At 66.3% G+C, this 42,809-nt stretch carries 55 protein-coding genes, 1 pseudogene and 1 riboswitch (1 of these 57 only partly in view); of the genes and pseudogenes, 46 read left to right on the forward strand and 10 right to left on the reverse strand.

The annotated features are described in order from the left end of the window. A riboswitch (cobalamin riboswitch) is annotated at positions 1–90 on the reverse strand (it extends 197 nt beyond the left edge of the window). Positions 91–202: 112 nt separating this feature from the next. Continuing rightward, entirely contained in the window at positions 203–1,156 is a 954-nt protein-coding gene (locus tag AVAK2825_RS19565; RefSeq protein ID WP_284401994.1) for an AEC family transporter, read from the forward strand. A gap of 51 nt (positions 1,157–1,207) precedes the next feature. Here the strand turns inward: AVAK2825_RS19565 and pdxH are convergent, their stop codons facing one another. Both pdxH and AVAK2825_RS19575 read right to left on the reverse strand, forming a co-directional pair. After that, on the reverse strand, positions 1,208–1,861 hold the full coding sequence (gene pdxH / locus AVAK2825_RS19570) for a pyridoxamine 5'-phosphate oxidase (protein ID WP_284401996.1): 654 nt from the start codon (positions 1,859–1,861) through the stop codon (positions 1,208–1,210). Between the two features lie 31 nt (positions 1,862–1,892). Beyond that, positions 1,893–2,489 carry a gamma-glutamylcyclotransferase gene (locus AVAK2825_RS19575; protein ID WP_284401998.1) on the reverse strand — a complete coding sequence of 199 codons (597 nt, stop codon included), beginning with the start codon at positions 2,487–2,489 and terminating at the stop codon, positions 1,893–1,895. 58 nt (positions 2,490–2,547) lie between these two features. Between AVAK2825_RS19575 and AVAK2825_RS19580 the strand changes: the two genes are divergently transcribed. After that, entirely contained in the window at positions 2,548–3,078 is a 531-nt protein-coding gene (locus AVAK2825_RS19580; RefSeq protein ID WP_284401999.1) for an OmpA family protein, read from the forward strand. A gap of 101 nt (positions 3,079–3,179) precedes the next feature. On the opposite strand, the gene AVAK2825_RS19585 is transcribed toward AVAK2825_RS19580, so the two are convergent. Further along, complete coding sequence (locus tag AVAK2825_RS19585; protein ID WP_284402000.1) at positions 3,180–4,148, reverse strand: threonine ammonia-lyase; 969 nt, start codon at positions 4,146–4,148, stop codon at positions 3,180–3,182. A 114-nt stretch (positions 4,149–4,262) separates the two neighbouring features. Between AVAK2825_RS19585 and AVAK2825_RS19590 the strand changes: the two genes are divergently transcribed. Beyond that, positions 4,263–4,736, forward strand: coding sequence for an Lrp/AsnC family transcriptional regulator (locus AVAK2825_RS19590; protein WP_284402002.1), 474 nt, complete (start codon positions 4,263–4,265; stop codon positions 4,734–4,736). Here AVAK2825_RS19590 and gntR read toward each other — a convergent pair whose 3' ends face one another. Continuing rightward, entirely contained in the window at positions 4,737–5,765 is a 1,029-nt protein-coding gene (gene gntR / locus AVAK2825_RS19595) for an HTH-type transcriptional regulator GntR (protein ID WP_284402004.1), read from the reverse strand. It abuts the gene before it with no gap. 161 nt (positions 5,766–5,926) lie between these two features. On the opposite strand from gntR, the pseudogene AVAK2825_RS19600 reads away from it, so the two are divergent. From AVAK2825_RS19600 to AVAK2825_RS19640, 9 genes and pseudogenes are all read left to right on the forward strand, one after another. Further along, positions 5,927–6,448: pseudogene (locus AVAK2825_RS19600) on the forward strand (gluconokinase); the annotation flags it as partial. A 54-nt stretch (positions 6,449–6,502) separates the two neighbouring features. Continuing rightward, positions 6,503–7,054 carry a TRAP transporter small permease gene (locus tag AVAK2825_RS19605; RefSeq protein ID WP_502870569.1) on the forward strand — a complete coding sequence of 184 codons (552 nt, stop codon included), beginning with the start codon at positions 6,503–6,505 and terminating at the stop codon, positions 7,052–7,054. A 10-nt stretch (positions 7,055–7,064) separates the two neighbouring features. Then, on the forward strand, positions 7,065–8,345 hold the full coding sequence (locus AVAK2825_RS19610; protein ID WP_284402006.1) for a TRAP transporter large permease: 1,281 nt from the start codon (positions 7,065–7,067) through the stop codon (positions 8,343–8,345). A gap of 74 nt (positions 8,346–8,419) precedes the next feature. Further along, positions 8,420–9,430: a TRAP transporter substrate-binding protein gene (locus AVAK2825_RS19615; RefSeq protein ID WP_284402011.1), complete on the forward strand. Its 1,011-nt coding sequence runs from the start codon at positions 8,420–8,422 to the stop codon at positions 9,428–9,430. Between the two features lie 129 nt (positions 9,431–9,559). Continuing rightward, complete coding sequence (gene edd, locus AVAK2825_RS19620) at positions 9,560–11,368, forward strand: phosphogluconate dehydratase (RefSeq protein WP_284402013.1); 1,809 nt, start codon at positions 9,560–9,562, stop codon at positions 11,366–11,368. Beyond that, entirely contained in the window at positions 11,365–12,036 is a 672-nt protein-coding gene (gene eda, locus AVAK2825_RS19625) for a bifunctional 4-hydroxy-2-oxoglutarate aldolase/2-dehydro-3-deoxy-phosphogluconate aldolase (RefSeq protein ID WP_284402123.1), read from the forward strand. The genes edd and eda overlap by 4 nt, the downstream gene beginning before the upstream one ends. A 485-nt stretch (positions 12,037–12,521) precedes the next feature. Beyond that, on the forward strand, positions 12,522–14,609 hold the full coding sequence (locus AVAK2825_RS19630) for a GNAT family N-acetyltransferase (protein ID WP_284402016.1): 2,088 nt from the start codon (positions 12,522–12,524) through the stop codon (positions 14,607–14,609). Further along, the gene (locus AVAK2825_RS19635) at positions 14,609–15,046 is read left to right on the forward strand and encodes an ASCH domain-containing protein (protein ID WP_284402019.1); all 438 of its coding nucleotides are present in this window, start codon (positions 14,609–14,611) and stop codon (positions 15,044–15,046) included. The genes AVAK2825_RS19630 and AVAK2825_RS19635 overlap by 1 nt, the downstream gene beginning before the upstream one ends. A gap of 99 nt (positions 15,047–15,145) precedes the next feature. After that, on the forward strand, positions 15,146–15,973 hold the full coding sequence (locus AVAK2825_RS19640) for an HNH endonuclease (protein ID WP_284402021.1): 828 nt from the start codon (positions 15,146–15,148) through the stop codon (positions 15,971–15,973). A 236-nt stretch (positions 15,974–16,209) separates the two neighbouring features. Here AVAK2825_RS19640 and AVAK2825_RS19645 read toward each other — a convergent pair whose 3' ends face one another. Both AVAK2825_RS19645 and AVAK2825_RS19650 read right to left on the reverse strand, forming a co-directional pair. Next, positions 16,210–16,974: a hypothetical protein gene (locus AVAK2825_RS19645; RefSeq protein ID WP_284402024.1), complete on the reverse strand. Its 765-nt coding sequence runs from the start codon at positions 16,972–16,974 to the stop codon at positions 16,210–16,212. A gap of 296 nt (positions 16,975–17,270) precedes the next feature. Continuing rightward, positions 17,271–18,182, reverse strand: coding sequence for a LysR substrate-binding domain-containing protein (locus AVAK2825_RS19650; protein ID WP_284402026.1), 912 nt, complete (start codon positions 18,180–18,182; stop codon positions 17,271–17,273). Between the two features lie 154 nt (positions 18,183–18,336). On the opposite strand from AVAK2825_RS19650, the gene AVAK2825_RS19655 reads away from it, so the two are divergent. Then, positions 18,337–19,539 (forward strand): MFS transporter, encoded by a 1,203-nt coding sequence (locus tag AVAK2825_RS19655; RefSeq protein ID WP_284402028.1) that lies wholly within the window; start codon positions 18,337–18,339, stop codon positions 19,537–19,539. A 176-nt stretch (positions 19,540–19,715) separates the two neighbouring features. Here the strand turns inward: AVAK2825_RS19655 and gloA are convergent, their stop codons facing one another. Beyond that, on the reverse strand, positions 19,716–20,132 hold the full coding sequence (gene gloA, locus AVAK2825_RS19660; protein WP_284402030.1) for a lactoylglutathione lyase: 417 nt from the start codon (positions 20,130–20,132) through the stop codon (positions 19,716–19,718). Beyond that, the gene (locus AVAK2825_RS19665; RefSeq protein ID WP_284402033.1) at positions 20,129–20,680 is read right to left on the reverse strand and encodes a PaaI family thioesterase; all 552 of its coding nucleotides are present in this window, start codon (positions 20,678–20,680) and stop codon (positions 20,129–20,131) included. Before AVAK2825_RS19665 ends, gloA begins: the two co-directional genes overlap by 4 nt. Before the next feature lie 51 nt (positions 20,681–20,731). Between AVAK2825_RS19665 and AVAK2825_RS19670 the strand changes: the two genes are divergently transcribed. The 3 genes from AVAK2825_RS19670 to AVAK2825_RS19680 all read left to right on the forward strand — a co-directional run bounded on the left by AVAK2825_RS19670 (position 20,732) and on the right by AVAK2825_RS19680 (position 24,018). Further along, a complete protein-coding gene (locus AVAK2825_RS19670; RefSeq protein WP_284402035.1) occupies positions 20,732–21,187 on the forward strand; it encodes a MarR family winged helix-turn-helix transcriptional regulator in 456 nt (151 codons plus the stop codon). Positions 21,188–21,250: 63 nt separating this feature from the next. Continuing rightward, entirely contained in the window at positions 21,251–22,549 is a 1,299-nt protein-coding gene (locus AVAK2825_RS19675) for an MFS transporter (protein ID WP_284402037.1), read from the forward strand. A 98-nt stretch (positions 22,550–22,647) separates the two neighbouring features. Next, a complete protein-coding gene (locus AVAK2825_RS19680; RefSeq protein ID WP_284402125.1) occupies positions 22,648–24,018 on the forward strand; it encodes an MATE family efflux transporter in 1,371 nt (456 codons plus the stop codon). Between the two features lie 30 nt (positions 24,019–24,048). On the opposite strand, the gene AVAK2825_RS19685 is transcribed toward AVAK2825_RS19680, so the two are convergent. Further along, positions 24,049–24,480: a hypothetical protein gene (locus AVAK2825_RS19685; protein ID WP_284402039.1), complete on the reverse strand. Its 432-nt coding sequence runs from the start codon at positions 24,478–24,480 to the stop codon at positions 24,049–24,051. 261 nt (positions 24,481–24,741) lie between these two features. Between AVAK2825_RS19685 and AVAK2825_RS19690 the strand changes: the two genes are divergently transcribed. The 30 genes from AVAK2825_RS19690 (at position 24,742) to AVAK2825_RS19835 (ending at position 42,532) form a co-directional block, all read left to right on the forward strand. After that, on the forward strand, positions 24,742–24,933 hold the full coding sequence (locus AVAK2825_RS19690; protein WP_284402041.1) for a hypothetical protein: 192 nt from the start codon (positions 24,742–24,744) through the stop codon (positions 24,931–24,933). Further along, positions 24,930–25,172, forward strand: coding sequence for a hypothetical protein (locus AVAK2825_RS19695; protein ID WP_284402043.1), 243 nt, complete (start codon positions 24,930–24,932; stop codon positions 25,170–25,172). The genes AVAK2825_RS19690 and AVAK2825_RS19695 overlap by 4 nt, the downstream gene beginning before the upstream one ends. After that, complete coding sequence (locus AVAK2825_RS19700; protein ID WP_284402045.1) at positions 25,169–25,900, forward strand: adenine nucleotide alpha hydrolase family protein; 732 nt, start codon at positions 25,169–25,171, stop codon at positions 25,898–25,900. The genes AVAK2825_RS19695 and AVAK2825_RS19700 overlap by 4 nt, the downstream gene beginning before the upstream one ends. Next, on the forward strand, positions 25,897–27,795 hold the full coding sequence (locus AVAK2825_RS19705) for a replication endonuclease (RefSeq protein ID WP_284402047.1): 1,899 nt from the start codon (positions 25,897–25,899) through the stop codon (positions 27,793–27,795). The genes AVAK2825_RS19700 and AVAK2825_RS19705 overlap by 4 nt, the downstream gene beginning before the upstream one ends. Before the next feature lie 3 nt (positions 27,796–27,798). Beyond that, entirely contained in the window at positions 27,799–27,969 is a 171-nt protein-coding gene (locus AVAK2825_RS19710) for a hypothetical protein (protein ID WP_284402049.1), read from the forward strand. 3 nt (positions 27,970–27,972) lie between these two features. Beyond that, on the forward strand, positions 27,973–28,266 hold the full coding sequence (locus tag AVAK2825_RS19715) for a hypothetical protein (protein WP_284402051.1): 294 nt from the start codon (positions 27,973–27,975) through the stop codon (positions 28,264–28,266). Beyond that, positions 28,266–28,691, forward strand: coding sequence for a hypothetical protein (locus tag AVAK2825_RS19720; protein WP_284402052.1), 426 nt, complete (start codon positions 28,266–28,268; stop codon positions 28,689–28,691). Before AVAK2825_RS19715 ends, AVAK2825_RS19720 begins: the two co-directional genes overlap by 1 nt. A 10-nt stretch (positions 28,692–28,701) precedes the next feature. Then, a complete protein-coding gene (locus tag AVAK2825_RS19725; RefSeq protein ID WP_284402054.1) occupies positions 28,702–29,340 on the forward strand; it encodes an ATP-binding protein in 639 nt (212 codons plus the stop codon). A gap of 108 nt (positions 29,341–29,448) precedes the next feature. Beyond that, positions 29,449–29,604, forward strand: coding sequence for a hypothetical protein (locus tag AVAK2825_RS19730; protein ID WP_272563895.1), 156 nt, complete (start codon positions 29,449–29,451; stop codon positions 29,602–29,604). Positions 29,605–29,637: 33 nt separating this feature from the next. Next, positions 29,638–30,459, forward strand: coding sequence for a major capsid protein P2 (locus AVAK2825_RS19735; RefSeq protein ID WP_284402063.1), 822 nt, complete (start codon positions 29,638–29,640; stop codon positions 30,457–30,459). A 2-nt stretch (positions 30,460–30,461) separates the two neighbouring features. Further along, the gene (locus AVAK2825_RS19740) at positions 30,462–30,746 is read left to right on the forward strand and encodes a hypothetical protein (protein WP_284402066.1); all 285 of its coding nucleotides are present in this window, start codon (positions 30,462–30,464) and stop codon (positions 30,744–30,746) included. 32 nt (positions 30,747–30,778) lie between these two features. Next, on the forward strand, positions 30,779–30,961 hold the full coding sequence (locus AVAK2825_RS19745; protein ID WP_284402069.1) for a hypothetical protein: 183 nt from the start codon (positions 30,779–30,781) through the stop codon (positions 30,959–30,961). Further along, the gene (locus tag AVAK2825_RS19750; protein ID WP_284402072.1) at positions 30,940–31,344 is read left to right on the forward strand and encodes a hypothetical protein; all 405 of its coding nucleotides are present in this window, start codon (positions 30,940–30,942) and stop codon (positions 31,342–31,344) included. The genes AVAK2825_RS19745 and AVAK2825_RS19750 overlap by 22 nt, the downstream gene beginning before the upstream one ends. Continuing rightward, positions 31,334–31,969, forward strand: a complete 636-nt coding sequence (locus tag AVAK2825_RS19755; RefSeq protein WP_284402078.1) for a hypothetical protein — start codon at positions 31,334–31,336, stop codon at positions 31,967–31,969. The genes AVAK2825_RS19750 and AVAK2825_RS19755 overlap by 11 nt, the downstream gene beginning before the upstream one ends. Then, on the forward strand, positions 31,966–32,577 hold the full coding sequence (locus tag AVAK2825_RS19760; RefSeq protein ID WP_284402081.1) for a hypothetical protein: 612 nt from the start codon (positions 31,966–31,968) through the stop codon (positions 32,575–32,577). Before AVAK2825_RS19755 ends, AVAK2825_RS19760 begins: the two co-directional genes overlap by 4 nt. A gap of 3 nt (positions 32,578–32,580) precedes the next feature. Further along, entirely contained in the window at positions 32,581–32,907 is a 327-nt protein-coding gene (locus AVAK2825_RS19765) for a hypothetical protein (RefSeq protein ID WP_284402083.1), read from the forward strand. Beyond that, positions 32,904–33,587, forward strand: a complete 684-nt coding sequence (locus AVAK2825_RS24825; RefSeq protein ID WP_349817184.1) for a glycoside hydrolase family 24 protein — start codon at positions 32,904–32,906, stop codon at positions 33,585–33,587. The genes AVAK2825_RS19765 and AVAK2825_RS24825 overlap by 4 nt, the downstream gene beginning before the upstream one ends. Next, complete coding sequence (locus AVAK2825_RS19775; protein WP_284402085.1) at positions 33,584–33,985, forward strand: hypothetical protein; 402 nt, start codon at positions 33,584–33,586, stop codon at positions 33,983–33,985. The genes AVAK2825_RS24825 and AVAK2825_RS19775 overlap by 4 nt, the downstream gene beginning before the upstream one ends. Positions 33,986–33,990: 5 nt before the next feature. After that, positions 33,991–34,428: a hypothetical protein gene (locus tag AVAK2825_RS19780; protein WP_284402087.1), complete on the forward strand. Its 438-nt coding sequence runs from the start codon at positions 33,991–33,993 to the stop codon at positions 34,426–34,428. Beyond that, positions 34,425–34,829 (forward strand): hypothetical protein, encoded by a 405-nt coding sequence (locus tag AVAK2825_RS19785; protein WP_284402090.1) that lies wholly within the window; start codon positions 34,425–34,427, stop codon positions 34,827–34,829. Before AVAK2825_RS19780 ends, AVAK2825_RS19785 begins: the two co-directional genes overlap by 4 nt. A gap of 10 nt (positions 34,830–34,839) precedes the next feature. Then, positions 34,840–35,013, forward strand: coding sequence for a hypothetical protein (locus AVAK2825_RS19790; RefSeq protein ID WP_272563884.1), 174 nt, complete (start codon positions 34,840–34,842; stop codon positions 35,011–35,013). Further along, a complete protein-coding gene (locus AVAK2825_RS19795; protein WP_272563883.1) occupies positions 35,000–35,134 on the forward strand; it encodes a hypothetical protein in 135 nt (44 codons plus the stop codon). The genes AVAK2825_RS19790 and AVAK2825_RS19795 overlap by 14 nt, the downstream gene beginning before the upstream one ends. Then, positions 35,131–35,286, forward strand: a complete 156-nt coding sequence (locus tag AVAK2825_RS19800) for a hypothetical protein (RefSeq protein WP_284402093.1) — start codon at positions 35,131–35,133, stop codon at positions 35,284–35,286. Before AVAK2825_RS19795 ends, AVAK2825_RS19800 begins: the two co-directional genes overlap by 4 nt. A gap of 466 nt (positions 35,287–35,752) precedes the next feature. Next, positions 35,753–36,703, forward strand: a complete 951-nt coding sequence (locus AVAK2825_RS19805; protein ID WP_284402096.1) for a ParA family protein — start codon at positions 35,753–35,755, stop codon at positions 36,701–36,703. A gap of 123 nt (positions 36,704–36,826) precedes the next feature. After that, positions 36,827–38,530, forward strand: coding sequence for a ParB family protein (locus tag AVAK2825_RS19810; protein WP_284402097.1), 1,704 nt, complete (start codon positions 36,827–36,829; stop codon positions 38,528–38,530). A 76-nt stretch (positions 38,531–38,606) separates the two neighbouring features. After that, positions 38,607–39,059: a hypothetical protein gene (locus AVAK2825_RS19815; RefSeq protein ID WP_284402100.1), complete on the forward strand. Its 453-nt coding sequence runs from the start codon at positions 38,607–38,609 to the stop codon at positions 39,057–39,059. After that, positions 39,059–39,304, forward strand: a complete 246-nt coding sequence (locus AVAK2825_RS19820; protein ID WP_284402102.1) for a hypothetical protein — start codon at positions 39,059–39,061, stop codon at positions 39,302–39,304. Before AVAK2825_RS19815 ends, AVAK2825_RS19820 begins: the two co-directional genes overlap by 1 nt. A 3-nt stretch (positions 39,305–39,307) precedes the next feature. Continuing rightward, on the forward strand, positions 39,308–39,913 hold the full coding sequence (locus tag AVAK2825_RS19825) for an STY4526/YPO1902 family pathogenicity island replication protein (protein WP_284402107.1): 606 nt from the start codon (positions 39,308–39,310) through the stop codon (positions 39,911–39,913). Between the two features lie 121 nt (positions 39,914–40,034). Next, positions 40,035–40,544, forward strand: coding sequence for a hypothetical protein (locus AVAK2825_RS19830; protein WP_284402109.1), 510 nt, complete (start codon positions 40,035–40,037; stop codon positions 40,542–40,544). A 74-nt stretch (positions 40,545–40,618) separates the two neighbouring features. Next, positions 40,619–42,532: a hypothetical protein gene (locus AVAK2825_RS19835; RefSeq protein ID WP_284402112.1), complete on the forward strand. Its 1,914-nt coding sequence runs from the start codon at positions 40,619–40,621 to the stop codon at positions 42,530–42,532. Positions 42,533–42,569: 37 nt separating this feature from the next. On the opposite strand, the gene AVAK2825_RS19840 is transcribed toward AVAK2825_RS19835, so the two are convergent. Continuing rightward, on the reverse strand, positions 42,570–42,809 hold a 240-nt coding region (locus AVAK2825_RS19840), incomplete at its 5' end, for a hypothetical protein (protein WP_284402114.1).

Below are 42,809 nucleotides of genomic sequence, written 5' to 3' on the forward strand. Positions count from 1 at the left end.
TCAGCGGCCGGTTGCCGGGGTGTCCTCCTGCTTCCCGTTGAACTGCGGCATGTGAACCACGCCGCGAGCACCAACGGCGCGATTGTAGAGGGGGGTGTCTGGCGGAATCCGGAAAGTCCGCAATGCCTTCCTGACGGGCCCGGGGCGGGGCGGGGCGGGGCGGGGCACGGATAATCGACGGCTTTGCCCGCAGGATCGCCCCGTGAACTCCCCCGTCTTCGCCTCCATGATCCCGGTGATCCTGTTCATCGCCATCGGCTTTCTCGCGGGGCGGCTGGGCTGGGTGCGGGCCTCGGCGGTCAAGGACCTGTCCAACCTGGTGTTCCTGGTGCTCACGCCCGCGCTGCTGTTTCGCACCATGGGCACGTCGCGCGTGCAGGACCTGAACTTCGAGCCGGTGGGCCTGTACTTTCTCGCGGCCGGGCTGGTGTTCGTGGTGTCGCTGGCGGTCATGGGGTTCTCCACCCGCTCGGCCGCCTTCGGCCTGGCCAGCATGTTCAGCAACACCATCATGATCGGCGTGCCGCTGGTCGGGCTGGTCTACGGCCAGGAAGGGCTGGTGACGCTGTTCACGCTGATCTCGCTGCACGCGCTCATTTTGCTCACGGCGGCCACGGTGGTGTTCGAGCTGGCGCAGGCGCATGAAAGCCAGCGCGACGGCCGCAGCCCGCCGCGCCCCATGCTGCACACGGTGCTGCAGGCGGTGCGCAACGGCATCCTGCACCCGGTGCCGCTGCCCATCCTGGCCGGGTTGCTGTTCGCGCAGACCGGCCTGCACCTGCCCGAGGTGGTGGACAAGCCGCTGCAGCTGCTGGGCATGGCCCTCGGGCCCATGGCCCTGCTGCTGGTGGGCGTGACGCTGGCGTTCAGCAAGGTGGGCCACCATGCGCGCGACGCGCTGCGCATTTCGCTGGTCAAGAACCTGGCGCACCCGTTGCTGCTGCTGGCGCTGGCCTGGGCCTTCGGCCTGGGCGGCACCTCGACGGCGGTGATGTTCCTGGCGGCTTCGCTGCCGGTGGGGGCCAACGTGTTCCTGTTCACGCAGCGCTACGACACCATGCAGGACGAGGTGACGGCCAGCATCGCCGTGTCCACGGCGCTGGCGCTGGTGACGGTGCCGCTCATGCTGGTGGTCGCGCAGCGGTTCTTCCACTGAGGCGTGGCGCCCGGTCGGCCGGGCCGAAGCACCGGCGCACGGCGCGGGCGGTCAGGGCGCGAGGCGCTCGCGCACCCACTGGCCGCCATCGGCCCGGTAGCGCAGCCGGTCGTGCAGCCGGCTCTTGCGGCCCTGCCAGAACTCCCATTGCTCGGGCTTGAGGCGGTAGCCGCCCCAGTGCGGCGGGCGCGGCGGGCTGAGCAAGAACTGCGCGCCGTACTTGGCCGCGTTTGCCACCAGCACGCCGCGCCCGGAAATCACCTGGCTTTGCGGGCTGGCCCAGGCGCCGATGCGCGAGTCCAGCGGGCGGCTCTTGAAATAGGCGTCGCTCTCGGCGTCGTCCACCTTTTCCACGGTGCCTTCGATGCGCACCACGCGTTCCAGCTCGACCCAATGGAACTGCAGCGCCGCAAACGGGTTGCCGGCCAGTTGCCGGCCCTTGCGGCTGTCGTAGTTGGTGAACCAGACGATGCCGCGCTCGTCGTAGCCCTTGACCAGCACGATGCGCGTGCTGGGCCGCAGATCGGGTCCCACGGTGGCGAGGGTCATGGCGTTGGGCTCGGGCACCTGGGCGGCCAGGGCCTGCTGCAGCCACTGGTCGAACTGGGCCAGCGGGTCGGCCAGGGAGGCGTCTTCGCTGAGTTCCGCGCGTTCGTAGCTCTTGCGCAGGTCGGCGATGGAGGAGGAAAGGGGGCTGCTGCTCATCGGGCGATTGTGCCCCGGCGCGCGCAGCGGGTCAGCGCTTGTGGCCGGGCGCCAGCGCCAGCAGCTTGCCCAGCGCCCGGTCGTGGATGCCCAGGCGGCGCAGTTCGTCGTAGGTGGCCTGGGCGTAGTCGCGGGTGGTGCCGTAGATGCCGGTGGCCTGCTCGAAGATGCGGCGGTATTCGTCGTCCGGCAGCACGCCGGCGTGGCTCGGGCTGCGGCGCGACAGCGTGAAGGCGAGGGCGCGCACCGTGCCCTGGGGCGTCTGGCACGGCAGCCAGCGCGGGTCGTACACCGCCAGCGCCATCTCGCGCTGCCAGAGGTTGACCATGGTCTGGCGGGCGTGCTCGCGGTCCACGCGGAACACCATGCCGCGGCAGCTGCCGCCCGAGAGCATGCCGAACACCAGGCCAGGCCGCTCAGGCGTGCCGCGGTTGATGCGGCTCCACATCTTGAGGGCGCGGTGCCAGCCGTGCACGCGGGCCGGGCGCTGCTCGGCGAAGTCGAAATCGGGCCGCCAGATCAGCGAGCCATAGCCGAAGATCCACAGATCGTCCTGACCGCCCCATTCATCCAGGGTGCGCTGGAGCAGGGGGGCGGGGTCGCGCAAGGGGGCGGGCAGCGGCGTCATGACTCTACAATCGCGGGTTGTCTTCAGCCCCCATTATTTACTTTACGGAGTTCTTCCCATGGCCTTCAGCAGTTCCGATGACGACAGCCAGCAACGTTTTGCCCTCGGGTTCCTGTTCGCGCTGATTGCCCTGGTGGTGTCCTCGGTGGTGGGCGTGACGGTGTACAAGCAGCGCAGCCTGGCGCGCGCGCCGGTGGTCGAGCCCGCCGCCGTGGTGGTCGCACCCGCCGGCACGCTGGTGGTGGCCGAGGACGAAGTGGCCCGCGTGGTGGTGGACGGCGGCGTGGTCCGCTTCTACTTCGCCACGGGCCGTGCCGACCTGGCACCCGGTGCCGCACCGGCCCTGGCCGACGTGTCGCGTGCCGTGGCCGAAGGCCGCTCGGTGGTGGTCTCCGGTTACCACGATGCCACGGGCGACGCCGCCGCCAACGCGCAACTGGCCAAGGACCGTGCCTTTGCCGTGCGCGACGCGCTCAAGACGGCCGGCGTGCCCGAAGACAAGATCGACCTGCGCAAGCCCGCCGTCACGCAGGCCGGCGGCAGCAACGCCGAAGCCCGCCGCGTCGAGGTCACGCTGGCACCGCTTTGATCCGGGCGTGAGGGGGTGGCCGCCGGCCGCGTCCTCCGATCCCTCGACAGCAAGCCCGGTCCGCCGGGCTTTTTCTTTGGGCGCCGCGTTCCGAAATGACCTCAATGCAGCCACTGCACGATCTGCTGCGGGGTGAGGTTGCTGCCGCACAGCACGGTCGCCAGCTTCTGCGAGCGCAGCGCGGGGTGTTCCATCACGGCGGCCACGCCGACGATGCCGGCGGGCTCGACCATCAAGCCGGCCGTCTGGAACACCAGTTGCATCGCGCGCCGGATGGCCGCATCGCTCACCAGCAGCACGTCGTCCACCAGGCCCTGCATGTCGTCCAGCGCCTGCGGCACGGGGCGCCGGACCGCGATGCCATCGGCGATGGTCTGCGTGGCGGGCCGCTCGATCAGCCGGCGCGCCTTCCATGAGGCGGCCATGGCATCCGCGCCTTCCGCGCAAACGCCGATGACCCGCGTGGCCGGCGCATGGGCCTTCGCCCACAGGCCCATGCCATTGAGCAAGGCGCCGTTGCCCAGCGGCACCAGCAGGGCATCGAAGGCATTGCGCGCCAGCAGTTCGCGGGCGATGGTGCCGGCGCCTTCGCTGATTTGGGTCTCCAGCCCATCCTCGACCAGCAGCGCGCCGGACGACGCGCAAAAGCGCCGGGCCTCTTCCTTGGCGGAGTCGAAGTCGTCGCTGTGCAGGCGCACCTCGGCGCCCATCGCGCGCATCCGCTCGACCTTGAAGGCATTGGCCGTGGTGGCGGTATAAACCACCAGCGGCCAGCCGCGGGCGCGGCACACATAGGCCATGGCCTGCCCCCAGTTGCCGGCCGTGGCGCAGACCAGGGGCCGGCCGGCCAGCGCCGCCGCGTTGTCCTTGAGGAAGAAGTCGGCGCCGCGCCCCTTGAACGAGCGCAGCGGGTTCAGCGTTTCGACCTTGAGCGTCAGGGCAGCGCCCAGCGCCTGGCTGAGCGGCTCGCATTCGTACTGCGGGCTGTGGAGAAACACGGGGTCGATGAAGGAGGCCGCGCGCTCGATGTTGCGCAGCGACAGGCGGTGGGGGGTGTCGATAATGGTCATGCCCGAAGTATGCGAACCGGGGCGGTGGGCCGGGCCGCGATTGCGCCCCCGCCAGCGCCGCCTCGCCGCATTGTGGGCGCCTTCCACGCGGCCTTCGTGCAACCCTCCGACGCCATGCCCCTCGACGCCTTCGACCGCCAGATCCTCGACCTCTACCAGCGGGACACCCGCGTGCCCAGCGAGCAGATCGGCGCGCTCGTCGGCCTGTCCGCCGCCGCGGTGCAACGGCGGTTGAAGCGCCTGCGGGAGGCGGGAGTGATCCAGGCCGAGACCGCCCAGCTCGATTGCACCCAACTGGGCCTGGGCATCACGGCCATCGTGCAGGTCGACCTGATCGACGAGTCGGCACGCGCCACGCGGGCCTTCCGCGAGACCGTGGGGCAGCGCGGCGAGGTGCAGCAATGCTACGGCGTGGCCGGCAGCGTCGACTACGTGTTGATCGTCATAGTGCCCGATCTGGCGGCCTACGAGGCCTTCTGCAAGGCGTGCCTGCTGCACGACCCCAACGTGCGCAGCTTCACCACGCAGATCGTTCTGGATGCGCACCAGCGCGGCGCACCGCTCGCCATCCCCGCGCTGGACCGGTGATCAGGTGCTGCCGCGCACGACGAGTTCGTAGCCCAGCTCGACGCAGCTCGGCCCGGCGGGCGCGCCGCGCATCAGCCCGAGCAGCATCGCCGCGCCGGCGCGCCCGACCTCGGCGCGCGGCGTGCGTACGGTGGTGAGCGGCGGCACCATCTGGTCGCTGCCCTCCAGGTCGTTGAACCCGGCCACCGCGATCCGCTCGGGCACCGCCACCCCCAGCCGGTTGGCCGCCAGCAGCCCGCCCTGCGCGATGTCGTCGTTGCAAAAGAAGATGGCATCCACGCCGGGCATGCGGCGCACCACCTCTTCGAACAGCCGCGCGCCCAGTGCGACCGACGAGCGCTCCGGGCTGAGCACCTCCAGCGCCGGGTCGTACAGGCCCGCCTCGCGCAGGCAGCGGCGATAGCCCTCGGCGCGCTGCAGCGTGCGCGGGTCCAGCTGGGCGGCGCAGAAGGCGATGCGGCGGCGGCCCCGGTCCAGCAGGTGGCGGGTGATGGCCGCGCCCGCATCGGTCTGCGAAAACCCCACGCAGGCGACGTCCGGCGCCGTGCTGGTCTCCATCAGGTGCACGCAGGGCACGCCGCTGCGGGCGATGAGTTGGCGGGCGGTTTCGCTGCGGTCGAACCCGGTCACCAGCAGGCCGGCGGGCCGGTGGGGCAGGTAGGTGCGCAACAGCAGCTCTTCTTCGGTGGTGTCGTAGTGGGTCACGCCGATGAGCGGGTGAAAGCCCTCGGGAAACAACGTGCGGTGCACCGCCTCCAGCAGGTCGACGAAGAGCGTGTTGGACAGCATGGGCACCAGCACCAGCACCTGGGTGCTGCGCTGGGAGGCGAGGGCGCGCGCCGCCGGATCGGGCACGTAGCCCAGGCGGTCGGCCGAGGCGCGCACGCGCTCGGCCAGTTGCGCGTCCACGCTGCGTTCGCCGCGCAGCACGCGCGAGACGGTGATCGGGCTCACGGCGGCATCGCGCGCCACGTCGTCGAGCGTGATGCGGCCGCTGGAACGGCGGGGGCGGCGGGTAGCGTCGGTCAAGGGTTAATCCGGAGCAGTCTGGGTGGCATTGTTTCCTAAGATAGCGCTATCTTTCACAGGGTAAACAAGCATGCATCGTCCCATGGCGCCGTAGCGTGCAGCAAACCCTGCCCAGCCACCCGCGGTGCGGCTCCATGCCCCACCGCATTTCTTCGAATTCAATGGATAGCGCTATCTCAATGTTTCGCCCCCTGGCCATCGTCGTGATGGGCGTGTCGGGCTGCGGCAAATCCAGCGTCGGCGAGTCCTGCGCGCAGGCCCTGGGCTGGACGCTGCACGAAGGCGACGCCTACCATGCCCCCGAGAGCATCGCCAAGATGCGGGCCGGCACGCCGCTGACCGATGCCGACCGCGCCGGCTGGCTCGGCCGTCTGGCCCGACTGCTGGACTCCAGCGAAGGCGGGCAGGGCGTGGTGCTGACCTGCTCCGCGCTGCGCCGCAAATACCGCGACCGCCTGCGCGAAGCGCACCCGGCGCTCGGCTTCGTCTTCCTGAAGCTGGGCTATGACGAAGCGCTGGTGCGCGTGCAGTCGCGGCCCGGCCACTTCTTTTCGCCCGCGTTGGTGGCCGACCAGTTCGCCACGCTGGAATCGCCCGAGGGCGAGCCCGGCGTGCTGACGCTCGATGCCACGCAGCCCATCGCCACGCTGGTGCAGGACGCCGTGGCCTGGGTGCGCGGCCCCGAGGCTTTCCCCCCCCGAAAAAGCAGGCCGCGACACAGCGGCAGGAGACAACGCATGAGCAGTCCGCAGCCGCCGACGAGGGATCTGGCCGCCCCGTCTTCTTCCCCGCATGCGCCACCCCGCCGCAAGCCGGCGCTGCAGCGGCTGGCCGAGCTGTTCATGGTGCTGGCGCTCGCCGGCATGGTGGTGGCGGTGTTCGTCAACGTGGTGCTGCGCTATGTGTTCCACACCAGCATCGTGTCGTACGAAGAGGTCTCGCGCCTGCTGTTCGTGTGGCTGGTCGCGGTGGGCTCCATCGTCGCGGCCTTCGAAGGCAAGCACCTGGGCTTCGACATGCTCACCTCGCGTATGAAGGGCGGGGCGCGCAAGGGCCTGTTCTGGGTGAGCCAGCTGCTCGTGGCGGTGTGCATGGTGCTGCTGCTGAAGGGCTCGTGGGAGCAGGTGGTGGCCGGCATGAGCAGCTACAGCACGGTGCTCGGCTACCCGCTGGCGCTGGCCGCAGCCGCCACGCTGGTGCTGGCGGCCGGCCTGCTGGTGGCCCTGGTGTTCGACCTGCTGCGCGGCGAGCCGCCCACGCCGGCCGGCCCGGCGGGCGACATCGAATAAGGGGCCGGACATGATCGTGACCGCGATTTTTCTGCTGGTGCTCATCGGCGGCATGGTGATCGGCATGCCGATCGCCCACGCGCTGGTGCTGACGGGCGTGGCCCTGATGTGGCACCTGGACTTCTTCGACTCGCAGCTGCTCGCGCAGAACCTGCAGGCCGGCTTCGACAACTTTCCGCTGCTGGCGGTGCCGTTCTTCATCCTGGCGGGCGAGCTGATGAATGCGGGCGGGCTGTCGCGCCGCATCATCGACCTGGCGCGCGCCTTCGTGGGGCACATCCGCGGAGGCCTGGGTTTCGTGGCCATCGGCGCCGCGGTGCTGCTGGCCTCCATGAGCGGCTCGGCCATCGCCGACACCGCGGCCCTGGCCACCATCCTGCTGCCCATGATGCGCCAGCAGAACTACCCGCCCAGCTACAGCGCGGGCCTGCTGGCATCGGGCGGCATCATCGCGCCGATCATTCCGCCGTCGATGCCGTTCGTGATCTACGGGGTGACGACCAACACCTCCATCAGCAAGCTGTTCCTGGCCGGCGTGTTTCCCGGCCTGATGATGGGCATCTTCCTGGTTCTGGCCTGGTGGTGGATCGCCCGGAAGCACCAGCTGCCGTCCATGGAGCGCGTGGAATGGGGTGCGCGCATGAAGGCGCTGGTCAACAGCTTCTGGGCCATGATGATGCCGGTCATCATCCTGGGCGGGCTCAAGGGCGGCATCTTCACGCCGACCGAAGCGGCCGTGGTGGCCGCGGTCTACGCCCTGTTCGTGTCGATGTTCGTCTACCGCGAACTCACCTGGGCCCAGTTGTACGAGGTGTTCCTGGCCGCGGGCAAGACCACCGCCGTGGTGATGTTCCTGTGCGGCGCAGCCACCGTGACGGCCTACATGATCACCCTGGCCGACCTGCCCGCCATGCTGGCGGACAGCTTCTCCGGCGTGATGGGCAATCCCATCGTGTTCATGGCGCTGATGATGCTGTTCCTGCTCGTCGTGGGCACGGCCATGGACCTGACGCCCACCATCCTGATCTTCGGGCCGGTGTGCCTGCCGCTGGCGGTGAAGGCCGGCATCGATCCGGTGTACTTCGGCTTCATGTTCATCTATGTGGGATCGCTCGGGCTCATCACCCCGCCGGTCGGCACGGTGCAGAACGTGGTGGCGGGGGTGGGTGGTCTGCGCATGGAGACCGTCATCAAGGGCACCACGCCGTTCCTGCTGATGTACGTGGTGCTGCTGGTGCTGTTCGTGCTGTTCCCGGTGCTGATCACCGGCCCGCTGCGCTGGCTGCATTGAGCCGCCGCCGGCCCCAATTTCTGATGGTTTCGTTTTCCCTCTCTCTTCAGCGCTTTCAATACAAGGAGACAAGCATGCGTATCCGTTTCGCTCTCGCCGGCCTGGTGGCCGCACTGGTGGCCGCCGGGGCCGCCCAGGCCCAGGACTTCAAGCCGCGCCTCGTGCGCTTCGGCTATGGCCTGGTCGACGATTCCAACCAGGGCCGCGCGGCGCGCCTGTTCGCGCAGGAGGTCGAGAAGGCCTCCGGCGGCAAGATGAAGGTGCGCACCATCGGCAACGCCGCCCTGGGCTCCGACACCCAGATGCAGCAGGCGCTGATCGGCGGCGCGCAGGAGATGATGGTGGGCTCCACCGCCACGCTGGTGGGCATCGCACCCGAGATGGCGGTGTGGGACACGCCGTTCCTCTTCAACAACGTGAAGGAGGCCGACGCGGTGCTCGACGGCCCGGTCGGCGAAAAGGTCAAGGCCAAGCTGGAGCCCAAGGGCATGGTCGGGCTGGTCTACTGGGAGAACGGCTTTCGCAACCTCACCAACAGCAAGCGCCCCGTCAACAAGCTGGAAGACCTGGGCGACATCAAGCTGCGCGTGATGCAGAACAACGTGTTCCTCGACAGCTTCAAGGCCCTGGGTGCCAACGCAGTGCCGCTGCCGTTTTCGGAACTGTTCACCGCCCTGGAAACGCGCGCGGTCGATGGCCAGGAGAACCCGTTCAACACGGTGGTGTCCAGCAAGTTCTACGAAGTGCAGAAGTACCTCACGGTGACCAACCACGTGTACAGCCCCTGGATCGTCACCGTCAGCAAGAAGTGGTGGGACACCCTCTCCGCCGCCGAAAAGAAGGTGCTGCAGGACGCCGCCGTCAAGAGCCGCGACTTCGAGCGCAAGGACACGCGCGAAGAAGCCGCCAAGGCCCTGGCCGACCTCAAGACCAAGGGCATGCAGGTCAACGAACTGCCCGGCTCGGAAGCCAACCGCATGCGCGAGAAGCTCGCCAGCGTGAACACCGGCATCGCCAAATCGGTCGGCCAGGAAACCTGGGACGCGGTGAACGCGGCCGTCAAGCAGGCGCGCGGCGCGCAGTAACCCGGCACGCATGGGCTCGCCCCGCGGCCATGGGCCGGGGCGGGCCGACACATGCCCTTTGCCTACAGACGGAGCGGCCTGCGGGTTTACCATGGGCGCTCCGCCAGCCCGTTGCCAACACCCGCCAGCATGCCCATCCACGACACCGTTGAAGCCGTTACCCGGCGCATCCGCGAGCGCAGCGCGCCCACCCGCGCCGCCTACCTTGCCCAGCTCGAAGCCCATGCCCACCGCGACCGCGGCGCCGACCGCCTGGGTTGCGCCAACGTGGCACACGCCTTCGCCGGCATGCCCGGCAACGACAAGCTGCGCGTGGTGGCCCAGAAGGCACCCAACGTTGGCATCGTCAATGCCTACAACGACATGCTCTCGGCCCACGCGCCGCTGCAGCACTACCCCGATCTGATCAAGGACGAGGTCCGAAAGCACGGCGCCACGGCGCAGGTCGCCGGCGGGGTGCCCGCCATGTGCGACGGCGTCACGCAGGGCACGCCCGGCATGGAGCTGAGCCTGTTCAGCCGCGACGTGATCGCCATGGCCACGGCGGTGTCCCTGAGCCATGACGTGTTCGACGCCGCGCTCATGCTGGGCGTGTGCGACAAGATCGTGCCCGGCCTGCTCATCGGCGCGCTGCAGTTCGGCCACCTGCCCACCGTCTTCGTGCCGGCCGGGCCCATGACCTCCGGCCTGTCGAACAACGCCAAGGCCAAGGTGCGCGAGCAGGCCGCGCAAGGCCTGGTGGGCCGCGCCGAACTGCTGGCCGCCGAATCCGCCGCGTACCACAGCGAAGGCACCTGCACGTTCTACGGCACCGCCAACAGCAACCAGATGCTGCTGGAAGCCATGGGCCTGCACGTGCCCGGCACCGCCTTCATCAACCCCGGCCAGGCGCTGCGGCAGGAGCTGACCCGCGAGGCGGCACGCACCGTGCTCGGCCCCGCGTGCCCGCCCATCGGCAAGGTCATCGACGAGCGCGCCATCGTCAACGCCATGTCGGCCTTGCTCGCCACGGGCGGCTCCACCAATCACCTCATCCACTGGGTGGCCGTGGCGCGTGCGGCCGGCATCGTCATCGACTGGGACGACTTCGCCGCGCTGTCGCACGCCGTGCCGCTGCTGGCCCGCGTGTACCCCAACGGCAGCGCCGACGTGAACCAGTTCCAGGCCGCGGGCGGCCCGGGCTACGTGCTGCGCGAACTGCTTGATGCCGGCCTGATGCACGAAGACGTGCTCACTGTGCGGCCCGGCGGCATCCGCGAATACACCCGGCTGCCCCATGGCGACGCGGACGGGCGCCTGGGCTGGACCGACATCGGCGCCAGCGGCGACGACGGCGTGCTGCGCCCGGCCACCGCGCCGTTCAGCGCCACCGGCGGCCTCAAGCTGCTGCAGGGCAACCTGGGGCGCAGCGTGATCAAGGTCTCTGCCGTACCGGAAGACCGCCACGTGGTCGAGGCGCCCGCCGCCGTGTTCGGCTCGCAGGCCGAACTGCAGGCCGCCTTCCAGGCCGGGCAGCTGGACCGCGACGTGATCTGCGTGGTGCGCTGGCAAGGCCCGCAGGCCAACGGCATGCCCGAGCTGCACAAGCTGACCCCGCCGCTGGCCGTGCTGCAAGGCAAGGGCTACCGCGTGGCACTGGTGACCGATGGCCGCATGAGCGGCGCATCGGGCAAGGTGCCCGCCGCCATCCACGTCTCGCCCGAAGCCAACGCCGGCGGCGCGCTGGCGCGGGTGCAGGACGGCGACGTCATCCGGCTGGACGCCGTGGCAGGCACGCTCGACGTGCTGGTCGATGCCGCCACCTGGCAGGCCCGCACGCCCGCCGTGCTGCCGCCCGCACAGGCCGAAGACAACGCCCACGGCTGGGGCCGTGAACTGTTTGCCGGATTCCGGCGCAACGCGCTCAGCGCAGAAGAGGGAGCCTGCTCGTGGCTGTGAACGACGACGACACCAACCAGAACCACGGCAACGCGGCCTTGACCGCCGTGCAGGTCATGCGCGACGCACCGGTCATTCCGGTCATCGTGCTCAACGATGTGGCCCACGCCGTGCCCATGGCCCGCGCCCTGGTGGCTGGCGGCATCCGCATGCTGGAGGTGACGCTGCGCACCCCGCAGGCCCTGGCCTGCATGGAAGCCATCGCCCGCGACGTGCCCGAAGCGGTGGTCGGCGCCGGCACCGTGCGCAGTGCGGCCGACGCCCAGGCCGCCGCCCGTGCCGGGGCCCGTTTCGCGGTGAGCCCGGGCTTCACCCCCGCGGTCGGCCGCGCCTGCCGCGACCTGGGGCTGCCGCTGCTGCCCGGCGTGGCAACGGGCAGCGAGATCATGATGGCGCAGGAAGAGGGCTTCAACGCGCTGAAATTCTTCCCCGCCGTTCAGGCCGGTGGCCTGGCCATGCTCAAGGCGTGGCAGGGGCCGTTCGGCGATGTGGTCTTCTGCCCCACGGGCGGGATCCAGCCGGGCAATGCGGCGGAGTTTCTGGCGCTGGGGAACGTGGCCTGCGTGGGCGGGTCGTGGCTGGTGCCAGGGGATGCGCTGGCGCAGGGGGATTGGGCGAGGGTGACCGAATTGGCGCGGGGGGCCGTGGCGCTGCGCGCGAAGGTTTGAGGCGAAGGGGCTGCTGGCGCTGATGGGTGAGTGCTGGCCGCTGTCCCAAAGCAGTCGGTGGGTTGCGGTTTATTTTTAATCGCCGTAGCTATCTCCCTATCCGGCAAACAATTTCTACGACCATAGCAACCGGGCGAGGGCTAATAGTTGCTATGGTTTCTTGACTAACCGGTTCAGGCTGAGAGCCGTCGTTCATCTCTTACACAGCCCGGAGCACCAAGGGCCCCGAAGGTGGCGCGGGTGAGCGGTCGTTCGTTCCCGCCAGCAATCAACCCGTTGCGGTCATCCAGATTTCAATCTCACAGTCGGAGAGCAGTCTGCCGCTCAAATCGAGCCAAGCTCGCCAGCTTCCGTTCAATGCAGGCTTGCTTTCGTCTCCGTTACAGTTACCCCAAAACACCAAAAGGGGAGCTATGACAAAGAGCGGAGGTGCGGTCCGGATCCTTACGGAGCCAAGTGCTGCTACGGCGCTCTTGGGAGAGGTCGTGCAGGCAGCAGACAGCGACCGAGACGCGCTCGGATTTTTCTCGCGCAGCGTCTATGCGGACTTCTGTCGCAAAGGGCAATTGTTTGTAGCGGTCGAGAGTGACGGTCGCGGCGAGACGTATGTGGGTCATCTGTTGTTTGATCTCCGCTTCCCCAAAGCGCACGTGCGGCAGATCTATGTTCCTAAGACCAGTCGCAGTCGAAACATCGGTCGGATGCTGCTCGATGCCTTGAAGAACATGTCGACGGAGGCACAGTTCATTTCGATTCATGCCCGGGTCGCTGAAGACCTCAAAGACGCCAACTTGTTCTGGGAAGCGCAGGGGTTCTACGCCCAACGAGTTGAACCAGGAGGGGCTAGTCGCAATCGCATGATCGTGGTTCGCGCCCATGAACTCGACACCCCTCAGCTCTTTGCGCCCAGCGGAATCAACGCCGTTGACCCACTCGGCCTAGATGCCTTGGAGGGTGGGGGCAAGCCGCTCTACCTTCTGGACTTGAATGTGCTTTTCGACCTCGGGCCTCGCCGGCCTCGGTACGAACTAGCCATGAGTGTCTTCAGGGCCGAGCGGATGCGGACATGTTCACTGGCGATTAGCAGCGAGATTGAGACGGAGCTGCGCCGCACCGCCCACGACGGAAAGACGGATCCGATGCTCTCGTTCGCAGGAACACTTGCGAAGTTCTCGACGCCACCCGACAACGAGTGGGGGCGCCTTTCGCCGATGCTTGCGGCAATCGTGTTTCCCCAGCGCCATGCGTCGGGCTCGCTGTCGGAGAATGACAAGTCTGACCTGCAACACCTCGCAACGGCTATTCACCACGGCCTGCCAGGGCTCATAACCAGCGATGGACGAATTCTTGAGCGGGCACCTGAGCTCAGAAGGCAGTTTGGAGTGGACGCAATTTCGCCTGAGCTGTTTCAGGTCGAGCCCGACCACACCGCGAGTCCTGTAGTGCACAAGGCCCATAGTGCGGACATCATCGAAGTGCAACCTGCATCGGCAAGCGATGCAACGGCCGTTCGGAGTCTGTTGACGAACCTTGGCCTCGACACTGCGACCCAGGTTAACGAATGGGCCGCGACTGAGGCCGGCAATTCGGCGTGCTTGCGCCACGTGGCGCGATGCAATGGTGTCGTCGCTGGCTACTTAGTAATGCCGACGAGCGTTCGAGGACAGGAGATTCGAGCTTTTGCGGCGGTTGCCGAGGACCAGAGAGACGCATATGAGATTGCCCAAACCTTGCTCCGACACGTTCTGAGCATCGTAAAACCAGGGGATGTCGGCCGGGTGCGGTTGAGCTGTCCTCCGCGTCAAGCCACGCTTCGCGAAGTCGCGGCAACCTTCGGCTATGTGGCGTCCTCATCGACGTCGGACGACCTTCAGAAGATCGTCGCCAAAGGGCGTATGACAGAACGTAACTGGGATGTCGGACGCAAATCGTTGGCGGCAGTGAGCAAACTAGGTTTGCCAGAAACGCCCCCACTGTTCCGGCACGTCGATCAGCAAATTTCAGTGATTCGACCGGACGGGCAGAAAGTCTTGGTCCCGCTTTTCAAGTTGGAGTCCCTGCTGGCGCCGATGCTCATGTGCTTGCCAGGTAGAGAGGGTGTGATGGTCCCCCTGCGAAAGCAATTTGAGGAGCATCTCTTGGCGGACTCACCGCAGGACTCCTTCCTACCCCAAGGAAAGGCCCTGCTTGCACCGTTGCGCCACTACCTGAGCGACAAGAAGACACTTAAGAACTATTCGCGCGGTGATTTGATGTTCTTCTACGAGCCCGTGAAGAACGGAGGTTCCGGCGCTGTCATTGCGGTTGGTCGCGTACTACGTGCCTACCTTCGCGATGAGTCTGCCATGCAGGCCGACGACTTGGCGCCCTCGGTGCTGGATAGCACCCAGCTTTCCAGCATCGGGGTCGCGAAGACCAAGACCATCACGGTGTTCGACAATGTGTTGCGCCTGCCCAGGCCTGTACCGCTGCATGAGCTCAGGGCTTTGAACTGCGGCGAGGCCTACCAACTGATTACTTGCCAACGACTGTCTTCCGAGCAGGTTCAGGCGATCCTAGAAAAAGGCCTTTGATGCAACCGAACCAGCATGTGCTCATATCACTTGACGAGCGCCATGCAAACAACATCCTCGCTGGTACTAAGCAAGTGGAGCTAAGGCGCAGAACCATGCACGTTGAGCCAGGCTCAACGATTTGGTTCTACGTGAAGAAACCTGTAGGTGCAGTCGTTGGTTTCGCGACCGTGGGCACGATCTACTCGGCCGCGCCGAGCACCGTCTGGCGTAAATACAGCTCCGTCTCAGGCCTCGGCAAGTCCGAGTTCATGAGCTACTTTGACGGGGTGGCTGTGGCGTCGGCGATGGCGCTGTCTGGCGCCAAGAAATTGAAGAAGCCCATCACGCTTGAAGCCCTTCGGACAGCCATGCCGGGGTTCCATCCGCCGCAGTTCTACTGCCGACTTGAGGCCAATTCACCGGTCAGGCAGCGCCTTTTAGCAGTGACCGCCTAGGGTTGCCGCTATCTAGGAAAAGCTGGTCGATTCACATCCAGGCACAGGCGGTGAGGGGCGGCACCGTGTGCGTCTGATCCCCACAGGCAAAACTCCAACATGAATCTCTTCGTCATCAACACTGACCTCAAAGACGATGCGGTTGACGCCGAGCATCACTGGTTTGACAGGGGCATCGCCGTCACAAGCGGTGGTCAGCGATACCGCAACGGCCTGAAGCGCCCTCGCGAAGGCGACCTGCTGGCGCTATACGTCAATGGGCGTGGCATTGCGGCGGTTGGGCGCGCAGTCGATGACGTCGTTGTGGAGGTTCACGGGGATGACCTCGTCAATCCGAAGGAGTCGGAGGAGTACCACCGCGCCGTGGTCTGGCAGTACGACCTAAGGGAGGCGCCCATCACCATTCCCGCCCTTCGAGACCTCCGCATATTCGGACAGAACGCCGTCAGCCAGGTCAAGTTGAGCAGTGCGTACCAGGGGTTCCTTCAGCTCCTAGCTGGCCGGGCGGCCAAGCCACAGTCGGATCGAACGGAATTGAGGCGCTCGGCCGCCCTGGTCCAAAGGACCGGCCCGCTGAAGCGCCCAGCGGGGGCGCGGAAGCCGTTGCAGCGGCCGGCTCCTTGCATGGTCTTCGACCGCGATCCAGCCGTTAAGGCCTGGACACTTCGGCGCTCGAAGGGACTATGCGAGTGCTGCCGCCAGAAAGCGCCCTTCACAGACAAGGACGGGTTGCCGTACCTTGAGTCTCATCACATCGTGCACCTAGCCAACGGCGGCCCCGATACCCCTGACAACGCCGCGTCAGTTTGCCCGAACTGCCATAGGGAGCTTCACCACGCGGGCGAGGCTCGCCGGCGGGAGTTGACGGACAAGCTGCGCCGTCACGTTCTTGAGACGGAAGAGGCATCTGGTGGGGTACTGGCCTAGCGTTGGGCGACCGGGGGCTGTAGAGGGATTGTCCAGTCGCTCAAAGTGCTTCCGACGGCGTTCGCGAGGCCAGAATTTCTGCCGTGCGCAGACTCCCGACGCCGCTCCTCAAGAGTGCCCATTTCGTTAGCGACCGGCTCCTTACGCTGCGAAGCTGGCCCTTCCGGCGTTCCAGGACCATTAGCTGAGTGCCTCGCAGCTCGTCCTTGTAGCCACGAGCCTACAAGGTTTGACAGCTACATCAGTTCGAAAGGAGAAAGAACGCCGCAGAGCCTGCCCTGCTTTTCTTCGACAAGCCAAAGCCGCGTTTCCTTTCCCAGGTCATCCGCGAGGAGCTTTTGGACCTCATCCGTGGGTCCAACAACGGTAGCCTCCAGCAAGTCGAGCTCTTGGGCAGCTTCATCAATCGTGCGCGCGAGCGCCCCCGCCCAGTCCTTGCTGGCCAGCATGTACCTGGCGAGACCGTTCTCAGAAAGCAGCTTCCACCCATCCTTGAAGACAGGCAGAAACGAGAAGGAGTGCGTGAGCATCAGCTGCCGTGCGTACGCGACCGGCTGCCAAACTTCCAGCACGACGGGTGACTTAACCATGAAGTCCTTGACGGCCTGGCGAGGGAGTTGCTGTTCTTTCATGAGTGCCTCTTCTAGGCCGATACAGAGTTCGATGGCTGCTGCCGTCGCATGCCGTGCGAAAACACCGGTATGCATCGCGTCGTTCCTCGCTTTTTTAACCACCGCAAAAAGCGCCGAGAAGGTGCTGAAACGTCCGGGATGCGTCTCTGATAGTCGAGAAAGTACGACTGACGCATTGGCCAATTCAGCAAGCGCTTGCTCGTACTGGCCCAGGTTTTTCTTGCGACCAAAAAGCCGTAGGCCTAGTGCCTCGAGCGCAAAGCAGATCGCATCAAAGCCCTCGGCATCTGCCAGCGCAGCGTAACGGCCGGCACGCAGCGCATCGCGATGGTAGAGGCGCTCGTGCCATTGAAGCGTGGGAACATTCATCCGCGCGTTTGAAGGCCCTGCCGCAGGCCTTGATTTATTGACGATCAGTCAGTGTCGCAGATATAGGTAATACCTTTGAGCCATTCTCGATTGCATTGCCTCGTAGAGTGGCCCGTCGGGCCATCGCCCTGTAGCCGTAGGGAACGACTGCTTGATGCTGGACAGGGCGAGCACGCGTGCGCGCGGCCACTGGCCGCAAACGCTGCACAGTCGACATCCACTCGTCAAAGGCGAAAAGCGGCAATCGGACTAAATCCCTCGTATTACTCGAGACCTCTCCCCGCATGAATCCCATTTCAACGCACGCGCAAATGCTCCGCCAGGTGGCCCAACAAGCTATCCACCTTGGGCAGCAGCCGCTTGCTGCGCGGCCACACGATGTGCAGCGGTAATCCCTCCAGATCGTAGTCCGGCAGGATCGGCACCAACTGCCCTGCACGCAGCGCTTCCCCCGCCAGCCAAGTCGCCAACTGCGCGACCCCCAGGCCCGCCACCACGGCGTTGAGCTGTGCCTCTCCGTCGCCCACGACGATGCGGCTGTCCACCGCGCGCCGCTCGGTCGGGCTGGCTCCCTGGGAAATGAGCCAGGGGCTTGCCGTGCCGTCCGCCCGGCCGTAGGTGATCGCGTCGTGCGAGGACAGCAGGTCTTCCAGCGTGGCGGGCACGCCCTTGCGCTCCAGATAGGCGGGTGAGGCGCAGAAGATCAGGCGCTCCTTGCCGAGGAACCGGTGCCCCAGGTTGGCGGGCCAGGTGTCGGCGCCGCCGATGCGCACGGCGACGTCGATGCCGTCATCCACCACGTCCACGAAGCGGTCGGTGAACGAGACGTGCAATTGCACCGCGGGGTGATCCGCCGCAAAGGCCATAAGCCAGGCCATGACCTGGCGGCGGCCGAAGGTGGCGGGCACGTCCACGCGCAGGCGGCCGGACGGCTCGGCGGTGTCGGATGCCAGCACGCGTTCGGCCGATTCGATGTCTTCCAGCACGCGCAGGCAGACCCGGTGGAAGGCGGTGCCGGCGTCGGTCAACTGCAGCTTGCGGGTGGTGCGCTCGAACAGCCGGGTGCTCAGCCGCGCTTCCAGCCGTGCGATGGATTTTCCGACGGCGGAACCGGTGAGGTTCAGCCGGTCTGCCGCGGCCGCGAAGCTGCCGGCAGCGGCGACGGCGACAAACACGTCGATGCCTTTGAGGCGTTCCGAGCTGTTCACGATGGTGGGGCCCTCCAGGGGTCGATTGCAGAATTTTTCTCCATTGAATCAGGAAAAAGCATCCAACAGAAGAAACCCTGGATTGAATAAGCTGGCGGATCAGCCAGAAGAAGGCTTTGCCCATCCCCATTTCCCATTCCCCATCCCCATCCGTATGCCCACGCTCGCCACAGAACCCCTCACCACTGAACCCACCGGCACGAAAGCCGGGGCATCGTCCATCGTCGTGCTGGCGGTGTCCGCGTTCGTGATCGTGACCACCGAATTCCTGATGGTGGGGTTGCTGCCGGCATTGGCCCGGGAGCTGGGTGTGTCCGTTTCCACGGCCGGCCAGTTGGTGACGCTCTTTGCCGTGGTGGTGATGCTGTGCGGGCCGGTGCTGACGGCGTGGCTGGGCCACATCGAGCGCAAGCGCCTGTTCGTGGCGGTGCTGGTGCTTTTTGCCGTGTCGAATGCCGTCGCGGCGATGGCGCCCAATCTCTGGGTACTGGCGCTGGCGCGCATCGTGCCGGCCCTGGCCTTGCCCGTGTTCTGGGGCACGGCGAGCGAAACCGCCGCGCAACTGGCCGGGCCGCAGCGGGCGGGGAGGGCGGTGTCGACAGTCTACCTGGGCATCTCGGGCGCCATGCTGTTCGGCATTCCGCTGGGCACCCTGGCCGGCGATGCGGTGGGGTGGCGCGCTGCCTTCTGGATCCTGGCGGCCCTGTCGCTGGCGGTGGCCGCGCTGCTGCAGATGGCCATGCCCCGCATGAAAGCCGGCCAGCGCGTGGGCTTGGCGGCGCAGGCACGCCTGCTGCGCCATCCGGCGTTCATCGCCAATGCGATGCTGTCCGTGGTGGTGTTCACCGCGATGTTCACCGGCTATACCTACCTGGCCGAGCTGCTGGAGCAGGTGGCGCAGGTGCCGTCATCGCAGGTGGGCTGGTGGCTGATGGGCTTTGGCGCGGTGGGTTTGATCGGCAACTGGCTGGGCGGCCTGTGGGTGGATCGCAGGCCCCTGGCGACGACGGCCGAGTTCAGCGCGATGCTGGCGGTGGGCATGGTGGCGGTCGTGTGGTTGGCGCGGCAACCCATTGGGTTGGTCGTCGCGCTGGCGGTCTGGGGCGTGGCCAACACGGCGCTCTATCCGATCTGCCAATTGCGGGTGATGAAGTCGGCGCCGGATGCGCAGGCGCTGGCCGGGACGGTCAACGTGTCGGCGGCCAATGGCGGGATCGCGCTGGGCGCCATGCTGGGGGGCGCCAGCATTTCGCTCTGGGGTGTGGGCAGCGTGGCGCTGGCTGGCGCGGTGGTGGCCCTGGTGGCAGTGGCGGCGTGCCCGTGGGTGGCACGGTGGGCCCGCAAGGGACAGGCCTAGCCGCTGGAGCCCAAGGCCAAGCCTGCCCGCGCGGACGGACAGGCAGGGGCCGATGGGCCAGGAAAGCGGATCAGGCCGCCCGCCCGCTCGGTCGTTTCTCGATCCAGGTCAAATCGGTGCCCAGCGCATGTTTCACTAGGGCATTGTGCTATCAAAAATATAGCTTTTGGCCGCCGTCAGCGCAAACCGGTTCCCGCGCCCACGTCGTTCTTGCGTTCGATCAGCTCGATCTTGTAGCCATCGGGGTCGGTGACGAATGCGATCACCGTCGTGCCGCCCTTGACCGGGCCCGCCTCGCGCGTGACGTTGCCGCCGGCGGCCTTGATCTTTTCGCAGGCCGCATAGGCGTCCGGCACGCCCAGGGCGATGTGGCCGTAGGCCGTGCCCAGGTCGTAGCTTTCGGTGCCCCAGTTGTAGGTCAGCTCGATCTCGGCCTGGCCGGGGTTGCCGCCGTCGAAGCCCAGAAAGGCCAGCGAGTATTTGTACTCGGGGTTCTCGGACTGGCGCAGCAGTTGCATGCCCAGGACGTTGGTGTAGAAATCAATCGAGCGCTGGAGGTTGCCAACGCGCAGCATCGTGTGGAGGAATCTCATGCCCGCGATTGTGCCGGCATCTCGAAGACCAGGCACGTCGTCGTGGCGTGGGCGTAGAGCGTGCCGTCCGGTCCCACCAGCCGGGCGTCGGCGGTGGCCAGCTGGCGGCCGCAATGGATCACGCGGCCTTCGGCGCGCACGCGCGGCACCTTGGGCGTGAGGGCCTTGACGATGTTCACGCTCAGCTCGGCCGTGGTGTAGCCGCGCCCCACCGGCATGCGCGTGTGCACGGCGCAGCCCAGGGCGGAGTCGAGCAGGGTGGCGAACCAGCCGCCATGCACCGTGCCCATGGGGTTGAGGTGGGCCGTGCCTGGCGTGCCCTGGAAGATGGCCGCGCCGTCGCCCACTTCGATGAGCAAAAAGTCCAGCGTCTGCGCGATGGGCGGGTAGGGCAGTTGGCCGGCCAGCATGGACTGCATGACCTCCAGCCCGGTCTTGCCGGCGATCTGCGCCGGCGTGGCAACGCCGGCACCTGGGCCCGCGTTCATTCGCTCCATCACGGCCTGTTCCTGCGCAAGCCTCTGCGCCAGCGTGTCTTCTTTCGCCATCGGCATCTCCTTTGATTGCACCTGCAATTGTTGTAGATACAATAATATGCCATGGATGCACCCCAGAAACCCCGAGGCTGTACGAACCTCAAACTGCGCCAGGTCACCCGCCTGGTCACGCAGCACTACGACACCGAGGTCGGCAAGACCGGGCTGAAGACCACGCAGTATTCGCTGCTCTCGCACATCCAGAACCTGGGCCCCGTGCGGCCGGGCGATCTGGCGCGTGCCATGCGCATGGACGCGTCCACGCTCACCCGCAACCTCCGGCCGCTTCAGGACGCGGGCTGGGTGGAGGTGGCGGCGGGAGACAACGCCCGCAGCCGCAGCGTGCAGCTCACCGAATCGGGCCGCGCCAAGCGCCAGGAGGCGCAGCGCCATTGGCGCATTGCGCAAGAGGCGCTGAACGAGCGCTTGGGCGTGGCGCACGTGGCGGCCCTGCACGCGCTGCTCGACGAAACAGTGCGCTTGCTGGATGTCGGCGCGGCTGCTGGCATGCAGCCCTGATCGGTTTCGACCGAACGGCATCCCCGCTATCACCCCATACCTTCTTCACCCAAAGGCCCGCCCATGCTGTCCCACTCCGCCGCACGCTGGCTGCAGCGCCATGGCATCCACTACGGCTGGCTGGTGGCCGGCATCACCTTCCTGACCATGCTGACGATGTCGGCGGCGCTGGGCCTGCCGGGCGCGATGCTGCAGCCGCTGTCCAGGGAGTTCGGCTGGACGACGGACCAGATCTCCACCGCGCTGGCATTGCGTTTTGCGCTGTTCGGGCTGATGGGGCCGTTCGCCGCCGTGCTGATGGAGCGCTGGGGCCTGCGGGCGGTGATGTGCCTGGGCCTCGCCCTGGTGGGCACCGGCATGGCGCTGGTCACGCTGGCCAGCCAGCTGTGGCAATTGTTCGTTCTGTGGAGCCTGCTGCTGGGCCTGGGCACCGGCCTGACGGCGCTGGTTCTGGGCGCGGTGGTGGCCAACCGCTGGTTCGTCGCACGGCGCGGTTTGGTCGTCGGGCTGCTGACGGCCAGCGCAGCGACGGGGCAACTGGCGTTCCTGCCCTTCGCGGCCTGGATGATCGAACACTGGGGTTGGCGCTCCGCCATCGCGCCGATCTTCATCGCCTGCGCGGCAGTGGGCATGATGGCGCTGGCCTTCGTGCGCAACCGCCCGTCGGACCTGGGCCTGGCAGCCTATGGCGACACGGCGCCGGCCGCGGCGACGCCCCCGCCACCGGCCATGGCGATGAACTTCGCCACGCCATTCAAGGCATTGGCCGAGGCATCGCGCAGCGGCACGTTCTGGATTCTGTTTGCCACCTTCTTCATCTGCGGTTTGTCCACCAACGGGCTGCTGCAGACCCACTTCATTTCGCTGTGCGCGGACAACGGCATGGGCGCCGTGCCCGCCGCGTCGGTGCTGGCGATGATGGGCGCGTTCGATTTCGTGGGCACGGTCCTGTCGGGCTGGCTGTCCGACCGGTACGACAACCGCAAGCTGCTGTTCTGGTACTACGGCTTGCGTGGCCTGTCGCTGTTCTGGCTGCCGCATTCCGAGTTCACGTTCTACGGACTGGGCCTGTTCGCCATGTTCTACGGGCTGGACTGGATCGCCACCGTGCCGCCCACCGTCAAGCTAGCCGGCGCCACGTTCGGTCCACAAAAGGTCGGACTTGTCTTCGGGTGGATTTTCGCAGCCCACCAGATCGGCGCGGCCGTGGCCGCCTGGGGCGCAGGCCTCACGCGCACGCTGCTGCTGACCTACACCCCGGCGCTCTACGCGGCGGGTGCGGCCTGCCTGCTGGCGGCCGGCCTGGTGCTGCTGATCCAGCGGCCGGCCCGGCCCGCAAAAGCCGTGGCACAGCCCGCCTGACCGGAGTCGCCATGTCTTCCACCGCAACATCCGCGCCTGCACTGGCCTCGGCTTCTTCGGCGTCAGAGCCGCCCCCGCTGGATCCCCGCACCCGCCGCATGCTGGAGGCGCCGCTGGCGCCCTTGCTGTTGCGCATGGCGGCGCCAAACGTACTGATCATGGTGGCGCAGGCTTCGGCGGGCCTCATCGAAACGTGGTTCATCGGCCGACTCGGTACTGATGCGCTGGCTGGCATGGCGCTGGTCTTTCCCATCGTCATGTTGATGCAGATGACGTCTGCCGGAGCCATGGGCGGTGCCATCGCGTCCGCCATCGCCCGCGCTTTGGGCCGCCGCGACCTTGCGCAGGCTCAATCGCTGGCGTGGGCCGGGCTGGTGATTGCCATCGCCTTCGGCTTTTTGTTCACGGTGGGGCTGTGGTGGGGCGGGGCGGCGCTTTACCGTTCGATGGGCGGGGAGGGCGCGTCGCTGGAGGCAGCGCTCGCCTATTCGCACACAGTGTTTGCCGGCGCGGTGCTGGTGTGGCTGTTCAACGCATTGTCGGCGGTGGTGCGCGGAACGGGAAACATGGCGCTGCCAGCCAAAATCACAACCGCCGGCACGGTGCTGCTCGTGCCGCTGTCGCCAGTACTGATCTTCGGCTGGGGGCCGATTCCCGGCCTGGGCATTGCCGGGGGCGCGCTGGCGCTGGTGTTGTATTACCTGGGCGGAACGCTGGCGCTGTGCGCGTATCTGCGTTCGCGTCACAGCTTGCTGCGGCTGTCTCGCCAAGGGCTTCAATGGCGCGGCGCCTTGTTCGGCAGCATCTTGCGGGTTGGGCTTGCAGGCGCCGTATCGACGCTTGCCACCAATCTCACCATTGGCATCGCCACGGGACTGGTCGGGCATTTCGGGCCGGCCGCCATTGCAGGCTATGGCACGGCATCGCGGCTGGAATACATCCTCGTCCCCTTGGTGTTCGGACTGGGGGCGCCACTGGTCACGCTGGTTGGCACATGCCTGGGCGCTGGCGACCGCGCCCGCGCGCTGCGCGCGACCTGGATCGGCGCAGCCGTCGCGTTTGCACTGACCGAGGGCATCGGCGTGACCGCCGCGCTGTTTCCCCATGCGTGGCTTGGCCTGTTCGGTTCCGATCCCGCGATGCTGGAAGCCGGCGCCCAATATTTGCGGATCGTAGGACCGGTCTACGGCTTTTTCGGACTGGGACTGGCGCTGTACTTTGCGTCACAAGGCGCCGGGCGGCTGGCTTGGCCGGTGGGCGGAAACGTTGCGCGGTTGATGGTCGCTGGCATCGGCGGCTGGTGGGCGATGGAATCCGGCGGAACGCTGATCCAAGTGTTCATGGCCCAGGCGGTAGCGCTGGTGGTGTATGGGTCGATGAATGCAATGGCCATCGCGGGCGGCGCCTGGTTCGGCCGCGTGGGTTGGCCCAAGCTACATATGGCGGCCAAGACAGGATCGTCAGGCTGACGCGAGACAGGAATGGGTCGATGCAAACTCTCAGCACTGATCCATCACTAGATACGAAATGTAAACCGCCGACTGCTCAATCCTGGGAGTTGGCACCTCGCCGGCCCATGCGTCATCGGCACTCTGTGCTATCAACCCGATAGCAATTGCCACTGCAAAAACTGCAGCCACGGCACCCTGGGCGGCCATCTGCAGCCGCTCCGCGATCTGCTCCCACATGCTCCGCGCCTGGGCGGTTTTGCTGCGCTGGGCCTGCATGGCGGCGGCCAGAACAAGGGGGTCCAGGCCGGCCGCCTCGGCCAAGATTGCGCACATTGTTTCGTCCGGATGGGATCGGCCCTTGCGCCAGCCGCTGACGTTCTGCGGGCTCAGTCCGAAGGCTTTGCAGACCGCGTAATCGGATTTCAGGCCGTGCTGTTCCTTGATGCGGTCAAGCACGGATTCGAAGGTCAAATTTTCCATAACAGTTCCCCTTAAGCGCGTCAATGTAGTGCGGCATCTTAGGAGCCACAAGTTCGAGGGTCGTTGATATTCGTAGACCCTACGAATACATTCGCTTCGCCGGGTGGGAATCGTCTGAGGTTTCCAGTTCCCCTCCTTAGGTTGATTGCGCAACCCACCCGGCTCCTTGCCTCCTTAGGCAGGGGTCCTAAGGGGGCGGGATCAAAGGGGAAATCATGAATGGGTTACTTACTCGCGACCTGCTGCTGATCGGTGGCAACCATGTTTGAAAGCATCCACCTGAGCGCCGATGTGCGCGTGTCCGTTGCTGTCTCAGAAATGTTTCCTGGAGAGGTTGCTGTTGTGGTGACCAAGGGTTGGCTGTCGTCGGAAGTGCTGGTCGATCCCACGGTCTGCGAAGCCCTGGCCGTGGCCCTCAAGGCCGCCGCCTTAGAAGCTCGGGGTCGGACATGAGGTACGCGGTCGTTGCCATGCCCGGCGGCTATGCCGTGGCCTACCCGCACGTAACCCTCGGACTGGTCTCCGTGTGGGAGGGTGCAACCCGCTCGGCGGCCCAGGGAGAGGCGGATCGCCTGGAGCGGCTGTATCAGGCCCAACTGGCCGCCCAGGCCCTCAGCGTGGCCCGCATGCGCGAACACGCCATGCGCCCCAAGCGCCCCGTGCGCTGGTTCCCTGACGACGCATTCGCATGAGCGCGCAGTATTGGCTGAGCTACGGCGGGGGCGTCAATTCGACCGCGCTCGCCGTGCTGCTGGCGCGGGGCGCGCTGCCGCAGTACGCGGGCTGGCGCGTTGTCTTCTCCGACACCGGGGACGAACGGCCGGAAACCTATGACTACATCGAACGGCACTTCGGCCCCTGGCTGGCTTCTGTCGGCAAGGTGCTGGAGGTCGTGAAGCCGAAGGAAACCGTGTTGGAGCGCTGGGAGCGGCTGCGGGTCACGGGAAGCCGGACGCTGCGGGGCTGCACGGTCGAGGGGAAGATCAACCCGATTAAGCGCTACGTCGAGGCGCAGGGCGGCGGCGTGCAGTTGATCGGGGTAGACGCTGGGGAGGCGCATCGAATGCCAGGGCGTGTTCGGCCCCTTGTGGATTTGGATGTGGACCGGGAGGGGTGCGAGTCGATCATCAAGGCGGAGGGGTTGCCTTCGCCGGGTAAGTCCGGGTGCTGGCATTGCCCGTTTGCGCGTGTGCAGGAGGTGGTTGATTTGGCGCGGTTGCGCCCGGAGAAGTTCGCGCGAATCAAGCGGCTGGAAAAGGTGGCTACCGAAACGCACGGGCCGCAGCCGGACGGCGGGCCTAGAACCCAGTGGGGAGACAGGCCGGCTGAGTATTGGGAGCAGCGGGCGCGGCAGGGCGATCTGCTGGATGAGTTTCGCGCGGTAGAAATGCCGTGCGGCTGTTTCGACGGTGCCGAATGACCTCGGGCCGCGCCTCCCGGAACTACTACGGTTCCGTGGAAATGACTCAGCGGATCATCCGCATCAACACCCAGGTGGCCCGCTGGCCGAACTCCTGGCGGGACCGCCTGAGGGAGCGCCTGGGGCGCATGTCCACGTGGCCGGTCATGGAGCGCTGGGCGGAGATGGTGGGGCGCCTGACGGAAGCTGAGAGGGGCGGCCTAAGGCCGGACGCCTCAGACAGCGAAGTTTGCGCGCAGGCCGACATTACCGCCCGTGACTTCCATAGGCGGCTTGGGCTGGTGGCCGCCGTGGTGCGTGGCCGCGAGCGGGCGGTGAACGTGGCCCTGAGGCTGCAGGCCTTTGCGGCGCGCCACCTGCTGGCGGCCCGTGGCCTGCTGGACCTGTGGGTGTGGCGCAAGCCGGCCCAGCGCGCGGCGGCGGTGGCCCGCATGTGCTGCCCGATGTTCTGGCGGCGCGCCTACCGAAAGCTCCTGTGTCGGACCCGTGAAACCGTGGCTGTCAGCATAGGCATGGTGCGCAAGGGCATGGGCCTGTACTGCTCGGATGATGCATTGCGCAGCAGCCGGGCGCAGGATGCGCGGTGCGCTGCGGTGCTGGAAAGCGTTGTGGCCGTGAACGACCACATGCAGGCGTACAAGCTGGCCGAACTGGCCGCCACGGGCGTATCGAATCAGGCCATCCGCCGGCAGGAACTGCTGACCCGGATTGCCGGCTTCGAACTGATCGCCAAAGACCTTGGGCACTGGGCCTGCATGGTCACCGTGACGTGCGCCAGCCGGTTCCACGCGGCCACCACGCGCAAGGATGGCCGGGTGGTGGACAACCCGCGGTATGAGGAATTGAGCCCGCGCGATGGTCAGCAGAACCTATCGCTCAAATGGTCGCGCTGCCGCGCCGCGGCGGCCCGCCTGGGCCTGGAGTGGTACGGCTTTCGGATCGCTGAGCCGCAGCACGATGGCACGCCCCACTGGCACGTCCTGTTGTTCATGCCGCGGCGCACGGATGGTGTCGATGCCTTCGTGGTTCTGCAGGAGCTGGTGCGGCGCTACTTTCTGGACTGCGATGAGCCGCACGAACCGGGCGCGCAAAAGCACCGGGTGGACTTCGAGCTGATCGATTGGGCCAAGGGCTCGGCGGTCGGCTACGTCATCAAATACATCAGCAAAAACATCGACGGTCACGGGGTGGACTACGACCTGTACGGCGAACCTGCCATTGCCAGCAGTCAGCGCGTGCGGGCCTGGGCCAAGCAGTGGCGCATCCGGCAGTTTCAGCAGGTCGGCGGCCCGCCCGTGGGTGTGTGGCGCGAGTTGCGCCGCGTGCATCCCGACAAGGTGCCGGACAGCGCGCCGGCCCCGCTGCGCGAGGCCATTAGCGCGATGAACGTCGCCAAGGTCGAGCCCGGAGTGCAGTCCCTGGCCTGGAAGAAATATGCACTCGCGCAGGGCGGTGTGAACACCTGTCGAAAGGCCTTGCGCATCAAGCTGATCAAGGAAGTGCAGGGCGGAAAAACCAGGTACGGCGAAGCTCGCCCGGACCGCCCCGTGGGCGTGTGGTCGGAGGGTGTCGAGTGCTTCCGCAACCACATCCACGTCATGAACCCTGCGGCCCCGGACTTCCAGCGCCGCGTACTGATGCAGGTGGAGTCGGAGCGTGCTGAGTGGCTCATGGGCGGGCGCGGCAAGGCCGAGGCGCTGGCTGTGGCTGCAGTGGTTTTCCAGCGCAGCGGCGCAGCCGCGAGCACTCGGATTCATGTCAATAACTGTACGCGGGTGGCGATGACGCCCCCGCCGTCTGACTTCGCGCCGCGATATCGCCGCATCGAAAAGATGCGCGTGTTTCGACGGTTTGAAGCCGCGCCGGGCCGGCCGCCCGGAAATCAAAAGGAGTGAGTCATGTTTGGTGTTTGGACTGCAGTGCAGGTGAAGAATGAAGCGAACCCCCGGTTAGGCCAGGCGGGGGTGGTGTTTGCCACGCATCCGGATCATCCGGAGGAAGTGGCCGTGAAATTCGATCAGGACTTTGCCGTGGTGCTGGTCCCCATCGCTGACCTGCGGGCGCTGTAAGCCATGGCCCGCATCGGCGAAATCAAGTGCTGCAACCCGGCATGCGCGTGCGCCGATGCGGCGGTGCATCGCACGGCGGGCGGCAGGCTCTCCGCGCGCTGCCACAAGTGCGGCACGGAGCGCTGGGCGCCCCTGGGCACCAAGGCGCATCGCGACATGCTCGCGCAGACCACGCTGGACGAACAGGGCTCGCCAGAGCCTGATGAACCGCCCGCGCCGGCCCCCGCGCCAGCTGCGGACCCGAAACCGAAACCAATCAAACGCGCGCCGGTACCGTTCGCGCTGGGGAATCTCTGATGGCTGAAAAAACCGATGAATTGAGCGCGCTGGCCGGGCAGGCTGCAGGCCTGGAAACCGCGCAGGAACAGGCCGCCGAAGGGCAGGGCGGGGCGCCCGCGGCGCCCGTGCAGACGAACGCGAAAATCCTGGCCGGCGCGTTCCATTTGGGCCGCGAGGTGAGTTGCGCGGTCCTGGGTCTGCAGTCGCCGCGCATGGTGCTGGATGACCCGACCCTCCAGCAGCTGGGCGACGTGTGGGGCGCGGTGGCCGACAAACGCGGATGGGACATTTCCGCGATCCTGGGCGACTACGCAGCCGAAGTGGCCGCCGTCATGCTGTCGATCACGGTCGGCGTGAAGTTGATGAAAGCGGCCGGCGCGGAACTGGATGCGCGCGAGCGCAAGCCAGAACCGGCGCCCTCGCCGGACGCGAATGTCGGGTAAGGCCCTGACCATGGCCGCGTTCGGTGCGCGCGGCACGGGCAAAACGGCATGGGTAAAGCAGGAAATCGCGCGCCAGAAACCGGCCCGGCTGATGGTGTGGGACTTCAAGCACGATCCATCGCTGGTGGGCCTGGGTGAGCCGCATTCCAGCTTGCCGGGATTCATCGAAGCGCTGCACGCGAAGCGGTTTTCCCTGCGGTTTCTGGTGGACCACACGCGCGACGTGCACGCTCAATTTGAGTTGTTCTGCCAGGCGGCGTGGGTGGCCGGCGACGTGCTGGTTTTCGTGGATGAGTTGCCCGAGGTGACCAAGGCGAACAAGGCCCCGCCCGCGTGGCGCCGGTTGGTAAACGTGGGGCGTGAGTATGCACACGGAGGAAAGGTCAAGAAGGTGGCGATCATCGGCGCGGGGCAGCGGCCGGCCGAGTGCGACAAGACCTTCATCGCCAATTGCGACGTGGTGCATTGCGGGCGCCTGGGGGACCACGGGGACGCGAAAAAGATCGCCGGATCGTGGGGCATCAATCCGCAGGAACTGGCCGCGCTGCCGGACCTGCACTGGATCGAAAAGCGGGCCGACAGCATCGAAATGACACGCGGTGTGCTGTCTTTTCGCAACGCGGCGAAGGCCGCAAAACCGAAGCCTTAGGCGCTGCGCCTGAGGCGCTCAATTTTGCGAATGGTGCGTGCTGGGGTGTGATCGGGCCTGTCTCGATCAACCCCATTTTCTTTTCACGGAAATATCAGCATGGCTACCATGACTTCCTCGCAAATGACCAAGCTCGCGGTGGCCCTCGCTGCCTGCTTCGCCGCCTATAAATTCGTGCCGCACCCGGCCGCCAAGGCCATGGCCCTGGGCGTGGCCGGCGTCATCGTCGGCAAGCAACTGCCCTACGTCAGCGACGCGCTGTAAGCAGGGGGCCCCGGCATGAACAAGCAAATGGTCATGGACCCGTTTCAAAACGTGGTCGCAAGCGGTGTCGCCATCGGCGACATGAACAAGTTCCTGGGCACGGTGCTCGAAAAAATCACCCTCACGCTCGGCGGCACGTTCACGAAGTCGATGATTTCGAAGATCGAATTGAAGGCCAATGGCAAGGTCATTTTCGAGACGGACGGCGCGAAGCTGGACGCCTCGAATCTGTACCTGGGCGCCACGGCCGATGCAACGGTGCTCAAGATCGATTTCATGGACCGCAAGGCCATTTCCGCCAACGCGCGGCAGGCCGGCGCGATCGATCTGTCGGTCGGCTCGGGCATCACCACGCTGCGCCTGGAGGTCACCATTGCCGGCGCTACCTCGCCCACGCTGGTGGGCTTCTGCGACGTGTCGCCGCCCACCAACGACCCGGCCGAGCAGGGCATTCGCGGCCTGATCGCGCGCCGTCATCGTGCGTCCTACGTGGTGGGCGCGGCCGGCATGTTCGCGCTGCCGATTCCCCACGTGGACCCCGCGGGCGGCGGCTCCAACTACCGGCGCATCTACTTCTACTCGTCCAACATGACCGCGCTCAAAACCGTGCGCGAAGGCGTCACGGAGCATGAGTTGACCAAGCTCCAGAACGAAGCCGCACAGAAGGACAATTTCCGCGTGCCGCAGGCCAACCTGATCGTGTTCGATCCGGTGCAGGATGGCCAATTGTCGGGCCGCACCTGGGACACGCGCCCCGCGGCCGGCGTGCGCTCGGCGCAGTACTACGCCACGTTCTCGGCCGGTGAAACCATCGTGATCGAGACCGAAGAACTGCTGCCCTACTCGGCGTACTGAACATGGCCGGCGAAGTCACGACCCTGGAGGCGCAGCAGGATGCGCTGCGCCCCATCCGCATGTTCGTCGGCGGGCTCACGGGCGTGCTGATGGGCTACGACCAGACGTATGCCGGCGCCGATGGGACCAGCTGGAACACGCCCTATCGATACCAGTCGGTGGGCCCCTATGGCGTGGCCGTTGAGGGCGCGCCCATCAGCACCACGCCGGGCGGCGGGCTGTACGTGTCGCCCATGCTGGTGATGCTGGGACTTGGCGCCGCTGCGGTCCTGTTCTGGAAGCGGTGATGGCGCTGCCCTTTTCGTTGCCTCCTCTGCAAATGAGTTCCTCGGCTACGGCCGGGCTGGACAACAGTGGCACCAACTACTCGGCGTCTGGCCGGGGGGATTGGGTGGTCAACCTGGGCGGGTCCGGCACGGCGTTGCAGGCCGCCACGGGCGGCATGAACTGGCTGCTGGTGGCCGCTGCGGTGGGGGCCACATGGCTGCTGATGCGCAAGTGATCCGGCGTGCCTGGGACGCCTCGCACGTCGAGGCGTTGATGCCATCCGTGCTGGCGAGTCCCTGGCCCCTGGAGGGGGCGCGCGACGTGCTGCAGGGCGCGCTGCTCTACGAATTCAGCCAAGGGCGCAGCCATGCGCTGCTGGCCGTGCGGCCTGTGCCGCTGGCGGGCGGCCTGCGCCTGGATGTGGTCGGGCTGGTGAGTGATGGCGAGCGGCTGCAGGGCGCGGCGATTGACGCCGCCGCCGTGCAGGTGGCGCGGTCCCTGGGGTGCCAGGCGCTCGCCATGTGCACCGTGTCGGCCCATGTGGAAAAGGTCTGTGCGCGCACCGGGTGGGAGCGCACGGGCGTGGTGATGCAAAAAAGGGTGGGTCATGTCCAGTAGCCGCAGCAGCAGCGCCGCCAACACGTGGCAGCAAGACAACCGCCGAGTGATCGGCGAAAACGGCGTGTCGGCCGAGGGCGGATCGACCGTCAACTACAACGTCAATTCGCTGGACCAGGACGTGGTGAATCGGGCGTTCGACTACGGCCGGGATACCTCGCGTGATGCCTTTGACTTCGGCCGCGATGCGCTCGATTTCGGGTCGGATGCCCTGGGCTTCGCCAGCGACTCGCAGGGCCGCGCCTACGGCTTGGCGGGCGGTGCGCTCGATACCGTCAACGATGCCCTGGCAAACAGCCTGGACTTCGGCAAATACGGCATCCGCGCCATGGCCGATGCAAACGCCGATGCGCTGGGATTTGCCAGCGACAACGCCAACCGCTACGCGACGATCAACGCCAACCTGTATGCGGATGCGCTCGCCTCCAACAGCGATGCGGTCAAGTCGGTGCTGACGCTGGGCGGGGGTCTGCTGAGCGACGGATTTTCGATGATCGGCGCCACAAACAATCTGGTGAAGGACGCCTACGCGGACGCGAAGGGGCGGGGCGCTCTCACTGACAAAATGATCATGGCCGCCATCGCCGCCATGGCAATCGTTGCCTTCATGGCGGTGCGCAAATGACGGTCAAGCCATCCAAGATTTACGACTTCGTGGTGCCGGCGAATGGCCCGTACCTGCTCATGGTCGCGGGCGACTATTTCAAAATCCTGGCCTCCACGGGGGCGCTCAACGTCAAAGCCGATTGGGGCGAGTTGAGCGGGCTGATTGCGGGCCAGGGCCTGGAGGGCAGCCCGTTTCAGCGGCTGTATTTCACGGACGTGTCCGGGGGCAGTAACACGGTGAAGCTCTTCATCGGCGACGAGAAATTCATCGACGGCATGAGCGGCACGGTCAACGTGGGGACGGGCTCGGTCTCGGTTTCGAGTGGAAATATCGCGGTCACGTCCACGGTCCAGCCACTGGCCGCGCTGGACAACCAGCAAAAGACCGTCACCAACGCCAGCACTCAGTTGCTCGCGGCCAAGGCCGGGCGCAAATACCTGCTGGTGCAAAACCGAGATGCTGCCGCAGCGGTGTATCTGGCCTTCGGTGTTGCGGCCACGGTCGCGGCCGGCGTGCGCATCGTGCCAGGCGGCTCGTTTGAATTGGTCGGCACGTGCACGGCACAGGCCATCTTTGCGATTGGCGACGTGGCGAGCCAGTCCAACGTTGTGACGGTGGAGGGCTGACGCATGCCAGTGACTGCAGGGACTGGCGGCGGCGTCCCGAACATGACGCTAAAGGCCTGGGCCTATGTGACCAGCGCGGGCGCGCTGGTGCGTGGGTTCAACGTGGCGTCGTCCAGCCGCGCGGGCCTCGGGGCCTATCAGGTCAATTTCTCGGCCGCAATGTCGACGGCCGAATATGTGGGCCGGGTCGTGGTGGTTTCGTCCGCGTCGAGCGCGATCATCGCCACCGTGGTGACCAATGGCACGGGCAGCTGCAAGGTGTTCCCAAGCAGCGGCGGCGGTGGTGGTGGTGGCGCGGACTCGGCGTTCTATGTCGAGATTTATGAATGATCCGGGACGTGATCGCGGTCGTGCTGGTGGTCTGCGGGGCCGTGTGGCTGGCCCAGCGGCGCGCGCCGGCCGCAAGCGGTGGCGGCACCATCTTTCTGCCGGACGGGTGGGCCGGTGATGCGGCCGGCGAGCCCGTCGAGCCCGACCAAGGCACTACCATTTTTGAGGATGTGATTGTGAGTCTGACCCCTTCCACCTACGCGCCGGCCGCTGTGACGCCGGACGTTGCATCCCGCAACCAAAAGGCCTTCCTCGACATGATCGCGTTCGCCGAGGGCACGGCCGGGCGCGGCGACGATGGCTACAACATCCTGTTTGGCGGGGCCGAGTTCGAAGGCTACGAGAGGCATCCGCGCGTGTATGTCGCCTTCGGCAACACCACCAGCAGCGCGGCCGGTCGGTACCAATTTCTCGCGCGCACCTGGGACGGCCTCGCGGCCAAGATGGGGCTGCAGGACTTCGGCCCGGCCAGCCAGGACGCGGGCGCGCTGGAGTTGATCCGCGAGCGCGGCGCCCTGGCCGATGTGCAGGCGGGCCGCACGGTCAAGGCTATCAACAAGGTGGCGAAGGTGTGGGCCAGCTTGCCGGGCGCGGGATATGGACAACCGGAGCGGCGCCTGTCGGTGCTGCTCAACGCATACGCCCGGGCGGGCGGGATTTCTGAGGTCACCACGGCATGAGCGCTGCAGCACCAAACCCCGGTTCCAATCTCCTGCTCCTGGCCGTCATCGGCATAGGGGCCTACTACTTCATGTCGCGGCGCGCCGTCGCGCAACCCGTGTACGCCAACCAGCAGGCGGCCAATGCCGCCAACAACGCCGCGCGGCTCAACCTGATCAACACGGGCGTGTCCACCATCGGCAAGATTTTCAGCGGCCTGAGCGGCGGGAATTCGGGCGGCTCGATACCGCTGCTGGGCACCTATGACGGCCGGTCGCAAACGCCCTGGGACGTGACGCCCGAAGGCCCCAGTGGGCCGCAGTACAACAACCCCAGCGCCTACGTGGCGCCGAGTGCGCGCGACGATGGCATTGCGGCCAACACGCCCTACGGTGACCCCTGGGCCTACTTCGGTTGAGCGCCATGGATCGAAAAACCATGATGGTGATCGCAGCGGCCGGCGCGGTGCTGGTCCTTCTGCGCATGCGCAGCCAGGCGGCGACTGTGCCAGCTGCAGGTGCGGCGGGGTCTGGCACCGGCAGTGCCGGCGTGCCGGCGTCGTGGACCAGCGCGCTCGCGGGCCTCATGTCGCCGCGGCCCAGCAGCAACAACACGAAGGCGCCGACCGTGGTGGATCACTCCACCGCGCCCGCGCCCGCGCCATCGCCCGCGCCGGCCGTGATCCAGATCGCACCGCCCGCGGCCCCGGCCCTGGATGGCGCGGCCTGGGGCGGCCAGTCGTACACGCCGGCCGCAGGCTTCAAGGTGACGGTCAACGGATCGGGCCTGATGACCTACGGCGACGGCAGCACGCACCAGATGACGCCCAGTGAGTTCCATGCCTGGAAGCTCCAGCAATGAGGATCGCGCCCGTGTCCGGTGATCTGCTCGTCAAGGTCGCGCTGATCGTGGGCGGTGCTGCCCTGGCCGTGTGGGCCGTGCGGCGCGCCACCACGGCGGCCGGCGCGGTGGCGGGGCAGGCGTGGGACACGGTGGCGCAGGCCGTCAATCCCTGGAGCCCGAACAACGTGGCATATCAGACGGCAAACCGCGTTGTGCAGTCGGTTCCGGGCTATGAGCAGGACACGCTGGGCACGTTCATTCATCGCATCCTGAATCCGGAAATGGATGACATCAATAGCAGCTACTACACGGGCACGCCTGGGTGGAGCACGGGCGGCGGGCGTTACAACAACCCCAGCGCGTACACGCCGCCTGAAACCATCGTGCCCGACTACTCGGGCGCGGGCGTCTGGGGCTGATGAGGGAACCATGAAGTACTTTTTGAACCGTCTGCGCGAGCCCTCCACCTGGGCCGCAATCTCCGCTCTGGGCGTGGTCTTCGGCCTGCCGCCCGGAACGATCGATCTGGCCGCCCAGGTGGCGGTGGGAATCACCGGCTTGGCCGGCATCGTGCTCAAGGACAAGGGCGATGCACCCAAGTGACGCGCTGCAGTGGCTCAACCTGCTGTTGATCCCCATGGCTGCGCACATCATCCGCACAGAAGGGCGAATCAACCGCATGGAGGCGCAGATCGAACTGATGCTGGAAAGGCTGCTGCCATGAAGCTGCCGGCATTCGTCCCGTCGCCGGCTGAGGTCGGCCGGGAAACCATCATCCTGATCTGCGGGGCCTTGCTGGCCGCGCTGATCATGTCCAACTGGCCTGCGGGCCGGTCCTACATCCGGGCGGCATGGGGCGAGCCCGGAACCCACTGAAAGGAAGCACCATGGCACGGAAAAAACGCACGCCGCCACGCGGCAAAAACGCGCGGACAGGCCGTAACTCGATTCCCAAAAAAGCGCCAGCAGCGCGGCCCGTGGCGCCCGGTCCTGGGAGCGCCAGTGGTAAACGGTGCGCTCTGACACGTTCAGATAGGCGGCCACCTCGGCCGGCGTGGGGTCGCCCAGAACGGGCAAAAGCTGGGACAGGGCGGGCAGTGCGCGGGGTGCGATTTGCTTCATGTCGGGGATGCCATGCGGTTGCTGATGCGTGCATTTGGCGTCATCCGGAGTAACGTCAAAGCGGCAAAAAGCATGGTCATTACGACTAGACACGATGTATATTCTCAAGCACCTCTTTTGAGGGCGATTAATAATCTGTAATGATTATTAATTGAGATTTAATTGATTTTTCGGATTCATCCGCTGAATCAGGTACATAACCTGATTCAGCGAGGATTCCATGCTCACACTCACCGTCGTCGCCACCAAGGGCGGCGTAGGCAAAACCACCCTCTCAGCCAACCTGGGAGGGCTGCTCGCCGATCTCGGCTACCGCGTCCTTCTGGTCGATGCGGACGTTCAGCCATCGCTCACCCGGTATTTCAAGTTGTCCCATGTGGCCGATAACGGCCTGACCAGCATGGTAATGGGCGGCATTTTGTCCGCCGACTGCGTGAGCCATATCGAATTGCCTCCGGAGGATTTTCCGGGAGACCATTCTCGCTTGAATGTGCAGGGTGGTTTCATGCACCTGGTCGCCTCCGATACACGTGACGGACGGCTGCAGGACTGGCTGTCCAACCGCCTGGATCGCCTCGTGCGCATCCGCATGTCACTCGCCAGCGCCGACGTGCAGCGCGACTATGACGTGGTGATCATCGACACGCAAGGCGCGGTGGGCCATCTGCAGGATGCTGCCGTCAACGCGGCCGACATCCTGATCGCCCCCGCCTCGCCCGACATCGTGTCAGCGCGCGAGTTCGTGGACGGCACGCTCAAACTGATGGAGCGCCTGGAGTCTTCGGTGAACATGGGGTTCACCGTTCCGGCCATGAAGGCCATCATCAACCGCGTGGAGCGCACCGTGGATTCGGACGCCATGTCGGGCCTCATCCGAAACCAGTTCCTGGAGATGCGCGGGCGGGTGTCCGTCCTCTCCACCACCGTGCCCAGCACGGTCGCCTACAAGAAAGCGGCGACGGCACAAGTGCCCGTGCACTGGATCGACCCCATCAAGGCGGGCGACGTGATGCACGCGCTGCTGTGGGAATTGATCCCCTCACTCGTCAACAAGTACGCCCCGAACCACCGGGGCGAGATCGTGCAGGCCATCCGGCCAGCACATGAGTCTCCGGCCGAGCCGGAGCCCAAGGAGGAAGCCGGCCCCGCCGGCAGCACGGCATCGGCGTGAGAAGGACGGTGGTGAAACCCCATGCCTTCGCACACCCCCGAAACGCTGACGGCGGCACAGCGGGCCGAACGCCTGCGCCTGAGCGGTCATGATGCCGGCCCCTCCACAACACAGGACGCCACCATGAGCACCGAAACCAAACCTGCCCCCACCGCCGCCAAAGCAGCAGCCAAGCCGGACAGGAACGAGAAATACCGCGAGCAGGCGAGGGCGGCGCTCGCGCTGCCGCCCTTGCGCAACGCCACCGAGGGCCTGGACCCGAGGTCCGACATGGACATGTCGTTCTCGCTGCTGTCCGTGGACGACGTGGAGCCCTACGAGCACAACCCGCGCACGCAGCCCAACCCGCTGTACGACGAGATCAAGGCGAGCATCCAGGCCGATGGCATCACCAATGCGATCACGGTAACGCGCAGGCCGGGCCAGGAGCGCTACACGACCTACGGCGGCGGCAACACGCGCCTGATGATCGCCAAGGAATTGTTCAAGGCCGGCGATCAGCGCTTCGCACGGCTGCACGTCATCGTCAAGGCCTGGGCAGGCCATGCCCGCACGATCGCCGCGCACCTGGCCGAGAACAAGATGCGCGGCGACATCTCGTTCTGGGAGAACGCGCAAGGCGTGAACACCTTCAAGGCCGAGTTGGAGAAGGAGCGTGGCAAGCCGTTGACGGCGAGTGAACTGAATGCAGAACTCAAGACGATGGGCCTGGGGTTCGGCCTGAAGGTGCTGCAGAACTTCGCTTTTGCAGTCGAATTCCTGGCACCGATCGGGCCTTGGCTTCGAGCCACGGAAGTCAACACGGTGATTCGGCCGTTGATGGGCGCGTTGCATCAGCTCGGCGACCGGCTCGGCCGGCGCGTAGACGTGCAGCAAGCGATTCAGGAGACGCTGCGCGGCCACGCTAGCATGATGGCGGCGCAGGCTGCAGCAAAGAGCGTGCAACAGCAACAAGCTGGCAGCGAGGAGAAGGTGACACCGCCCACGCTGGATGTGCCGTTGCTAGTGCAAGACCTGCATGAGACGGTGGCCGCATTGCTGAAGCTGGACGCACGTGCAGTCCCGGCGATGATCTCCGCCCTGGAGAGCGATGCCCGCATCTCGGCCGAGACGCTTCGGCAGGTCAAGGTCGCACCGCCTGCGGCCGCGCCGGCGCTGATGCCGACCCCGCACCAGCCGCCGCTGGCCGGCATGCTGGCGCCTGTTACTACCGCCCGTGCGCCGGCACCCATGGCTGCACCTGCCGCCAAGCCCCCCGTGCCGGCGTATGCCCCCGATCTGCCGGCACCGCTTCCCGATTCGTCCCTGCTGATGGCCGAATCCCCCAATGCCAACCTGCAGGGCCTGGTGCTGGAGCACCTGAGCAATCTCAACGACGTCGTGCCGTTGCACGACATCCTGTGCCACGCCCAAAGCATGCCCTTCGGCTACCTGGCCGATCTGCCCGAGCAGGATATCGCCCATGCCAGTGGCCAAGCCCTGCCCGAGGCGCAGGTGGTGTTGCGCGCCGCGCTCTGGAAGGTGCTTGCCGCCCTGTCGGGCCAGTACGACCGGCGCGTCACCGCAACGATCACCGACGTGAACGCATCGCGCTGGACGCAGGCCGTGGCCCGCGGTCCCCAGGGCTTCGAGGAAGCGTGCCTGGAGGCGGCGACCGTGCAGGTGCAGTCCCTCGATGGTCAGCCAGCCATCGCGCTGCCGGACCTCTACCAGGTCCTGGCCGCGCCCGACGTGGGCTTCTCGCTCACCCGGCTCATGGCCGTGATGGAGCGCATCCGGCTCAACCACCCCGAGCGATTCCTGCCCGGGTGGGAGCCGCTCTTTTGATGCACCCGGCCTGACACGCCAGGTCAGATCCACAAAACGCGGCACTGCAAGAAATCGAAGCAAAAGGAGAGGTCACATGCCCGCCACGTTCGTCCACAGCGACGGCACCGAATTCATCGCCGAGGGCCTCGCCCACGGCATCCCCATCGATCCCCGGATGCCCGAGGGGTTCGACGACACGCCCAACGATGCGCGTCCGCCCTCGCACGGCAAGTGGTGGTACTTGCCTTTCATCCGCACCGAGACCATCGAAGCGATGGATGCGTTCTACGCCCAGCGAACGGACGAATACGCCGCCGCGGGCCGGGAACACTGGCGCGAGAACCGCGCGAAGTGGCTCGACGCCTGGCCCTCGGGCACCCGTTACGACGTGCGGTGCCTGGATGGCGGCGCGTGGGACCGCTCCACGAATTGGGGATCGTTCCCCACGCTGGAGCAGGCCGTGGAGTGCGCCCTGAACCGGGGCGCGGCCATGAATCGCATCGCTTGTGCGATGCCGGATGCGGTCACCGCGGGAGGGACGCTCTGATGGCGGTCGAATTCTTTCTCATCGATGCGCCGCACACGGTGCCCGCCGAGCATGCGGCTTGGCAGGAAGCCCTGGCAAGGTGGCGCATCGCCGCTGATCGTGTCTTCCAGTGCGAGAGCTGGGACAACTCACGGTTCGAGCGCCTGAACCAGGTTGCCGTGGACGCCAAGCAAGAGGCCGATCGCCTGGAACAGGTCGCGCGCATGGCCTGGCGCAGTGCTCCTCAATCGAACGGGAGCCGCTGACCTATGTTGGCCATCACCAACCCCATGCTCAAGCGCATGCTGCTGGAGCACCTCGTGGAGCACATGGACCAGGGCGGCTTCGATGCCTTGTTGACCGCAGGCTTCACGCCCGAGTTCCTGGACAGTCTGCGCCACCGGCCCGCACGCGACCTGATCAACATCGCGCAGACCGAGCTGGACATCCGCGTCGCGCTGCCGCAGCGCGCGATCGCCGCCTGCCTGCAGCGCCTGGACTGGCAGCGCCGTGACGCGCATCTGCGCGAATACTTCATCCGCCACGGCGCCTCGCGCCAGATGGTCTGCCAGTTCTTCAAGTTGACGGCCGATGAATTCCGCGATCTGCGGGAACTGCTGGTACCCGATGGCGTGCCCAGCGGCCGGCCCTCGATGCCCAGCGAGCGGCTGCGCGACGAGATCCACCGGGTCTGGCACGAGATGGAGCGCTCGGGCGAGCACCCCACGCTGCGCGAGCGCATCTACGCGCTGCACCAGCGCTTTCCGGACCTGCGCATCCAGGCCCTGCACGCCACCGTGACCGAGTTCGATGAGGACGTAGCCACGGTCGGTGGATCGGTCGGTGCATCCAGCAGCAATTTCGGCTCTCTCTGAAAGGACATCTCCCATGGGCGCGAACAAAGTCACCCACCTCTCCAACCGGCATGAGCGGCGCGCGCGCCGGACGACCAGCGCGGCAGTGGATATGGCGATCGCGCCCACGGACCCCTCATCCATGGAACAGACATCCATGCAGGGCCTGACGCCCAGCCCGACCGCGGCCAACGATCTGCACGGTGCGCTGCTCGGCCAGGCGGTCCTGCTCGACTGGCTCGGGCAGGCACCCATCTCGTTTCACCGGGCCTACGTGGACATCGCAGGCGGCGTGGTGCCAGCGCTGTGGCTGTCCAGCGCCATGGCGCGTATGGTCCATGCGCCTCGGGAGAGCTTCCAGGGCGACAACTTCGTGTTCGCCATGTCGGCCCAGGAATGCGAGCAGGAAACCGGCATCAGCCGCGGACAGCAGGAAACCTGCCGCCGGCAGCTGATCGCAGCCGGCCTGGTCTCGGAGCAGTCCGGCCAGCGCAAGCCCATCGTCTACTCCCTGCACCTGGATGCCATCGCCCGGGCCCTGATCGAGCAGGCCGAGCCGCTCGCGCAGATGCTCCACTTCTTGCAGCCGCAGGATGCGGCAATGGAGTCTGGCTTCCCAGCGCTCCCCACAGTGCGGCAGATCGCCAAGTGATCACAGGCCTTCGGCGGATCGAATCCGCCCCAGAGCAGCCCTCGTTCCACGGCTCTGTAGCGCCGGACGAGGCGTTGCGCCTGCTCGCGGCCCAGGGGTTCATCCAGTTCCACCCGGCCCTGGCCGAGCGGCTGGACAACTTCAAGGCGGCGGTGTTTCTGGGGCACGCGTTGTATTGGACACGGCACCTGGCCAAGACCGGCGCGCACCGCGGTGGATGGTTCTTCCTCACCGCCAAGCAGTGGCAGCAGGCCACGGGCCTGACCACGCGCGAGCAGACGACGGTGCGCGAACTGCTGGTGCGCGAGCAGTTGCTCTCCGAGCATCTGGCGGGCAAGCCCGCACGGCTGCACTTCAAGGTCAACCTGCAGCAGCTTGCCACCTGGGCCAACCTGCCGCAGGAGCAGATCGTTTCCAAGCCTGGCTCACCGCTGGGCTGGGAGGCGCTCGCACCCTGGTTCGGCCAGTGCGTGAGTTTCTACCGGCCGCTGTCCGATCTCACGGGCAGCGTGGCCGGTGGCCTGTACCTGTCCTATCTTCTGCAGCAGCAGCGCCGCGCGCTGGTGGCCCGGGCATCGTGCCGCGGCCCCCAGGGAGACGGCTACTTCCGCGTCTCCCAAGAGGACATCCGCATCGCCCTGTGCCTTGGCCCCAAGACACAGCGCAATGCGCGTGATCGGCTCAAGCGGGCCGGTCTCGTCCATGAATACTCCACCACGGTCCGGCTCAACCTGGGCGCGATCATGGCCTGCCTGCAGGGCCAGGAGCAAAAGCTGCTGCCCTCCAGGGGCAGGAAGCCGCAGCAGGCGATGCAGCTCGTACCGGCTCCGGCCACGGTCCCGTCCGTGCCGAAGCCAACGCCGATCGCACCGATCGCCGTTGCCGCTCGCCAAGTACCACCGGAGATGATGGCCGAGCCGCTGCGGCGCTGGCTGGCCTCGCCCGGCAAGCCCGCGGCAAAGCAGCTCCCGCTGTTCGGTCCCATGGTGGCACGGCCAGTGCCTGGTGCGATCGACACGCAGTCCGAGGTCCGCGCGGCCAGCAGCGCGCCGGTCTCCCAGGTCATGAGCATGTTCGCGCCCCGCGCGCCCATCCCGTCGATCCGCCAAGGCGCACAGAATTCCACAGGAAAGAACGCGGTCCCATCCGCGTCCGCTCCACGTTCGGACACACCCGAGTGTCAATCGTTTGCCCTTTTGTCGAAACTTGAATCGACAAATGCCGAAACGTCGAAACTTGAATGCCCAAACGTCGAAACTAAATTGCCGTTTTGTCGAAACCATATAAATAGGGTATTCAATAAACCTCCAACTCCTCTTACGCGCGACCCTGGGCAGCCGCGCCCAGTGGACAACTCGGCGGTACAGCAGGACGCGGAATGTGGTCGTGGTCGGAGGGATGAGCCTTCCCCGGATAACCGCGAAGAGACCGCTGCGCCAGCACCAGTGCCGCAGGAATCCGTTGTCCAACAGCAAGAGGCATCGGGGCCACCCGCAGAACTCGCCCACGAAAACGCACTGCACCCGGCACCCCGGCCTGCGCCGCTGGCCGATCCGCTGGTCATGCCGGATCGGCTGGAGGCGGAATGGCACGTTGGGGTGAACAAGGTTCTGGCCACGGCGCCGCAGACCATCCGCCAGCAGTTGCTGGACGAGTTGCAAGGCCATCTGGCCAGCAACAAGGCGATCCATAACCCGCCCGCCTGGCTGCACGCCCTGGTGCGACACCACGAAAAGGGCACGCTGGTGCTGACCATGGCCGATCAGGTAGCGGCTCGGCGCGAGGTCGAGCGCGAGCGCACGGCAAAGCAGGAAGCCCGTTCGGCCAGGGAATGCACCGAGGCGCAACAGGCTGCCGCGTCCGAGCCGCACCGCAATGACTCAGACACCGCGCTGTCCGCACGGGCCAAGCTGGACAAGCTGCGCCAGGAGCTTCGGCAGAAGGCTGGAACGACCGGCATCCGGCGGGGAAAGGCTGGGTCACGATGAGCCGTTGCAGCCGACTTCAGCATGGGGCAGGAACACGTCATCGCCACGTGGAGCGTTTTGCACCAAACGGTACGTCGTACCACGTGGAGCGTTTTGCACCAAACGGTACGTCGTACCACGTGGAGCGTTTTGCACCAAACGGCACGTCGTGCCACGTGGAGCGTTTTGCACCAAACGGTACGTCGTACCACGTGGAGCGTTTTGCACCAAACGGTACGTCGTACCACGTGGAGCGTTTTGCACCAAACGGCACGTCGTGCCACGTGGAGCGTTTTGC

This window comes from Acidovorax sp. SUPP2825 (genome assembly GCF_030158995.1).
Lineage (GTDB): Bacteria > Pseudomonadota > Gammaproteobacteria > Burkholderiales > Burkholderiaceae_C > Paracidovorax.

Bases quoted from the DNA above. Each gene is read 5' to 3' on its own strand.
- pdxH (WP_284401996.1), bottom strand. From the start codon at position 1,861: ATGAGCAGCAGCCCCCTTTCCTCCTCCATCGCCGACCTGCGCAAGAGC.
- AVAK2825_RS19575 (WP_284401998.1), bottom strand. From the start codon at position 2,489: ATGACGCCGCTGCCCGCCCCCTTGCGCGACCCCGCCCCCCTGCTCCAG.
- AVAK2825_RS19580 (WP_284401999.1), top strand. From the start codon at position 2,548: ATGGCCTTCAGCAGTTCCGATGACGACAGCCAGCAACGTTTTGCCCTC.
- AVAK2825_RS19585 (WP_284402000.1), bottom strand. From the start codon at position 4,148: ATGACCATTATCGACACCCCCCACCGCCTGTCGCTGCGCAACATCGAG.
- AVAK2825_RS19590 (WP_284402002.1), top strand. From the start codon at position 4,263: ATGCCCCTCGACGCCTTCGACCGCCAGATCCTCGACCTCTACCAGCGG.
- AVAK2825_RS19605 (WP_502870569.1), top strand. From the start codon at position 6,503: ATGAGCAGTCCGCAGCCGCCGACGAGGGATCTGGCCGCCCCGTCTTCT.
- AVAK2825_RS19610 (WP_284402006.1), top strand. From the start codon at position 7,065: ATGATCGTGACCGCGATTTTTCTGCTGGTGCTCATCGGCGGCATGGTG.
- AVAK2825_RS19615 (WP_284402011.1), top strand. From the start codon at position 8,420: ATGCGTATCCGTTTCGCTCTCGCCGGCCTGGTGGCCGCACTGGTGGCC.
- edd (WP_284402013.1), top strand. From the start codon at position 9,560: ATGCCCATCCACGACACCGTTGAAGCCGTTACCCGGCGCATCCGCGAG.
- AVAK2825_RS19635 (WP_284402019.1), top strand. From the start codon at position 14,609: ATGCAACCGAACCAGCATGTGCTCATATCACTTGACGAGCGCCATGCA.
- AVAK2825_RS19640 (WP_284402021.1), top strand. From the start codon at position 15,146: ATGAATCTCTTCGTCATCAACACTGACCTCAAAGACGATGCGGTTGAC.
- AVAK2825_RS19645 (WP_284402024.1), bottom strand. From the start codon at position 16,974: ATGAATGTTCCCACGCTTCAATGGCACGAGCGCCTCTACCATCGCGAT.
- AVAK2825_RS19655 (WP_284402028.1), top strand. From the start codon at position 18,337: ATGCCCACGCTCGCCACAGAACCCCTCACCACTGAACCCACCGGCACG.
- gloA (WP_284402030.1), bottom strand. From the start codon at position 20,132: ATGAGATTCCTCCACACGATGCTGCGCGTTGGCAACCTCCAGCGCTCG.
- AVAK2825_RS19665 (WP_284402033.1), bottom strand. From the start codon at position 20,680: ATGGCGAAAGAAGACACGCTGGCGCAGAGGCTTGCGCAGGAACAGGCC.
- AVAK2825_RS19670 (WP_284402035.1), top strand. From the start codon at position 20,732: ATGGATGCACCCCAGAAACCCCGAGGCTGTACGAACCTCAAACTGCGC.
- AVAK2825_RS19675 (WP_284402037.1), top strand. From the start codon at position 21,251: ATGCTGTCCCACTCCGCCGCACGCTGGCTGCAGCGCCATGGCATCCAC.
- AVAK2825_RS19680 (WP_284402125.1), top strand. From the start codon at position 22,648: ATGCTGGAGGCGCCGCTGGCGCCCTTGCTGTTGCGCATGGCGGCGCCA.
- AVAK2825_RS19685 (WP_284402039.1), bottom strand. From the start codon at position 24,480: ATGGAAAATTTGACCTTCGAATCCGTGCTTGACCGCATCAAGGAACAG.
- AVAK2825_RS19690 (WP_284402041.1), top strand. From the start codon at position 24,742: ATGTTTGAAAGCATCCACCTGAGCGCCGATGTGCGCGTGTCCGTTGCT.
- AVAK2825_RS19695 (WP_284402043.1), top strand. From the start codon at position 24,930: ATGAGGTACGCGGTCGTTGCCATGCCCGGCGGCTATGCCGTGGCCTAC.
- AVAK2825_RS19700 (WP_284402045.1), top strand. From the start codon at position 25,169: ATGAGCGCGCAGTATTGGCTGAGCTACGGCGGGGGCGTCAATTCGACC.
- AVAK2825_RS19705 (WP_284402047.1), top strand. From the start codon at position 25,897: ATGACCTCGGGCCGCGCCTCCCGGAACTACTACGGTTCCGTGGAAATG.
- AVAK2825_RS19710 (WP_284402049.1), top strand. From the start codon at position 27,799: ATGTTTGGTGTTTGGACTGCAGTGCAGGTGAAGAATGAAGCGAACCCC.
- AVAK2825_RS19715 (WP_284402051.1), top strand. From the start codon at position 27,973: ATGGCCCGCATCGGCGAAATCAAGTGCTGCAACCCGGCATGCGCGTGC.
- AVAK2825_RS19720 (WP_284402052.1), top strand. From the start codon at position 28,266: ATGGCTGAAAAAACCGATGAATTGAGCGCGCTGGCCGGGCAGGCTGCA.
- AVAK2825_RS19725 (WP_284402054.1), top strand. From the start codon at position 28,702: ATGGCCGCGTTCGGTGCGCGCGGCACGGGCAAAACGGCATGGGTAAAG.
- AVAK2825_RS19730 (WP_272563895.1), top strand. From the start codon at position 29,449: ATGACTTCCTCGCAAATGACCAAGCTCGCGGTGGCCCTCGCTGCCTGC.
- AVAK2825_RS19735 (WP_284402063.1), top strand. From the start codon at position 29,638: ATGGACCCGTTTCAAAACGTGGTCGCAAGCGGTGTCGCCATCGGCGAC.
- AVAK2825_RS19740 (WP_284402066.1), top strand. From the start codon at position 30,462: ATGGCCGGCGAAGTCACGACCCTGGAGGCGCAGCAGGATGCGCTGCGC.
- AVAK2825_RS19745 (WP_284402069.1), top strand. From the start codon at position 30,779: ATGAGTTCCTCGGCTACGGCCGGGCTGGACAACAGTGGCACCAACTAC.
- AVAK2825_RS19750 (WP_284402072.1), top strand. From the start codon at position 30,940: ATGGCTGCTGATGCGCAAGTGATCCGGCGTGCCTGGGACGCCTCGCAC.
- AVAK2825_RS19755 (WP_284402078.1), top strand. From the start codon at position 31,334: ATGTCCAGTAGCCGCAGCAGCAGCGCCGCCAACACGTGGCAGCAAGAC.
- AVAK2825_RS19760 (WP_284402081.1), top strand. From the start codon at position 31,966: ATGACGGTCAAGCCATCCAAGATTTACGACTTCGTGGTGCCGGCGAAT.
- AVAK2825_RS19765 (WP_284402083.1), top strand. From the start codon at position 32,581: ATGCCAGTGACTGCAGGGACTGGCGGCGGCGTCCCGAACATGACGCTA.
- AVAK2825_RS24825 (WP_349817184.1), top strand. From the start codon at position 32,904: ATGATCCGGGACGTGATCGCGGTCGTGCTGGTGGTCTGCGGGGCCGTG.
- AVAK2825_RS19775 (WP_284402085.1), top strand. From the start codon at position 33,584: ATGAGCGCTGCAGCACCAAACCCCGGTTCCAATCTCCTGCTCCTGGCC.
- AVAK2825_RS19780 (WP_284402087.1), top strand. From the start codon at position 33,991: ATGGATCGAAAAACCATGATGGTGATCGCAGCGGCCGGCGCGGTGCTG.
- AVAK2825_RS19785 (WP_284402090.1), top strand. From the start codon at position 34,425: ATGAGGATCGCGCCCGTGTCCGGTGATCTGCTCGTCAAGGTCGCGCTG.
- AVAK2825_RS19790 (WP_272563884.1), top strand. From the start codon at position 34,840: ATGAAGTACTTTTTGAACCGTCTGCGCGAGCCCTCCACCTGGGCCGCA.
- AVAK2825_RS19795 (WP_272563883.1), top strand. From the start codon at position 35,000: ATGCACCCAAGTGACGCGCTGCAGTGGCTCAACCTGCTGTTGATCCCC.
- AVAK2825_RS19800 (WP_284402093.1), top strand. From the start codon at position 35,131: ATGAAGCTGCCGGCATTCGTCCCGTCGCCGGCTGAGGTCGGCCGGGAA.
- AVAK2825_RS19805 (WP_284402096.1), top strand. From the start codon at position 35,753: ATGCTCACACTCACCGTCGTCGCCACCAAGGGCGGCGTAGGCAAAACC.
- AVAK2825_RS19810 (WP_284402097.1), top strand. From the start codon at position 36,827: ATGAGCACCGAAACCAAACCTGCCCCCACCGCCGCCAAAGCAGCAGCC.
- AVAK2825_RS19815 (WP_284402100.1), top strand. From the start codon at position 38,607: ATGCCCGCCACGTTCGTCCACAGCGACGGCACCGAATTCATCGCCGAG.
- AVAK2825_RS19820 (WP_284402102.1), top strand. From the start codon at position 39,059: ATGGCGGTCGAATTCTTTCTCATCGATGCGCCGCACACGGTGCCCGCC.
- AVAK2825_RS19825 (WP_284402107.1), top strand. From the start codon at position 39,308: ATGTTGGCCATCACCAACCCCATGCTCAAGCGCATGCTGCTGGAGCAC.
- AVAK2825_RS19830 (WP_284402109.1), top strand. From the start codon at position 40,035: ATGGAACAGACATCCATGCAGGGCCTGACGCCCAGCCCGACCGCGGCC.